The organism is Streptomyces sp. NPDC052101 (assembly GCF_040680235.1).
Lineage (GTDB): Bacteria > Actinomycetota > Actinomycetes > Streptomycetales > Streptomycetaceae > Streptomyces.
The window spans coordinates 55,746-106,488 of record NZ_JBFAWH010000026.1 but is presented as its reverse complement, the minus strand read 5'-3'; the positions used below and the strand labels follow the sequence as shown (position 1 = coordinate 106,488).

Genomic DNA, 50,743 nt, shown 5'->3' with positions numbered 1-50,743 from the left:
CCGGTGATGACAGGACGGTGGGCGCCGGTACTCAGATTCCAGAGGATCATGCTCCTGTCGCTGCTAGTGGTGATGGCAAGCGGCGTCCCGTCGGACAAGAGGATGCTGCTCACCGCTCTCACCCACTGGGTGTGGCCAGTGGGGCTGTGCACATAAGCAGGGACTCGCCGAGCTCTGTGCTGTGCTGTCCACAGGTGCAGTGCCAGAGGCGGCTGGCCATTGAGTGGAACCGCAGCAATCGCGTGGGCCAGGCTGGGCCTCCGCCTGCCGGCGTACCAGGCTAGGAGGAAGCGGCGTGTGGCGGTGGCATGGCCTTTGGGAAGGCGGGCTGCGGCAACACGGTAAATGCGGGCGTGGAGGACAGCTCGTTCTGTGTTCGCTTCAGGCAGATGGGGGACGAGGATGTCGGGGTCGGCGTGGACCAGGAATGAGGGGTCTTCCAAGAGGCGGTCAACGGCTCCGTTGCCGGCGGTGGCAGCGTGTTCGGCGATGTGACGGAGCAGATAGGGGGGTGCGTGTTCCCAGTCACGGCCGCCGTCGGCAGCCGTCGGCACGGTTGCGAGGAGCGCGGAGTAGAGGACGGCCGGGTCGGTGAGAGGCGCCGTGTGGTCGGTGAGCGCTTGATGGAAGTAACGGTAAAGCAAGCGCTGTTCGGCGTCGGGCGCGGTGCGTAGGTAGAACGCGGCCTTGGCCAGGGCGCGTTTGGTATCGGTGAGCTGGGGTGTGGGCTGGCCGCAATCGGGAGGCTGGTGGGCGAGAGCGGCGGTGTGGATCAGGTCGAGAGGCATTCCTTGGCCGCGAGCGTGGCCCAGGACGGCCAGGACGGGATCGATCCAGAAGTCCGTGCGGGCGAGAGTGGCGCGGTGGAGTTCGAAGACTTCGGTGATGCTGCCGGGTGGCGGGGCCGTGTCGTCGCCGGTCGAGGTGAGGAGGTGGTCGGCGTAGAGGGCGGCGACGAGGAAGACGCCGCTGTCGGTGTAGCGAGCGATCTGTTCGGCAATGTCGCGGACGCGCTCCGGGGAGTAATGCGTGTCGAGGGTGAGGTCGAGGTAGGTGTGCAGGTCGTCGGCCAGAACGCGGCGATCGTCGTCAGTCTTCGGGTCGAGATCCAGCACCGCCTCAGAGTGCTCGCGCGTGTACCTGTACAAGGGGGGCAGCTGGTAGCCGGAGCCGTCCCGGAAAAAATACTGAGTCCCCCACCATCGACGGGTACCGAGGAGAACTCGAGGCCCCGGCCCCTGGGAAGACTCGTTGACAAGCGGCATGAGAAGTTCGCTCACGACTTGGGCGGGATCGATCGCTTCGTCAAGGGCATCCAGGATCATCAGCATCTCGCCCGCCCTGTTGAGTTCCTGCAACAGTTCTGCTGTTCTCACACGGCCGGAGCGTTCCCAGCGAGGCCGGTCGTCGGTGCGGGAGACCTGCTGGTGGAGCTGGTGGTGCAGGGAATCAGTGATCTGCTGGAGGCTGAGCTGACGGGCGTGGACAGCCAGGACGGGCCCCGCCGGGGCAGGCCGGAAGCCACGCACGGCATTACGGACGCGGCGACGCAGAGGGGCGAGCTCCGGGTGCGTGAGGCATGCGGTGACGCCGAGCAAGGCGGACTTGCCGCTGCCGGCACCTCCGGTGACCAACAGCAGCCGACGCCCGCCGTCAGCGAGCTGGTCGTCGTCGGTATCGCTCTGGTCGGCAGGGTTGTTGATCCAGTTCTGAATGAAGCCGAGGGCGCTGGCTCGTCCGGAGAAGTGGACGACGTCGGCCTGGGAATTGCCGGCGGCTCGGGTCGCGAAATGCAGCGGATCCAAGCCGGGCGAGCACGCATGGGCGAATTCACGTAGGCGGGGATCCATACCCTCCAGCAGAGCGGTGCGAGGATCACCGGTGTGAGCGGGATTCCGCAAGAAAGGCTGGGGTTCTGGGACGGCTTCGAGTTGGGGGGTGCGAACGATTGTCTGATGGCGGCGGCCCGCAGCGATGTCGGCGCGGGCGAGCTCGCGGTTGATGGCGGCCGCGAGGGTGTCGACTGGCACGTATTCCAGGGTGGGCGTGAGGTCTAGGGCACCGTCGGCGAGCCGGTTCACCACCGTGGCGGTGGCAGTGGTGAAGCGAGCGCCGTAGGTATCGGTGTCGTTCGTGCACGCCCCGATGATCCAAGCGTTGCGCACGCCGTCTTGCGGGCGACAGGCGGCCAGGTCCTGCAGCTGCTGCTGAACAACGGCCTGTCCGGCCCCGCACACATCGAGAAGGAACAGAACTGGCCGCCCTCCGTTCTCCGCCATGGACAACAGCCGGTCGAAGGGGACACAGGTGTCGTCAAGGAACTCGTCTCGCGCGTCGGCGCCGGCCGTACACAGATACAGGCCGCCATTGGCGCCCCGGATCCCGTGACCTGCGAAGTGCAAGATCAGCGGCTCACCACCGGTGCTCTGCCGCAGCCTGCGCCAATGGTCGAGGAGCGTGTCCTGGTCGGCCTCCAGCAGCGGGTCACCGCCAGTGCTGACCCCTGCACGGTGCAGAGTCGAAGCCAGCGTGCGCACTGCCGTCTCGACTGAAGGCAGCGGACGGAGCTGCAGAATGCCGCTGGCCTGAGCCTTCTCGCTCTCGTCTGGCTCGGGAAACGCACCCGCGCCCGCCAACAGTGCCCTCACCACTATCTCACGCCCTCCCCGCGTTCCTTACCTGCAATCCGGCACGGAGCCGCGCCCCTGCCGAAACCGATGTCGGTCACGAGAGCCGACTCGTGATATCGGTCAGGAAAGGTAGGGAACGATGGCGAGGCCGGTGAGTCCATTTGACAGGTAACCACCGAACCCGTGAAAGCCCAGCCCGTTGTCGAACGTCTCGTCTTGATCCACTGGGAACACTTCAGACAGCTTCGGCGGGATCGCCACCAGATCCCCGACATCGGCGAAGTTCGTCCAGTGGTCCACTCCGGCGGGTTTGGCCCCTCGCCCGCCGCGCAGGCCCGGCTCCAGGCGGCGCACCAGCGATGGCAGCCGCAGCGGCGAGCCGAGGGTCACGAACTGAGGGACGGTCAGCTCCGGGTGGGCGTGAAGCGTTTCGTACGCGACGACGGAACCGAGTGAGTGCGCAACGACCACATGCGGACGCTCACGCCGGATCGTCTCGGCGACACGCTCCCGCACCAGTGCGCGTCGCTCCGGCCACGATGTGTACGCCTCCACCTCCCGGAGTAGAGCGACCATCACTCTTTCCAGACGCCGCACGGTCTGCTCCCTGACCCGCTGCCCGACCCGGCCGATGCGGTCGTCCACCAGCCAGCCGAGAATCTGTCGCAGGGGGGCCAGCGCGACGTTCTGCAACTCCCCGGGCACCGGAGCACCAGCCTGCACAAGCCACTCCGCAGCCAGCTCCCGCTGAGAGGACGTCAGGTCCTCGAAGCTCAGGCCGGCGTCGGAGGACTGCGTCTCTCCCGGCACATCCGGGCGCAGAAGATCTGCGTAGTACGCCATGACCAACTCTGGTACGTCGGCCGCCAGTCTCGCCTTGGCCATCCCCTCGGCGAGCTTCGCATGGCAGTCGTCAGCCTTGGCTGCCGCTGCCATTGCGGGCGGCATCCCGCGGACGTAATTGAAGATGCCGTGCACCAGCACCACAGATGCCACTTTTCTCCCCCCGTTCGACACAGTGGTTCCACTGGCAGCCGACTCCGTCTACGTACGAGAGGTAGCACATCACACCCTTGCCGTATCGGCGCATTGACTCAAAAGTCACACAAGCGTGTGGGGAGGCCAGCCCTGTTGCCAGCCCCGGACAAAGTCAGGCGCCCTGGTCGGCCGCCGGCGAATCCAGTGGTGCGAAGAGGTCCACGTCGTTGCCGAGGTGCGAATTCTCCGTCGGCCCCGAACCACCTGCGGGAGGTCGGCCCGCGGCGGTCAACCGCCGCCGAAGGAGTTCCAGCGGGACTTCACCGTCCCTGAGCCCAATCTGAAATACATGGGCGACATCACGTATCTGCCACTCGCCGGAGGGGAGTTCCTCTATCTGGCGACCGTGCTGGACTGCTTCAGCCGCAAGGTCGTCGGCTGGTCCATCGCCGACCAAATGCGCACCAGCCTGGTGCAGGACGCCCTGCGGATGGCGGCCGCGACCCGCAGCGGCCTGGACGGGGCGCTGTTCCAATCCGACCACGGGGCGGAACACGGCTCCAGGGCCTTCGCCGACCTCTGCGACCAGCTCAAAGTGAGCAGGTCGATGGGCGGGGTCGGCACGAGTGCGGACAACGCGGCCTGCGAGAGCTTCCACGCCTCCCTGAAACGCGAGACCCTTCAGGGCGCCCACGACTACGGCGACGCCGCCACCTGCAGAAGAACGGTCTTCGCCTGGCTGACCCGCTACAACACCCGCCGTCGGCACTCCGCCAACAGCCACCTCAGCCCCAACGAATACGAACGCCGACACCACACCGCTAAGCTCACGCTCGCCGCGTGATCAAAGACGCGTGTCCACCATCACGGGTGAAGGCCCGTCCGCCTCGGCGAGGGCGAATCGCACGGCTTCCCCATCCTGCCTATCGCGTACGCCGTCCTCGAGCGACGACGACCGAGCAGACGGGTGGGCGGCATCCTTCAGGCTCACCGACCCCAGCGGCAGCCCGGCGTAGCTGCCCCGCTCCCGCGTCCAGTACATCTGCGGCCACGTCCAGGGGAAACTTGGCTCCGTTGGTGCCGCGGACGGCACTCCCGACCCGCGGCATGCCCACCGGGCCGTTCGCGCAGGGCTTCCAGCACGTTGTTCGATCGTGTCAGGAGTGGGTCTCCCGGGCGGGGGTGCCTCCAGTCTCGATGTTCTTTCGTCCGGCGCCCGAACCTGTGAGGTTCCGACAATCGCACATGGGCTGGTCCGTGCGGACGGGAGTCGGGCGAAGTCGGTCGGTTCCAAGAGCAGCTTCAATAGACGACCCCGTCCGCTAGCCGTGTCCCCCTGCCAGCCTCACGGGAGAGCAGGCGCGGGCTCGCCTCTGCTGACGGATCGTCAGAAAAGTCAGCATTGGGTCAGCATTCGTCCGACCAAACTTGCCCGCAGATGGTCACACGTTGGGATCAGGGGCAGCTCTGGAGGCGTCTGCCGCGGCGACCTCCGCAGCTCCAGGCGTACCGAGGGGTCGCCGCAAGGTGAGCACGCAGGTAGCTCCCGGAGCGCCCGTAGTGAAAGCGGTGTTTTCCCAGGTCAGCGCACCCGTCCACGAGGTTTCAGTGGTACCGTCGGCAGTTCCGGTGCTGGCAGCGGGGGCCCGTCGTAGCCCTGCACCTCACCGAAACGGGCCCCCTTCATCCAGTCTTCGCGAGCCTGTACGATCTCTTCTTGAGACCGGCAGATGAAGTTCCACCACATGATCAGCTCCTCCGCGAACGGCTCGCCGCCCAGCAGCATGATCCCGGCGTCCGACTCGGCGCGCAGCGGCAGTTCGGAGCGGCCGCAGCCGAGGTAGAGCATCGAGCCGGGCAGCACCGGTACGCCGTCCACATGGACCTCGCCGGACATGGCCAGCACGCCGTACTCGAAGTCGCGCTCCAGCGGCAGCCGTACGTCGGCGCCCCGTGCGAGGGCGAGGTCGGCGCCGACGATCGGGGTGTACGTCGTACCGGGCGAGGCGGAGCCGTCGAGGTCGCCGAGGATCACCGTGGCGGTCAGGCCGGGCGCGGTGACCGTGGGCAGGTCCGGATGGTGCTCGAACTTCGGCTCGGTGTGCCGGTGTTCGTCGGGCAGCGCGACCCACAGCTGGGCTCCGTGCAGGAAGCGGGCGTGCGGGTGGGGGCTCTCCTCGGAGTGGCTGATCGCACGGCCCGAGGTCATCAGGCCCAGCTGCCTGGGCCGGATGGTCTGCAGGCTGCCCGTCGAGTCGCGGTGCAGCACCTCGCCCTCGTGCAGCCAGCTGACCGTCTGCAGCCCGATGTGCGGATGCGGCGGGACCTGCATGCCGGGCTCGTCGGCGATGTCGTCGGGGCCGTAGTGGTCGACGAAGGCCCACGCGCCGATCATGCGGCGGCCGAGGTTCGGCAGCAGCCTGCGGACCTCGGTCGACTCGCCCAGCTTCACATGACGGGGGCTCAGCAGTTCGCGGACGGGTTCGGCGACGACGAATCCGCGGCCACCGCAGACACTGGGCACGGGCGCGCGGTCAAGGTTGCTCATGGCGCCCAACTTAGCGGGGCGGACGTCGTACCGGTGAGTGCGGAAACGCCGATTTTCCTTGGTCAAGTCAATCGACTGACACATTCGGGGGCGCGGTCGTCGTCGAGGTGCTCGCCCACGGCGGGATCGTGGTCTCGCCGATGCAGACCATCGTCGGGGGTGGGGCCGCGCGCGTCACGAAATCGAACTAGCGCACCCGACGCCGTAGTTCGGTCGCCCCATCTGTCGGAGGGCGCCCGGCTCAGGGGTGTGGCGTGCTCGGTGACGGCTCCGCCGTGGTCGGGCTCGCCGCGCTCGGTACCGGAGACGGTGTGCTGGTCGGCGGGTGCGGGGAGCGGGCCGGCTCGGCCGGGTGGGACGGGCCGCCGCGCACCGTGAAGAACACCAGCGCGGCCAAGGCGGCCAGCGCCAGCAGGCCCACCACGGTCCGGCGCGATGCCACCAGGCGCGGCCGCACCGCCGTCGGCGGGCGCAGCGGCCGCAGGTCGGCGGGGCCGACCGAGTGCGCCCGCGCTGCCAGCGCGGCCCGCAGCCGCTCTTCGACCAGCGTGTGGTCGATCCCCGTACCGGACCCGTTCATCGCAGCCCCTCCAGACGTCGGCCGAGCGCGTCCAGGGCCCGGCTGGCCGTGGACTTGACGGCACCCCGCGACAGACCGAGCGTCTCGGCGATCTCGGCCTCGCTCAGATGCGACCAGTAGCGCAGCACCAGCACCTCCCGCTGCCGCCGGGTCAGCGTGCGCAGCGCCACCAGCACCTCCCGGTGGTCCTCGTGCAGCAGCACGTCCTCCTCCGGGGCGGGTGCGTGCTGCTCGGGCGCTGGGGTGTGCGCCCGTACGGTCCTGCGCCGCCGCAGTACCGAACGGGCGCCGTTGACCACGCTGGTCCTCAGGTACGCCTCCGGGTCGTCCAGCGAGGCGAGCCGGCGACCGTGTCGGCGGAAGAGCGCGGTGAAGGCGTCCTGGACGACGTCCTCGGCGGTCGGCAGGTCGTCCACCAGCAGGACCGCCAGCCGGACCAGGGAGAGCCGGCGGTGGTGGTACAACTCCTCTATCCCTGGCGGTTGTTCGGGTCCGGAGAACGGGACGGCGGCGGGACCGGCGACCGTGCCGGGAGTGGCCGGATCGGAGGGTGGGTGCGTGCCGGAGGGGGTGCCTGCGCGGGCGCGCGTGAGGACGCGGGTCCGCAGCGCCCGGGTGATGCGCCGCCAGGGCGCTGGGCGCCGCGGGCTGCCGGCCGCCCGGTTCCAGGGCAGGCCCGCCGCCGGTGGTGTCGCTGTCGTCATAGGTCTCCTGGAGCCGGAAGCGGGGCGCCGTCGAGCGACGACCCGCTTCCGGCCCCTGCTTCGGTGCTGCTGCTCAGTGGTGCTGCGGAACCGGCGCCTGCGCCGGCGTGGCCGGGCCGTGGTGCGCGAGGTGCCCGTGCCGCGTCGGTGCCGGCACGGGGCGCGGCGTGGCGTGTGTGGGAGCGGACGGTATGGGGCTCGGGGTGGCGTGCGTCGGGGATGACGGTATGGGGCTCGGGGTGGCACGCGTCGGGGCCGGCACCGGCGTCGAAGTGGCCGGACCGGGCTGCGGCGTCGCCGGCACGGGCGAAGGTGTCGCCGTACGGACGGGTGACGGTACCGGGGACGGGGTTGCGGTGCGGACCGGCGAGGGCACCGGGGACGGGGTTGCCGTGTGGACCGGTGACGGCACCGGGGACGGGGTCGCATGGCTGCCGGTCTGGGCCGCCTGGGCGGCCACGGTGCCGGCGACCGCCAAGGCCGCGCCTACGGCGGAGACCCCCAGGGCGGCACGGAGCCTGCGGGCACGGCTGATGCGGGATGCGCGGTGTGCGGACATGGGTTCCTTCGGTCGTTCGGGGTCGGACATCTGGTCGAAGTGGAGGCCTCCAACCCGACAGACGTCCGACCCCGCCCGAGGTTGCAGGCGACGACCGAGGAATTTTCCGCACAGCCCGCGCTCTGCCTCCATCACCCGCGCGCTGCCCCTGCCCGGCCGTGCCTTGCCCCGCCGTTCGGACCTTGCCCCCTGTCCGGCCGCGCGTGGCCCCCGCTGTTCGCGCCCTGCACGCCGGTCGGCCGCGCCTTGCCCCTGCCAATTCGTGCTGGTCGCCGCGCCCTGCTACCTCTGCCAGAGCCTGCTGGAGTCCGGCGTGCTAGTGGACCGGCCGGAGCCGGAGGACCCCCCGATCAACACCGGCTTCCTGGTGCAGCGTCCCGGCGCCGTCGACACTCCCGACGTGGAGCGCGTCCGTACCCTCCTCATCGGAGCGGCTCGCAGCTGGTAAGCCTTCCCGAGGGCGACCGGGCGAGGAAGTCCTCGGTGAGAAAGTCCTCGCCGAGGCCGACGCCGAGATCCTGACGGAAGCCGGTCACGCGCCCGCGCCCGCGTCCGCGCCCTGCCTGCCGTCCCTCCACTCCGACACCAGCACCGACCAGATCTCCTCGTCGTGGCGCTCACCCCGGTACGGGTAACTCTCCCGCAGGACGGCCTCCTTGTGCATGCCGAGCCGACGGGCGACCGCGATGCTGGGCGCGTTCCCGGCCGACACCCACCACTCCACCCGGTGGATGCCCCGCTCCCGGATCGCCCAGTCGACGAGCAGACGCGCGGCCCGGGTCACCAACCCCCGGCCCACCGCGTCCGGTTCGAGCCAGCAGCCCGCCTCCGCCGTGCCCTGTTCGACGTCCATCCGGCGCAGGATCACCGCCCCGACCAGCGTGCCGTCCAGCCGGATCGCCCGGATGAGCCCCGCGTCGGCCGTCTCCTTCTCGGCGTAGGCCGTCAGGAACGCCCGGGCGGCAGCCAGGTCCGTGACCACGTCGGGCAGCCCGTTGAACCGCCCGATGAACTCCCGGCCGCGATCCACGTGGGCGAGGAACTCCTCGGCCTGCCAAGGCTGGAGGGGGCACAGCTCGGCGCCGTCGGCACCGAGGTCGGTCGCGTACATGGTCACCTTCAGGTCATCGGACGGGACATCTGGTACGCATCATCTCAGCCGCCGGCCGTCCTGAACCCATGGTCTGACATCGTTGTCCTCCGCTCCGAATGGCGGTGCGGGGGCGCGCGGCCGACGATGGAGGCGTGGGGTACGGTCGCCGCCGCAGCGCCGGTGCCGTCCGAGGCCGCCGGGGGACGGTGGCCGGCCCCGGCCGCGGTCAGCGGCCGGAAGGGAGGACACCGTCATGCTGGAAGTGAAGACGGTCGAGAAGCCGGATGAACGGCGTGACTTCCCCCGCGGCCACCTCGAAGCCCTCCACCTGACCGGGCTCGACTTCGCGGTGGGCACCTTCGAACCGGGCTGGCGCTGGTCGGAGTCCGTGGCGCCGATCGCGGGCACCAAGAGCTGCATGGTCCCCCACAACGGATATGTGGTGAAGGGACGGATGCATCTGCAGATGGACGACGGCGGCGAGGGCGAGATCGGCCCCGGCGACGTCTTCGTGTGCCCGCCCGGCCATGACGCCTGGGTGGTGGGCGACGAGCAGGTCGTGGTCTACGACTTCGCCGGGACCATGGCGAAGGAGTACGCGAAAGGCTGAGAGACGGGCTGCCGGCGTGGTACCGGGTCGCACGGTGTGCGACCCGGTCGCATGCCTGGGGCGGCTTTCACCGCCGGACCTCTGCCGTCATCCCTGGAAGGCGGTCGCCCCCTCCTCCGCGAACGCGATGGCGTCCGAGTGGCCGAACAGGCCGGGCAGGCCGCCTGTGTGGACGAACACCGTCTTCTCGCCCGGCCGGATGTCACCGTCGCGGACGGCTGCCTGGAGCCCGGCGAGGGCCCGGCCCGTGTAGACGGGGTCGAGCACCAGGCCCTCGGTGCGGGCGGCGAGCCGGAGCGCCTGCGAGGCCGGGCCGGTCAGTGCCGCGTATCCGGCGCCCACCTGGTCGCGGCGCACCCGCAGCCCCTCGGCCGTGACCTTCTCCGGGGTGAGCGGTGTCGCGAACTCCGCCACGGCGGCCGCCGGGTCGGGCAGGGCGCCCACGTCGACGCCGAGCACCGAGCCGGCGCCCAGGGCGGCGACCAGGCCGGCCATGGTGCCGCCGGAGCCCAGCGCGACCACCACCGTCCGCAGCTCCGGCAGCTGCTCGTCCAGCTCCTCGCCGCAGCGCACATAGCCCCGGGCGCCCAGCACGCCAGAACCGCCGAACGGGATCAGGGCGGGCCGGGCGCCGTCGGCCCGCAGCCGCGCGCACACCTCGGCCGCCGCCGCGTCCAGCCCCGCTCGATCCACGTCGCCCGACCAGGCGATCCGCGCCCCGAACAGCCCGTCCAGGGCGAGGTTCCCGGAGTGGGAGGCCCCGGGCGCGCCGCGCAGGACGAGGACGGCGGACAGGCCGAGCCGGGCGGCCGCGGCGGCGGTCAGCCGGGCGTGGTTGCTCTGCGGGGCGCCGGTCGTCACGAGGGTGTCGGCGCCCTCGGCGAGGGCCGCGCCCACGGTCCACTCCAGCTTGCGGATCTTGTTTCCGCCGCCGCCCGGACCGGTCAGGTCGTCCCGTTTGATCCACAGGTCCTCGGGTCCGAGTCCGAGCGCGGCGGCCAGCCGGGGCGCCGGTTCGACGGGGGTGGGGAAGGTGCCGAGCGGTACGGGGGAGTGGCTCATGGCGTTCGTCGTCCTTCGCTGCGGATCGATCAGGTGGCGATCAGGTGCGGATCGCGGTCGTTCGGGGCCAGTCGATCACACCGGCAGCAGACGGGCGATCAGCGCGCTGAGCTGGCGGGCCGTACGGCACTCGTGCATCTCGACCAGGTCGGCGTACGCGGGCGCGGCCGAGTCGCCGGTGCCCCACTGCGCGCGCGGCTCGGGGTTGAGCCAGTACACCCGGCGGGCCCGCCGGGCGACCTCGCGTACCGCGGCCAGGTTCGGGTCGCTCATGTTCGTCCGGGCGTCCCCGAGGACGAACACGGTGGTGCGCGGGCCGACCGCGTCGCCGTACCGCTCGGCGAACTCGCCCAGCGCCACGCCGTAGTCGCTGCTGCCGTGCCACCCGGTGAGCGCGGCTTCCGCGCGGATCCGGGTGCTGAGTCCGTCGGGGTCGGCGCGGCCGTGGTCGAGCAGGCCGGTCACCTCGTCCAGCCGGTTGACGAAGGCGAACACGCGGATCTTGCTGAACTGGTCGTGCAGCGCCTGCACCAGCAGCATCGTGAAGTCCGAGAAGCCCGACACCGAGCCGGACACATCGCACAGCAGCACCAGTTCGGGGCGGACCGGGCGACGCCTGCGCAGCACCGGCCGCATCGGCACCCCGCCCGTGGACAGCGAGGAGCGCAGCGTGCGGCGCAGGTCGACCGAGCCGCGCGCGGCCCGGCGCCGGCGCGCCGCCAGCCGGGTGGCCAGCTTGCGCGCCAGCGGCTGAACCGCCCTGCGCAGCTCGGCCAGTTGGTCCCGGCCCGCGAACAGGAAGTCCACCCGGTCGGCGGTCGGTACGACGCCGCGCCGGGCGATCTCGTCCCGCCCGCGCCGCTCGGCGACCCGGCGCCGTGCCTCCGCGCCGACCATCCGCCGGAACTCCTCGATACGGCGCCGGATCTCGTCGTCCAGCAGCCGGTCCGCGAAGCCCGCGCCGCTGCCGTCCCGGCCCCGGACGTCCGCCCGTACCCGGGCCAGCAGGGTCTGCGGACGCAGCCGTTCGAGCGTCTGGTACGCCGACCAGCCGTCGGCGCCCGGTGAACTGCCGTATCCGCCGAAGCCGTCGACGGCCTCGGCGGCCAACTGGGCCATCAGGGACTGGTCGTTGCCGGCAAGCGCCTGGGCCAGCCGGTCGCGCAGCTCGTCCCGGTCCGCGCCGGGGGCGTGCAGGCCGCCGACCGTGCGCGGGAAGTACAGGTCGAAGACCGGGTCGAACACCGCCCGCTGCCCCGGACCGTGCAGCAGCGTCGCGGCCAGCCCCTCGCGCAGCCGCTCCCGGTCCGCGAGCCCCAGCGCCTGGACCGCGCGGGCCGCGTCCACGCTCTCGCCGGTACCGATCCGCACGCCGTGCGCGCGCAGCGCCCCGACAAGGCCGGTGATGCGGTCGGCGACCTCGGTCACAGCGCGTCCAGATCGAGCTTCGCCGCCGCCTTCTGGATGTCGTCCTGATGCTTGAGGATCACCCCGAGGCTGTCCCGTACGACGGTCTCGTCCAGGGTGTCGGCGCCCAGGGCCAGCAGGGTGCGCGCCCAGTCGATGGTCTCGGCGACGGACGGCATCTTACGCAGGTCCATCGCGCGCAGCGCCCCGACCACCCGGACCACCGACTCGGTCAGCGCCGTGCCGAGGCCCGGCACCTTCAGCCGTACGATCCGCCGCTCCAGCTCCTCCTCGGGGAAGCCGATGTGCAGGAACAGACAGCGGCGGCGCAGCGCCTCGGACAGCTCCCGGCCGGCGTTGGAGGTGAGGACGACGAACGGGCGGCGGGTCGCGGTGACCGTGCCCAGCTCCGGGACCGTGATCTGGAAGTCGCTGAGCACCTCCAGCAGCAGCCCCTCCATCTCGACGTCGGCCTTGTCGGTCTCGTCGATCAGCAGCACCGTCGGCTCGTCACCGCGGATGGCGGTCAGCAGCGGGCGGGGGAGCAGGAACTCCTCGCTGAAGATGTCCGTGCGGGTCTCGTCCCAGCTTTCCTCACGCCCGGCGCTGATGCGCAGCAGCTGCTTGGCGTGGTTCCACTCGTACAGGGCCCGGGACTCGTCCACGCCCTCGTAGCACTGCAGCCGTACCAGCCGGGCCCCGGCCACCTGGGCCACGGCCTTGGCCAGCTCGGTCTTGCCGACCCCGGCGGGGCCCTCCACCAGCAGCGGCTTGCCCAGCCGGTCGGCGAGGAACACGGTCGTGGCGACGGCGGGCGAGGCGAGATAGCCGGTCTCGGCGAGGCGGGCGGAGACGTCGTCGACGGACGTGAACAACGGGGCCTCCGGCGGGTCGGGAACGGTGTCCGATTTCCCTCCTATCTAAGCGCTTGTTCAGCGCCCCTGTCACGTGGATTCGGCGGATCGGGCCGCGACGGCGAGCGATATACACCGATCGGTTTCCTTTCGTCCGCGCTCCGGTTAACCTCGGCCGCATGGCCTCCACAGACAAGGTGTCCCCGCGCGACCGGCTGCTCGACGCGGCGGCCCGGCTCTCCTACCGCGACGGCGTCTCCGTCGGCATCGAGGCGCTGTGCCGGGAGGCAGGCATCTCCAAGCGGTCGATGTACCAGCTCTTCGACAGCAAGGACGCGATGCTGGCCGCGAGCCTGGAGCGGCGCGGCCCCTGGTACGACGCCCAGCTGGCGCACCCCGACCCGGAGGCCGCCACCCCGCGCGAACGCATCCTGTACGTCTTCGAACGCCTGGCGCGTGCCTCCCTGGACGCCGACTACCACGGCTGCCCCTACCTGGCCGTCCTGGTGGAGCTGAAGAACCCGGAGCACCCGGCGAGCGTCGTCGCCCGCACGGTCAAGGAACGGCTGGCCGCGACCTTTCGTGCCGAGGCCGAGCGCGGCGGCGCCCGCGACCCCGGGCTGCTCGCCCGCCAGCTCGTGCTGGTCTTCGACGGCGCCAGCGCCCGGGCCGGCGCGGGAGTGGAACGCCTGGACGACGGGCTCGCCACGACAACGGCGACCGCGCTCCTGGACGCGGCAGGGATGGAGTAGCAACCGAGTAGCAACCGAGTAGCACCCACCCCACCAGCTACCCCGCGGCGGCTCCCGCACGGCCCCCATACGGGCCAGCACAACGCGCCGACCGGCTCGCCCGGCCGGTCCAATGAAACCGTGACCGCACCCCCGGACGACTGCCTCGCGCGCAACGAATGGATCTGCGGCGCCTATCTGAGCAGCCGCCGCCAGATTCTCCTGGACGCGGTCGTCCAGCATCTCCAGCTGACCGCCCTCTCGGTCCTCATCGGGCTGGCCGTCGCGCTGCCGCTCGCGGTGCTCGCCCGCCGCTGGGGCTGGGCGGCCGGCCCGGTCCTCGCCGCGACGACGATCCTCTACACGATCCCGTCCCTGGCGATGTTCTCCCTGCTCCTGCCCCTGTACGGCCTCTCGGCCACGCTCGTCGTCGCCGGGCTCGTGCTGTACTCGCTGACCCTGCTCGTCCGGAACATCCTCGCGGGCCTGCGCGCCGTACCCGAGGAGACCCGGCAGGCCGCGCGCGGCCTCGGCTACGGCCCGATCCGCCTGCTGCTCACCGTGGAACTGCCCCTCGCCCTGCCCGCCGCGATGGCCGGCCTGCGCATCGCCACCGTCTCGGCGGTCTCCCTGGTCACGGTCGGCGCGATCGTCGGCTTCGGCGGCCTCGGCAACCTCATCTACGCGGGCATGAACACCTACTTCAAGGCCCAGGTGCTCACCGCGTCCGTGCTGTGCGTGCTCATCGCCGTCGCCGCCGACCTGCTTCTGCTGGGGGTGCAGTGGCTGATCACGCCGTGGACACGGGCGGGGCGCACCCGCATGCCTCCCCGGCGGGGCCGAGCGCGCATCAGGGCCGCCGAGGCGAAGGCGGGCCGCGCATGAGCACGCTCGCCGCCAGCTGGCACTGGCTCACCGACCCCGCGCACTGGTCGGGCGACGACGGCATCGGGCACCGGCTGCTGCAGCACCTGGCGCTCACCGTCGTCTGCCTGCTCCTCAGCTGCCTGATCGCGCTGCCCGTCGCCCTCGTCCTCGGCCACCTCGGCAAGGGCGGCGCACTCGCCGTCAACATCTCCAACGTCGGCCGTGCCGTGCCCACCTTCGCCGTCCTGGTCCTGCTGCTCCTGACCCCGGTCGGCAGGTGGGGCGAGGGGCCGACGGTGGTGGCCCTGGTGCTGTTCGCCGTCCCACCGCTGCTCACCAACGCCTACGTCGGGGTGCGCGAGGTCGACCGCGGCGTCGTCCGGGCCGCGCGGGGCATGGGCATGACGGGTCGGCAGATGCTGCTGCGCGTGGAACTGCCCCTCGCCCTGCCGATGGTCCTGACCGGGGTGCGGATCGCCGCGGTCCAGCTCGTCGCCACCGCCACCATCGCCGCGCTCGCGGGCGGCGGCGGGCTCGGCCGGATCATCACCGCCGGCTTCAACCTCGCCAGCACACCCCAGGTGGTCGCGGGCGCCCTGCTCGTCGCCGTGTTCGCACTCGTCGTCGAGGGCGTCTTCGAGATCGCCGAACGACTGGCACCGGTGTGGGCCAGGGGCGGCCGATGAGAAGAGCCCTCCCGGCCCTCGCCCTGCTCACCCTCACCGCCTGCTCCACCGGCCCCTCCCTGGAGAACCGCGGCCAGGTCACCGCACCGCCCGGCGACAGCCACCACCTGACCATCGGCTCGGCCGGTTTCACCGAGAGCGACCTGCTTGCCCAGATGTACGCCCTGCTGCTGAACCAGGACGGCTACAAGACCTCGATCCTCACCGTCGCCAACCGCGAGCTGTACGAACCAGCGCTGGAGTCGGGCCAGATCGACGTCGTACCGGAGTACGCGGCCACCTTCGCCGACTGGCTGAACGCCAAGACCCACGGAGCCGACGCGAAGCCCGTCGGCTCGCCCGATCTCGCCGCCACGATGAGGGCCCTGCGCGCACTCGCCACGCCCCGCGGGCTCACCGTCCTTGCGCCCGGCCGCGCCGTCGACCAGAACGCCTTCGCGGTCAGCGCCGACTACGCCCGCCGGCACGGCCTCACCACGCTCAGCGACCTCGGCGCCTCGAAGCTGGGCGTACGGATCGCGGCGGGCGACGAGTGCGTCCAACGCCCCTACTGCGAGCCGGGGTTGAAGAAGGTGTACGGCATCGACATCACCGGCGTCGACCCCAAGGGCGTCGGCACCACCCAGGCCAAGCGGGCCGTTCAGGAGGGCCGGGACCAGATGGTGCTGACCACCACCACGGACGCCACGCTCGACTCCTTCGGCCTGGTCCTGCTCGCCGACGACAGGCATCTGCAGAACGCCGACTACGTGGTCCCGGTCGTCAACCGCTCCCGCGCGGGCAGCGAGCGCGTGGCCAAGGCGCTGGGCAAGCTCAACGACGTCCTCACGACCCAGGACCTGGCGCAGCTGAACCAGCAGGTGGACAGCTGGCGCCGGCTGCCCGCCGACGTGGCCCGGACCTATCTCAAGGACAAGGGCCTGCTGAAGTGAACCAGGCCTGCCGCGGCGGGTCAGGCCTCGGACACCGAGTCGAAGCTGACCTGCCCGCGCGCCACGCCCCGCGCGTCCGCGTCCACCGAGCGGCGCAGCGCCTCGTGCAGCTTCGCCGGGGTGAGCACGCCCAGGAAGCGCGCGCCGTCCAGCACCGCGACCCACCCGGCGTCGTGCTGCAGCATCACCCCGAACGCCTGTTTAAGCGGCGCTCCCACCGGTACCCACGCGGTCATCCGGTGGGTCAGCTGCCCGACGGTGCCGCCCGCCGTCAGCTCGTCGATGCCGGCCCAGCCGTGCAGATCGCCGCCCGCGTCGAGGACGACGGCCCAGCGGGCGCGCTCGGCCCGCAGCCGTTCCACGGCCCGTTCGGCGGGCTCGTCCAGCCGGGCCACCGGCGGCTGCTCCAGGTCGTCCGGCTCGATCGCGGTGACCGACAGGCGCTTCAGCCCGCGGTCGGCGCCCACGAAGGAGGCGACGTACGGTGTCGCGGGCGCGCCGAGCACCGTGCCCGGCGTGTCGAACTGCTCGATGCGCCCCTGCCCGTACACGGCGATCCGGTCGCCGAGCCGGACGGCCTCCTCGATGTCGTGCGTGACCAGCAGGACGGTCTTGCGTACCGCGGCCTGCATCCGCAGGAACTCGTCCTGCAACTGCTCGCGCACCACCGGGTCGACCGCGCCGAACGGCTCGTCCATCAGCAGCACCGGCGGATCCGCCGCGAGCGCCCGCGCCACCCCGACCCGCTGCCGCTGCCCGCCGGACAGCTGCTCCGGATAGCGCGGCCCGTACGTCTTCGGGTCGAGCCCCACCAGATCCAGCAGCTCGGCGGCGCGCGCCCGCGCCTTCGCCCGTGTCCAGCCGAGCAGCGCGGGCACGGCCGCGGTGTTGTCCAGCACGGTGCGGTGCGGGAAGAGGCCCACCTGCTGGATGACATATCCGATACGGCGGCGCAGCCGCACCGGGTCGACGGAGGCGATGTCCTCGCCCTCGACGTAGATCCGGCCGGAGGTCGGCTCGATCAGCCGGTTGACCATCATCATGGTCGTCGTCTTGCCGCAGCCGGACGGGCCGACGAGCGTGACCAGCTCACCCTCGGCCACGTCGAAGGAGAGGTCGTCCACGGCCGTCGTACCGTCCGGATACCGCTTGGTGACCTGCTCGAACCGGATCATTCCCTCACGCTAACGGCGCCGCCCGCGGCCTGCCCGCCGGTGCGGGGAAACGGGTCACCCTCAGCCGGGCGCCGCGTTCCGTCAGCTGAGCAGGATCACTTCCAGTGTGCGCGGGCCGTGTACGCCCTCCACCCGGTCCAGTTCGATGTCGCTGGTGGCCGACGGCCCCGAGATCCAGGTCAACGGGCGGGCCGGATCGAGGCGTTCGAGGGCCTGCGGGACCGAGGAGACCACCTGGTCCGGGACGCGGACGACACAGATGTGGTGGTCCGGGATGAGCGAGATACGGCGCCGGCCCTGGTCCGGGGAGCCGTCCAGCACGATCGTGCCGGTCTCGGCGATCGCCACGGCACACCCGGTCACCACACTGTCCACCTGGTCCAGCCGCTGCGGCGTGCTCACCGCCCGGTCGTGGATCCGCACCGGGTCCGCGGCGGACATCCACTCCGGCGGCAGTCCGGGCGGCACCAGCACCTCCCGCGAGCCGTGCTCGGCGAGCAGCCGCATGACGAGGAGCGGCATCTCCTCGGCGTCACTGCGGTGCACGATCGCCCGGTAGTCCGCGAGGTTCTCGGCCAGCAGCTCCACCGTCTGCCCGGTCGTGCGCCGCCCGTGCTCGCGCAGATAGTCCCGGCCGACGGCCTCCTCGTACGGCCGCTCGTCCGGTGTCACATCGGCGAGTGCCCGCCGCACCCGGCCCAGCACCCTGTCCCTGCCGCTCACTTGACACCGTCCTTTCCGCCCTGGCTGCGCTGCCACCAGTCCCGGAACGGCTCCGGCGGCACGGCCGGCAGATCCCGGGTGCCGCTCCACGCCCGTCCCGGACCCGGCAGCGTACGGGGGTGCAGCCGGCGGGTGCGGGAGGCGAGCCGCTGGCCGGTGCGCAGGGCGCCGGGGTGGGTGAACGCCCAGCGCGCCGCGCGCATGGCCGCCCGCTCCGCCGCGTGCCCCTTGGCCGGCTTCAGCACCACCTTGTTGCCCTGCCGCACCGCCGGACCGCCCTCCACGACCCGCTCCCGCAGGTGCACCAGCACCTCGGGGATGTCGATGGCGACCGGGCACACCTCGTAGCAGGCACCGCACAGACTCGACGCGTACGGCAGGGAGGCGTCGATCTCGCTTGCGGTGCCCCGGAGTTGGGGGCTGAGGATGGCGCCGATCGGGCCCGGGTAGACCGAGCCGTAGGCGTGTCCGCCGGCCCGCTCGTAGACGGGGCAGACGTTGAGACAGGCCGAGCAGCGGATGCAGCGCAGGGCCTGGCGGCCGACCTGGTCGGCGAGGGTGTCGGTGCGGCCGTTGTCGAGCAGCACCAGATGGAAGGCCCGGGGCCCGTCGCCGTCGGTCGTGCCGGTCCACATGCTGGTGTACGGGTTCATGCGCTCGGCGGTGGAGGAGCGGGGCAGGGTCTGCAGGAACACCTCCAGGTCCCGCCAGGTCGGCACCACCTTCTCGATGCCGACGACCGAGATCAGCGTCTCCGGCAGGGTCAGACACATCCGGCCGTTGCCCTCGGACTCCACGACCACCAGCGTGCCGGTCTCGGCGACCATGAAGTTGGCGCCGGAGATCCCGACCTTGGCCCGCAGGAACTTCTCGCGCAGATGCAGCCGCGCGGCCTCGGCGAGTTCGGCGGGGGTGTCGGTGAGCCCCTCGGGGGCCGGCCGACCCCACGCGCCCATCTCCGCCCGGAAGATGTCCCGGATCTCACCCCGGTTGCGGTGGATGGCCGGCACCAGGATGTGCGAGGGCCGGTCCCTGCCCAACTGCACGATCAGCTCGGCGAGATCGGTCTCGTAGGCGCGGATGCCTTCTTCGAGAAGGGCTTCATTGAGCCCGATCTCCTGTGTCGCCATCGACTTGACCTTGACGACCTCCGACTCACCGGTCTCCTTGACGAGCCGGGCGACGATCCGGTTGGCCTCGTCCGCGTCGGCCGCCCAGTGGACCGCACCGCCCGCCGCCGTGACCGACTCCTCCAACTGCACCAGATAGCGGTCGAGATGGCGCAGCGTGTGGTCCTTGATCCGGCGGCCCGCCTCCCGCAGCGCCGCCCAGTCGTCCAACTCGGCGACGGCGCGGCCCCGTTTGGCGCGGATGGTGTGAGTGGCATGCCGCAGGTTGCCCCGAAGGACGGGATTGTGAACGGCATCGTGCGCGGCCTTCGGGAAGGCCGGCATGCCGACGAACGTTCCGCTCATGCCGCCGGTTCCTCCTCGGTGCTCGCCAGGATCTCCGCGATGTGCACCGGCCGCATGGCTGTCCTCAGCCGGCTCATCGTGCCTCCGATGTGCATCAGGCACGAGTTGTCGGCCGCGCACAGCACCTCCGCGCCCGTCGACTCGGCACTGCGCACCTTGTCCGCGCCCATCGCCGCCGACACCTCCGCATTCTTCAGGGCGAACGTGCCCCCGAACCCGCAGCACTCCTCGGCACCCGGCAACTCGACCAGCTCCAGGCCCTTGACCGCCTGAAGAAGCCGGTGCGGCCGGTCGCCGAGCCCCAGGGAGCGCAGTCCGTGACAGGTCGGATGGTAAGTGACTTTGTGCGGGTAGAAGGCACCGACGTCCGTCACTCCGAGCACGTCCACCAGGAACTCCGTCAGCTCGTACGTCTTCGGCACCACCGGCGCCAGCGCCCGCGCCAGCGAGTCCCCGCGGCCCTCGGCGCGCGCCCGCTCGCCCATCCGCGGATACAGCTCACGCACCATCGCCCCGCACGACCCGGACGGGGTCACGATCGCGTCGTAGGCGCCGAAGACATCGGAGTAGTGCCGGGCCAGCGGCTCGGCCTCGTGCCGATAACCGGTGTTGTAGTGCGCCTGCCCGCAGCAGCTCTGGCCCATCGGGAAATCGATGTCGACACCCAGTCTGGTCAGCAGTTTCACCACGGCACGGCCGGTGTCCGGATAGAGCGTGTCGTTGACACAGGTCAGGAACAGGGCGACACGCATCACGGCTCCTCGGGATCGATCATCGGACGAGTGCAGGGTAGTAGGCGGACGCCGCCGAGGGGAGAGGTCCGCTCAGCGCGTGGCGAGCCGCGACTCGGCCTCCCGCCAGCGCGCGTCGTCGCCACGCGGCGCGTACCGGGTCAGCGGCTGGGTGCGGGTGAGCAGCCGGCGCATCGCGGCCAGGTCGCCGGCCAGGCCGTGGGCGCGGGCCTGGACCAGGACGTTGCCGAGGGCCGCCGCCTCCGTCGCGGCGGCCACCACGGGCAGCCCGCAGGCATCGGCGGTCAGCTGGCACAGCAGCGCGTTACGGGTGCCGCCCCCGACGACGTGCACCACGTCCACCGGATGGTCCGCCAGCCGCTGCGCGTCCGCGACGGCCCGCCGGTGGGCGAGGGCCAGCGAGTCCAGGATGCACCGGGTGACCTCGGCCCGCGTCGCCGGCACCGGCTGCCCGGACGCCCGGCACGCCTCGGCGATCCGCTCCGGCATCCGGCCCGGCGCCAAGAACGCCGCGTCCCCGGCGTCCACCACCGAGCGCAGCGCCCGCACGGCTCCGGCCTCGCGCAGCAGACGCCCCAAGTCCGTCTCGCCCCAGGCCCGTTGGCACTCCTGGAGCAGCCACAGCCCCATGATGTTGCGCAGATACCGGACCGTGCCGTCGAGCCCCAGCTCATTGGTGAAGTTCGCGACCCTGCTCGCCTCGGTGAGCACCGGAGCGGACAGCTCCAGGCCCGCCAGGGACCAGGTCCCGGTGCAGATGTAGGCGAAGCGTTCACCGGTCGCCGGGACTGCGGCGACCGCGGAGGCGGTGTCGTGCGAGCCGACGGCCGTCACCGGCACCGGACCGGTCAGCCCCGTCTCCTCCAGCACCTGGGGCCGCAGCACCCCGGCCGGATCGCCGGGCTGCCGCAACGGCGCGAACAGCCCGAGGTCGACACCGAGCCGTTCGGCGATGCCGTACGACCATGTCCGGGTGCGCGGGTCGATCAGCTGGGTGGTGGAGGCGTTGGTCAGCTCGGTTCCCTGCTCGCCGGTCAGCCAGTACGACAGCAGGTCCGGGATCAGCAACAGCCGCTCCGCCTTGGCGAGTTGGATGGTGGAGCGGGCGGCCGTGAGCTGGCACAGGGTGTTGAACGGCGCGTACTGGATGCCGGTCGCCGCATACAGCTCCTCGGGCGGCACGGTCGCCCACACCTTCTCCGCGACGCCCTGCGTGCGGGCGTCGCGATAGTGCACCGGGTTGCCCAGCAGGGCCCCGTCGGCGTCCAGCAGCCCGTAGTCGACGGCCCAGCTGTCGATGCCGACGGAGTCCACCCGGCCCGCCGCCCGAAGTCCGTCCAGGACACCCCGGTAGAGGCCGAGGACGTCCCAGCGCAGTCCTTCCGCGAGGCGCACCGGCCGGTTCGGGAACCGGTGCGCCTCGCTCAGCTCCAGCGAGTCCGGGCCGACGCGACCGACCATGACGCGCCCACTGGAGGCGCCGAGGTCGACCGCGGCGTACGACCTCACGCCCGGGTTCATGCCCGCGCTCATCGCAGGAACGCGGCCGCCACACCCGCGTCGACCGGGATGTGCAGCCCCGTGGTGTGGGTGAGGTCGCCACCGGTGAGCGCGAAGACGGCACCCGCGACATGCTCGGGCAGCACTTCCCGCTTCAGGATCGTCCGCCGCGCGTAGAACTCGCCCAGCTTCTCCTCCGGCACCCCGTACACCGCGGCCCGCCGCGCCCCCCAGCCGCCCGCGAAGATTCCGGAGCCGCGCACCACGCCGTCCGGATTGACCCCGTTGACCCGGATCCCGTGCTCACCCAACTCGGCGGCCAGCAAACGCACTTGATGAGCCTGATCGGCCTTGGCGGCGGAGTAGGCGATGTTGTCGGGCCCGGCGAACACGGCGTTCTTCGAGGCGATGTACACGATGTCACCGCCCAGCCCCTGCGCGATCATCACCCGTGCCGCCTCCCGCGAGACCAGGAAGGACCCGCGGGCCATGATGTCGTGCTGGAGGTCCCAGTCCCGCACCGACGTCTCCAGCAGCGGCTTGGAGAGGGAGATCCCGGCGTTGTTCACGACGAGGTCGACCCCGCCGAACGCGAGCACGGCCGTCCGGAACGTGGCGGCGATCTGCTCCTCGTCGGTGACGTCGACGGTGACGGGGACGGCCCTGTCCGGCCCGCCCAGCTCCTCGGCGACGGCGGCGGCGCTCTCGCCGTTCAGATCGGCGACCACGACGCAGGCGCCCTCGGCGACCAGCCGGTGCGCGATCGCCCTCCCGATCCCGCTGCCCGCCCCGGTGACGACGGCCACCCGTGTCGCCAGCGGCTTCGGCTTCGGCATGCGCTGGAGCTTCGCCTCCTCAAGGGCCCAGTACTCGATGCGGAACTTCTCGGCCTCCTCGATCGGCGCATACGTCGAAACCGCTTCCGCGCCGCGCATCACGTTGATGGCGTTGACATAGAACTCGCCGGCCACGCGGGCGGTCTGCTTGTCCTTGCCGAAGGAGAACATGCCGACCCCGGGGATCAGCACGATCGCCGGATCGGCACCGCGCATGGCGGGGGAGTCGGGCAGCGCATGCCGCGCGTAGTAGGCGGCATACTCCTCCCGGTACTCCGCATGCAGCTCCTTCAGCCGGGCGACGGCCTCCTCCAGCGGCGCGGCCGGCGGCAGGTCCAGCACCAGCGGCCGTACCTTCGTACGCAGGAAGTGGTCGGGGCAGGAGGTGCCGAGCGCGGCGAGCCGGGGATGCCCGGCGCGGGAGAGGAAGTCCAGCACCACGTCGGCGTCCTCGAAGTGCCCTACCTGTGGCCGGTCCTGGGAAGCGAGCGCCCGCACATACGGCGCGAGCGCCGCCGCCCGCGCCCTCCGCCCGGCCTCGGGCAGCGCCTCGTACCCCTCGACGACCGGCCCGAAGGGCTCCGCCCTGCCGTGCCGGGCGAGGAACTCCTCGGCCGTGCGGATGATGTGCAGCGAGTTGCGCTCGCACTCCTCGGAGCTGTCGCCCCAGGCGGTGATGCCGTGCCCGCCGAGAACGCACCCTACGGCCTGCGGATGGGCGGCCTTGATCGCGGCGATGTCGAGCCCCAGCTGAAATCCGGGCCGTCGCCATGGCACCCACACCACGCTGTCCCCGAAGCACTCGGCGGTCAGTTGCTCGCCGTCGGCCGCGCAGGCGAGCGCGATTCCCGAGTCGGGATGCAGATGATCGACGTGCGGGGCGTCCACCAGCCCGTGCATGGCGGTGTCGATCGACGGTGCCGCCCCGCCCCTGCCGTGCAGACAGTAGTCGAACGCGGCGACCATCTCGTCCTCCCGCTCGACCCCGGGACAGACATCCACGAGCGCCCGCATCCGGTCCAGGCGCATCACGGCGAGTCCGGATTCGGCGAGGGTGCCGAGATCACCTCCGGATCCCTTGACCCACATCAGCTCGACATCACCACCGGTCACGGGATCGGTCGCGATGCCCTTCGCGGAGGCGTTTCCACCGGCGTAGTTGGTGTTCCGGGGATCGGAGCCGAGCCGATGGGCGCGGGCGAGGAGAGCTGCGGCTTCGGGGTGGAAGGTCATGAATTCCGGTCCTTTGAAGAAGAGGGAGGTGAACCGAAGAAGAGGGAGGTGAACCGAAGAAAGAGGGAGGTGAACTTGGCAGACGCTCAGGCTCAGGCCCCCCAACCAGCCTGCCGCCCCCCGACGCGCTCGGCGACGATCCTCTGACCCCACCCGGACCGGGCATACGCGGCAAGCGGATCCGGGTCCAAGTCCATCTCCTCCCGCACCTCACGCAGCAGAGGCCGCACATCCGTGTCGTACGCGTCCATCAGCACACCGTTGGCTCCCAGCACATCCCCGGATGCCTGAGCCGCAGCCAACGCCTCCCTGTCGACCAACAGGGCCTTGGCCGTGGCCTCCTGGACGTTCATCACCGACCGGATGATCGCCGGAATCTTCGCCTCGATGTTGTGGCACTGGTCGAGCATGAAAGCGATCTCCGGCGAGAAGCCCCCGCCCCGTACGACCTCGGACATGATCCGGAACAACTGGAAAGGATCGGCGGCCCCCACCATCAGATCGTCATCCGCGTAGAAACGGGAGTTGAAGTCGAACCCCCCGAGTCTCCCCTCCCGCAGCAACGTGGCCACGATGAACTCGATGTTGGTCCCCGGAGCGTGATGACCGGTGTCGACGACCACCCGGGCCTTCGCGCCGAGCTTGAGGCAGTGGGCGTAGGCGGTGCCCCAGTCCGGCACATCGGTCGTGTAGAAGGCCGGTTCGAAGAGCTTGTACTCCAGCAGCAGCCGCTGCCGTTCGCCGAGCCGCTCGTACACCTCGGCCAGCCCCTCCGCCAGCCGGTCCTGCCGGGCCCGGATGTGGTCCTGGCCGGGATAGTTCGTCCCGTCGGCGAACCACAGCTTCAGATCCCGCGACCCGGTCGCGTCCATGATGTCGACGCACTCCAGCAGATGATCGCGAGCCCTGCGCCGCACCGCCGCGTCCGGATGGCAGATGCTGCCCAGCCTGTACTCGTCGTCCTGGAAGGTGTTGGAGTTGATGGCGCCCAGCCCGAGCCCGCGTTCCTCGGCGTACTCGGCGAGTTCTGCGTATCCGTCACCGCCGTCGACCCGGTCCCACGGGATGTGCAGCGCGACGGTCGGGGCCACGCCGGTGAACTCGTGCACCTTCGCCGCGTCCTGCAGCTTCTCCCATGGATCGCGGGGTACGCCCGCCTGGGCGAACACCTTGAACCGGGTCCCCGAGTTCCCGTACGCCCACGACGGCGTCTCGACGGCCTGGGTCTTGAGCGCGGCCTTCACCGCGGCGAGGTCGGTCACTGCAGGACTCCTGGTGGTGTCGGCGCTGACGACAGATGCGTGAAACGATTCAGAACCGCAAGCTAGGGGCCTTCCGAAGAGGTGTCAACGGCTCCGACCAACCCCGTTGTCCGTAACTCCGCAGTGACCTTCGGATATCGAAATCTTTTCGACACGGACCCATTGACGGAACCCGGCCGCGGTGCCTACGGTCCCGGCAATCCAGTTGAAACCTTTCACGGCGCGGTGGAGGCCCTCGCGGTCGTCCTGCCGCTGTCGTCGAGGAGCCTGACATGACCCACCCGCCTGACACGGGGCCGGCGCCGGTGCTGGCGCTGAAGGGCGTCTCCAAGTCGTTCGGTGCCGTGCGCGCCCTCAGGGACATCTCCCTGGATCTGCTGCCCGGCGAGGTGCACGCCCTCGCCGGCGAGAACGGCGCGGGCAAGTCGACGCTGATCAAGACCCTCGCCGGGGTGCACCGGCCGGACGCCGGACAGGTGCTGCTCGACGGCGAGCCCGTCGTCTTCCACGGCCCCGGCGACGCCCGCGATGCCGGGATCGCCGTCATCTACCAGGAGCCCACGCTCTTCCCCGACCTGTCGATCGCCGAGAACATCTTCATGGGCCGCCGGCCCAGGCGCGCCCTGGGCCGCATCGACCACAAGGCCACCCACGCGGCCACGGCCGCCCTGATGAAACGGCTCGGCGTCGACCTCGACCCCGAGCGGCCCGCTCGCGGACTGTCGATCGCCGACCAGCAGATCGTGGAGATCGCCAAGGCGCTCTCCTTCGACGCCCGGGTCCTGATCATGGACGAGCCGACGGCCACCCTGACCGGCAGCGAGGTCGCCCGGCTCTTCGGCGTCGTGCGCACCCTGAGCGCGCAGGGCACCGCCGTGCTGTTCATCTCGCACCGGCTGGAGGAGATCTTCCAGATCTGCGAGCGCGTCACCACACTCCGGGACGGCGCCCGGATCGCCGGTGAACCGCTGGCCGGCATGACCGAGGACGACCTGGTCCGCCGGATGGTGGGCCGCGACCTGGACGCGTTGTATCCGAAGCAGGACGTCAGCCCCGGGGCGGTCGCGCTCAGCGTGCGCCGGCTGACGCGCGAAGGCGTTTTCACCGATGTTTCCTTCGAGGTGCGGCGCGGCGAGATCGTCGGTCTCGCCGGGCTGGTCGGCGCGGGCCGTACCGAGGTGGCCCGCGCGGTGTTCGGCGTCGACCGGTGGGACGCGGGGGAGGTCGAGGTCGACGGGCGCCGGCTCACCAACGGCGCGCCGTCCGCCGCCATGGCCGCCGGGCTGGCCCTCGTCCCCGAGGACCGGCGAGCCCAGGGCCTGGTGATGGGCATGTCCATCGAACGGAACATCGGGCTCACCGGGCTGCGCACTGCCGTGCGAGCCGGACTGGTCGACCGGGACGCCGAACGCAGCCGCTCGCTGGACTGGGCGGTCAGACTCCGGGTGAAGTACGCCCGGATCGCCGACGCCGTCTCCACCCTCTCCGGCGGCAACCAGCAGAAGGTCGTCCTCGCCAAGTGGCTCGCCACCGGCCCGAAGGTGCTCATCGTGGACGAGCCGACGCGCGGGATCGACGTCGGTACGAAGGCCGAGGTGCACCGGCTGCTGTCCCAGCTCGCCGCCGACGGGGTGGCGGTGCTGATGATCTCCTCCGACCTGCCGGAGATCCTCGGCATGGCCGACCGGGTGCTGGTGATGCACGAGGGCCGGCTCACCGCCGACATACCCCGCTCCCGGGCCACCGAGGAGACCGTGATGGCCGCGGTATGACGGTGACGACCCCGAACCCGGCCCCCGTCGCCGAAGCGCCCCGGTCCAGCGGGACCCGGCTGGTCGACCGTGTCCTCAGGATGCGCGAACTCGCCATCCTCGTCGTCCTCCTGGTGATGATCGCGGTCACCCAGGCGGGCAACAGCGAGTTCCTCTCCGCGCAGGGCATCAAGGACCTGCTGCTCAACGCGACCGTCCTGGTGCTGGTCGCCACCGGCCAGTCCCTCGTCGTCATCACCCGCAACGTCGACCTGTCCGTCGGCTCCACCCTCGGCATCAGCGCCTTCGCCGCCGGCACCTGTCTGCACAGAGGTGGAGACGCCTTCGTCGCGATCCTCCTCGCCGTGCTGCTCGGCACCGGCCTCGGGCTGCTCAACGGGCTGCTGGTCAGCCTCGGCCAGGTGCCCGCGCTGGTCGTCACCCTCGGCACCCTGTACATCATCCGGGGCGTCGACTCCATCTGGGTCGGATCCCGGCAGATCACCGCGGCCGACCTCCCCGGCGGTTTCGTCGGCTTCGGCTCCGCCGGCGTCTTCGCGATCCCCTGGCTGGCGGTGATCGCCCTCGCCGTGCTCGTCGGTACCGCCTACTACCTCGAACACTTCGGCAGCGGACGGGAGTTGTACGCCCTCGGCTCCAACCCAGAGGCGGCACGGCTCGCCGGTATCCCCGTACGCAAGCGCATCCTGGCCGCCTACACCTTCTGCGGCACGCTCGCCGGACTCGCCGGAGCGATGTACCTGGCCCGGTTCGGAAACGTCGACTCCGGCACCGGAAACGGTTACGAACTCACCGTCGTCAGCGCGGTCGTGGTCGGCGGTGTCGTCTTCACCGGCGGCTCGGGCAGCGTGTACGGCGCAGCCCTCGGCGCCCTGCTGCTCACCTCGGTCAACAGCGTGCTGCCCGCGCTCGGCGTCAGCTCCGTGTGGGTCCTCGCCGTCAACGGCGTCCTGCTGCTGCTCGCCATCGCCGTCGACCGGATCGTCGCGCTGCGGGTCGCGGCCGCTCTGAAGACGAAGTCGGACCCAAGGAAGACCGCCTTGGCGAAGGAGAACGCCGGTGCCTGAGTCGCTGACCCGCGCCGTCCGCTGGGACACGGTCGTCGGCGCCCTGCTCATCGTCCTGTCGCTGCTCTCGTTCGGTTGCGTGGACGGTTTCGGCAACGCCCTCAATCTGTCGTTCCTCATCGGCAACACGCTCCCGATCGCGCTGATCGCCCTGCCGATGACCCTGCTGGTGGTCGCCGGCGAGATCGATCTGTCGGTGGCGTCCACGGCCGGGCTGTCGGGGGCGGTGATGGGCAGGCTCTGGAACGAGGGCATGGCCATCGAGACGATCATCCCGCTGTGCCTGCTGCTGGGCCTCGTCTGCGGGCTGGTCAACGGCCTGCTGGTGACCCGGCTGGGCCTGCCGTCCCTCGCCGTCACCATCGGCACCCTGGCCGCCTACCGGGGCATCGCGCAGATCGTCCTCGGCTCCGACGCGGTCACCGACTTCCCCTCCCCGTACCTGGACTTCGCGGCCGGCCGCGTCGGCACCTCCTTTCTGCCGCAGGCCTTCCTGCCCTTCCTGGCGCTGCTCGCCGTCGCCGTCGTCGTCCTGCACGCCACCCCGTTCGGCCGGTCGCTGTTCGCGGTCGGCGCGAACGAGGAGGCGGCCCGGTTCGCCGGGATCCGGGTGAAGCGGACCAAGCTGCTGCTCTTCGTGGCCACCGGGTTCATGTCGGCGCTCACCGGTGTCTTCTGGGCGCTGCACTACGCCAGTGCCCGGTACGACAACGCCACCGGACTCGAACTCTCCGTCGTGGCCGCCGTGCTGCTCGGCGGAATCGACTTCGACGGCGGCAGGGGAACGCTGGGCGGTGCGATCGCCGGTGTGTTCCTGCTCGGTGCGCTGCAGAACGTGATGAGCCTGCTGAACGTCTCCGCGCAGTCGCAGATCGTCGTCACCGGTGTGCTGCTGGTCGTCTCCGTGCTCGGCCCCCGGGTCGCACGCCGGATCTCCGTCGCGAGGGTGGGCCGCAGAGCCGTCTCGACACCGACCTCCTAGCCCGTCCCCGCCCTCGTAAAGGACGCCCCGTCATGCGCAAGTCATCTCTCCGCCGGGTCTGTGCCGCCCTCGCCGCCGGTACCTCCCTCGCTCTCGCCCTCACCGCCTGCGGCGGCACCACCAAGAACGACGTCAAGGACGACAACTCCGCCGCCGCCTCCGCCGGAAAGGCCGATCCGCATGCGGCCACCAAGAAGGGGCTCACCGTCGGTTTCCTGCCCAAGCAGGTCAACAACCCCTACTTCACGACCGCCGACAGGGGCGGGCAGGAGGCGCTCGCCGAACTGGGCTCGAAGTACAAGGAGGTCGGTCCCTCCAGCGCCACCGACACCGCCGGCCAGGTCAGCTACGTCAACACCCTCACCCAGCAGCAGGTCGACGGCATCGCCGTCTCGGCGCAGGACCCCGGCGCCCTGTGCACCGCGCTCAAGCAGGCCATGAGCAACGGCATCAAGGTCGTCACCTATGACTCGGACACCGACCCGGGCTGCCGCAACGCCTTCGTCTCGCAGGCGTCCGCCGAGGATCTGGGCCGTACCGAGGTGCAGTTGCTCGCCCGGCAGATCGGGTACAGGGGCGAGATCGCGATTCTGTCGGCCGCGCAGACCGCGACCAACCAGAACACCTGGATCGGCTATATGAAGGACGAGTTGAAGGACCCCAAGTACAAGGACATCAAGCTCGTCAAGATCGCTTACGGAAACGACGACGCCCAGCAGTCGTTCCAGCAGACCCAGGGCCTGCTCCAGGAGCACCCGGACCTCAAGGGGATCATCTCCCCGACCACGGTCGGCATCAAGGCCGCAGCCCAGTACCTGTCCGGCTCCAAGTACAAGGGCAAGGTCAGGCTGACCGGACTGGGCACGCCGAACGACATGCGCATGTACGTCAAGAACGGCACCGTCGACGCCTTCGAGCTGTGGGACCCGGCGAAGCTCGGCGACCTGGCCGCCCGGACCACGGTCGCGCTGGCCTCGGGGCAGATCACCGGCAAGGAGGGCGAGACCTTCACGGCCGGGGGTACGTCGTACACCATCGGCAAGGACGGTGTGATCAACCTCGGCGGGCCGACCGTGTTCGACGCCAAGAACGTCGACCGGTTCAACTTCTAGGACAGCAGGGGTTGTCGATGCAGCGCGTGTGCTTCCTGCTGAAGGTCCGGGCGGACCGCCTCGACGAGTACCGCGGGCGGCACGCCGCCGTCTGGCCGGAGATGCTCGACGCCCTGAAGGCGACGGGCTGGCACAACTACTCGTTGTTCCTGCGCGAGGACGGCCTGCTCGTCGGCTATCTGGAGACCGAGGACTTCGCCGCCGCCCGGGCCGGCATGGCGGCGGCCGAGGTCAATGCCCGCTGGCAGGCGGAGATGGCCCCGTTCTTCGAGTCGCCGGACGGCGCCCGGCCCGACGAGGCGATGAAGCCGCTCACGGAGGTGTTCCACCTGTCATGACCGCCGCCGGAACCGGACTCGCGGCCCCTCGGGTCACCCCCCTCGGCCGCAGCCTCCTCGATCCCCAGGCCCTGTACTTCGTGTCGTACGACGGCCTCGTCAACAACAACTCGTTCCAGAAGAACGGCCTGTTCACCCACCGGGGTCGGCAGTACGCGGCCTGGTACTCCGCCGACCGCGGCGCGACCCTCGCCCGCCGCGCACCGGGTGCCGCGCACTGGTCGACGGTGACCCTCGACCACCGGCTCAAGAGCGACGACTCCCACAACGTGATCTCGATGGGTGTGTCGCGAACCGACGGCCGGCTGCATGTGGTCATGGACGCGCACAGCGACGGGTTCTGCTACGCGAAGTCCGTCGCCGGACTGCTCGACACCGCACCGGAGTGGACCCCCGGCTGCTTCGGGCCCGTCCGCACCACGCTCGACGGACTCGCCCTCACCCCGCAGTTCACCTATCCGCAGTTCGTGTCCACCCCCGAGGGCAGGCTCCAGCTCAGCTACCGCGCGGGCGTCTCCGGCGACGGCCGCAACGCCCTTGCCGAGTACGACGGTTCGAGCTGGACGGCGCTGGGGGAGTGGACCTCCGCCACCGGCACCTACACCAGCGCCCATGGCTCCAGCACGGCCCGGAACATGTATCTGCACGGCATCGAGTACGACGGCCGGGGCCGGCTGCACGCCTTCTTCACCTGGCGCGAGCAGAGCGCGTCCGTGATGTGCGGCGCCGGCGGCCTGAGCAATCACGACACCGGTTACGTCCACTCCACCGACCGCGGCCGCACCTGGCTGAACGACGCCGGCGCGGTCGTGGGCAGTACCGGCGGCCCGCTCCGGGTGGCCGTCACCGGCCCGGGGCTGGTGGTGGACCGGCTCGGCCCCGACCACTCCCTGATGAACCAGGAGAGCCAGGCCGTCGACTCGGCCGGCCGACCACACGCGATCATCAGCTACGTACCCGGCCGCTTCGGGCGGTGCACCACCGACTACGTCGCCGACCGTACCGCCCACGGGCGCGCCTTCCATCTCCGCAAGAACGCCTGCGGCGCCTGGCAGAAGACCGAGATACCCCTCCCGCTCGACTCCAGCCAGCGCACCAAGCTCCTCCTGGACCGTTACGACAACGCCTACGCCGTGCTTCCGTTCGGGCGGATCGCCGCCGCCTCCCGGGCCTCCGGACACACCGACTGGACGCTGCTGTACGACGGCGCCGGCCTGAACGCCTTCGGTGAGGTGGTGATCGACGAGACGCGGGTCCATGCGGACGACGTCCTGTCCTTCATGTACCAGGAGCGATCCACCGGTACGACGCCCTCGCCCCTCTACGTGGCCGACTTCGCCCTGCCGGCATGACGGTAATGTGAAGGTCGTCCCGCCGCCCCTCGTTCCCTGGAGGTCTTCGCCCGATGGCCCAGTCGGTGGGTATCAAGGACGTCGCCCGTGCCGCCGGAGTGTCGGTGGGCACGGTGTCGAACGTCATCAACCGTCCGGACACCGTCGCCGGCGAGACCCGGGCGCGGGTGCTGTCCGCGATCGACCGGCTCGGCTATGTCCGCAGCGAGTCCGCGCGCCAGCTGCGCGCGGGCCGCAGCCGGATCATGGGCCTGCTCGTCCTCGACATGGGCAACCCGTTCTTCGTGGACGTGGCACGGGGCGCCGAGCGTGCCGCCCGTGCGGCCGGGCTCGGGGTGATGGTGTGCAACAGCGCGCAGGACGCCGCCGAAGAGGCCGAGTACCTGTCCCTGTTCGCCGAGCAGCGGGTGCGGGGCGTGCTGCTCACCCCGGCCGACGCCACCGGCCGCAACATCGAGGCCTTCCGCCGGCACAACATCCCGTTCGTGCTGGTCGACCGGGTCTCCGAAGGCACGGCCGAATGCTCGGTGTCCGTGGACGACGTGGCGGGCGGCGCGCTCGCGGTCCGTCATCTGGTGGACGCCGGGCACCGCTCGCTGGCGTACGTCAGCGGACCGCCCGGACTCAACCAGGTGCGGGACCGCCGTACCGGAGCCCTGAACGCGCTGGCCGAGGCGGGACTCGGCCAGGAGGCGCTGCGGGAGCTGCCCACCGAGCGCCTCGACGTGGCCGCGGGCCGGGACGCCGGCGCCCGTCTGCTCGGTCTCGCCGACCGCCCCACCGCCGTGTTCTGCGCCAACGACCTGCTCGCCCTCGGTGTTCTGCAGGCCATGTACGCGGCGGGCGTCACGGTGCCGGACGACCTGGCGATCGTCGGCTACGACGACATCGAGTTCGCGGCGGCGGCCGCCGTACCGCTGACCTCCGTACGGCAGCCCGCCGTCACCATGGGCGCCCTCGCCGCCGAACTGCTGCTGGAGGAGACCGAGCAGGACGAGGGCAGCCGGACCCATGAGCACCGCCGGGTGGTGCTCCAGCCGGAGCTGGTGGTGCGCCGCTCCAGCCTCGTCGCACGCTGATCCGGGCGCTGACCGGAAGTTCAGTAACAATCCATGATCCCGGGGGTCGGCGCGCGCCCGCCGATGTGCTGAACTGGGACTCGTCCGTCCCATCCGTCCCGGGAGACCCGTTGAGCCTCAGCTACCGCCAGCCCGGCGTCATCCTCACCGACCGCCGCTTCACCGTGCCCCTCGACCATGCCGACCCGGACGGCGAGACGATCGAGTTGTACGCCCGCGAGGCGGTCGCGAGCGACAGGGCCGGGCAGGAACTGCCGTGGCTGCTGTATCTCCAGGGCGGTCCGGGCTTCGGGGCGAATCGTTTCGTCGGACGTCAGGCCTGGCTCGACCGGGCGCTGAAGGACTACCGCGTGCTGCTGCTCGACCAGCGCGGCACCGGCAGCTCCACACCGGCCACCCGGCAGACGCTCCCGCTGCGCGGCGGCCCCGCCGAGCAGGCCGGCTACCTCACCCGGTTCCGCGCCGACTCCATCGTCCGGGACTGCGAGGCCATCCGCCCCGAGGTCACCGGCGGCGCCCCGTGGACCGTGCTCGGCCAGAGCTTCGGCGGCTTCTGCACGGTGTCGTACCTCTCCCTCGCCCCCGAGGGCCTGGACACCGCCGTCATCACCGGAGGCCTGCCCTCCCTGCACGCCCACGCCGACGACGTCTACCGAGCGGCCTACCCGCGCATCGAACGCAAGGTCACCGCGCACTACGCCCGCTACCCGCAGGACGTGGAACGGGCCCGCCGGATCGCCGACCACCTCCTCACCCATGACGTGGTCCTGCCGAACGGCTACCGGCTCACGGCCGAGGCGTTCCAGTCCCTCGGCCTGATGCTCGGCATGAGCGACGGCAGCCACCGTCTGCACCATCTCCTGGAGGACGCCTTCGTGCGCGCACCGGGTGGCACCGAGCTGTCCGACGCCTTCCAGGAGCAGGCCCAGTCCCTGCTCTCGTACGCCGCCCACCCCCTCTACGCCCTCGTCCACGAGTCGGTCTACGGCCAGGACACCCGGCCCACCGGCTGGGCGGCCGAACGGATCCGCACCGAGTTCCCGCAGTTCGACGCGGCGAAGGCCCTCGCGGGCGACAGCCCGGTGCTCTTCACCGGCGAGACCATCCACCCCTGGATGTTCGACACCGACCCGGCCCTGCGCCCCCTGCGCGAGACGGCCGACCTGCTCGCCGCCCACGCCGACTGGCAGCCCCTGTACGACCCCGCCCGCCTCGCCGCCAACGAGGTCCCGGTCGCCGCCGCGATCTACCACGACGACATGTACGTCGACGCCGCCCACTCGCAGGAGACCGCCGGCGCCATCCGCGGTCTGCGCACCTGGGTCACCGACGAGTTCGAGCACGACGGGCTGCGCGCGGGCGCACCACGCGTCCTGGACCGCCTGCTGGCGCTGGCCCGCGACGAGGCGTGAAGGGGCGCGGCGGACCGCGCGACCAGCCACGACGGACCAGCGGACGACAGACAACCCTCGCGGCACCCAACCACTTCGGCGCAATCGGCGCAGCGCATAGTGTGCGGCCCATGACCGCGTCCGAGATCACTCAGCTCCAGCCCATGCCCGACGACTGGCGGCGCGCCCTGGCTGTGGTGGCCCACCCCGACGACCTGGAGTACGGGTGCTCCGCCGCCGTCGCGGCCTGGACCGACGGCGGCCGCGAGGTCGCCTATGTGCTGGCGACCCGCGGCGAGGCCGGCATCGACAGCCTCGACCCAGCGACCTGCGGCCCGCTGCGCGAGCGCGAGCAGCGGGCCAGTGCCGCCGTCGTCGGCGTCACCGGCGTGGAGTTCCTCGGCCACCGGGACGGGGTGGTCGAGTACGGCCCCGCGCTGCGCCGGGACATCGCCGCCGCGATCCGCCGCCACCGGCCCGAACTCGTCCTCACCCTCAACCACCGCGACACCTGGGGCGACGGCACCTGGAACACCCCGGACCACGTCGCCGTCGGCCGGGCCACCCTGGACGCCGTCGCGGACGCCGGCAACCGGTGGATCTTCCCGGAACTCACCGAGCAGGGCCTGGAGCCCTTCGACGGCGTCCGCTGGGTGGCGATCGCCGGCTCCAGCCGGCCCACCCACGCCGTCGACGCGGGCCCCGGCCTGGACCGGGCCGTGTACTCGCTGCTCGAACACCGCACCTACATCGAGGCGCTGACCGACCAGGACCCGCAGACCTACGTCCGTGACTTCCTGACCACGCGGACCGCCGCCACCGCCAAACGCTTCGGCGGCACCCCGGCGGTGGCCTTCGAACTCTTCAGCCGCTGACCGAGCCCCAAGGCCGCGCGGAGAACGGTTCGAGCTGCGCTGACCTGCGCCGAGCCGTGCTGACCTGCGCGATGCTGTCGGATCCGGGGTGCGCGGGCCCAGTAGGCTGTCCCCTGTGCCAGATCAGATAGGGGACCTCGCGGAGCTGCGCGGGGACTGCGCGCGCTGCTTCGGGCTGTGCTGTGTGGCCCTGCCCTTCGCCGCGTCCGCCGACTTCGCGCTCGACAAGCCCGCCGGGAAACCGTGCCCGAACCTTCAGGGCGACCACCGCTGCGGCATCCACGCCGACCTGCGGAAGAAGGGTTTCACCGGCTGCACGGTCTACGACTGCTTCGGCGCCGGCCAGAAGGTCGCGCAGGTCACCTTCGGCGGGCAGGACTGGCGTACGGGGTCCAAGGAGCACGCGCGCCGGATGTTCGACGTGTTCCCGGTCGTACGGCAGCTGCACGAGCTGCTGTGGTACCTGACCGAGGCGCTCGGCCTGCCCGCCGCCGCGCCTGTCCGTCCCGACCTGCGCCGGGCACTGGAGGAGACCGAGCGGCTGACCCGGCAGAGCCCCGGGGAACTGGCCGCGCTGGACGTGGCCGCGCACCGGCAGCAGGTCAACGCGCTGCTGCTGCGGACCAGCGAGCTGGCCCGCGCCGGCGCCGGCGGGAAGGGCGGCAAGAAAGGCAAGGGCAAGGACCGCCGGGGCGCGGATCTCATCGGGGCCCGGCTCCGGGGCGCCGATCTGCGCGGGGCGAGTCTGCGCGGCGCGTACCTCATCGCCGCCGACCTCACCGGCGCCGATCTGCGCGACGCGGACATGATCGGCGCCGATCTGCGCGACGCCGATCTGACCGACGCGGACCTCACCGGCGCCTTCTTCCTCACCCAGCCCCAGCTGAACGCTGCGCGGGGCAGCGTCGGGACCCGGTTGCCGGAGTCAGTCAGTCGGCCGGTGCACTGGACAGCGGGCCGCTGACGATTCGAAGTCCCGCGATGTGTCGTCGTTCGTCTGCGGGTCCGTCGTGGTGGTAGCCGCACGATCGACACAGCCCCGCGCCCCATTGGGGCGTTGTTCCAGCCCCAGTCGCAACCCCTCCGGCATCACCGTCAGCCTCTCCGTGACCGTCAGCCGGTAACCCGGGTCGGCCGTCAGGTCGTAGCGGCGCAGCAGCAGGCCGAGGACCAGGGTCGCCTCGTGCAGGGCGAACTGGCGGCCGATGCAGGCCCGTGCACCGGTGCCGAAGGGCTTGAAGGTGTGCGCGGGCCGGGAGCGTACGGCCTTCGCGTCGAAGCGGTCCGGGTCGAAGTGCTCGGCGTCCTCGCCCCACACCTCGGGGTCGCGGTGCAGCATCGGCGTCAGCACCAGCGCCCACGCGCCCCGGAGCATCGGATGATCGTCGGCGAGGACGGTGTCGTGCCGGGCCTCGCGGGCGAAGGCAGGGGCGGTCGGCCACAGGCGCAGGGACTCGTCCAGCACCCGGCGGACGTAGCGCAGCCTGGCGACCTGGTCGTAGCCGGGCTGTGCGGTGTCGCCCCAGACCCGGTCCACCTCGGCGCGGGCCCGGGCGGCGATCTCGGGGTGCCGGGCGAGGTAGTACAGGGCGAAGGAGAGCGCGCCCGAGGTGGTCTCGTGGCCCGCGACCAGGAAGGTGATCACCTGCTTGCGGACGTTCTCCGCCGACAGCTTCTCGCCCGTCTCCGGGTGGGCCGTCTCCAGCATCCGGTCCAGCAGATCACCGTGTCCGCCGCCCGACCGGCGCCGCTCGGCGACCAGGTCGTCCACCGTGCGGTCGAGGTGGGCCATGTCGGCCGCGTTGCGCCGGGCGGCGGCCCGCAGCACCAGCGGGGCCAGCGGCGCGGGCACGCTGTTCAGGCGCTGGGCGTAGGTGAGCGTGCCGACCATCGCGGTGACGAAGGGATGCGGCCGCTCCCGTTCGAAGGAGCCGAAGTCGTGCCCGAACCCGGTCCGTGCGATCGTCTCCAGCGTCAGCTTCGTCATGTCCCCGGGCACGTCCACGGTGCGCCCGGCCGCCGCCTCACGGTCCCAGTGATCGGTCAGCCGCCCGGCGACCGCCAGCATCATCCCGTGGTAGCCGTCCATGGCCTCCCGGCTGAAGCCGGGCGCCAAAACATCGTGCGCCAGCTGCCAGTTGGGCTCGTGGTTGTAGGCGGTGAACAGGCCGTCCCCGGCGACCGGCCGCAGATTGGCCACGCCCAGCCCGACGTGCTTGGCGAACCGGGACTCGTCGGCCAGGTCCGCGGCCGGCCGCGCGCCCCACACGAACACGAACTCCTTGCCGAAGGCCCGCCGCCGGAAGATCGGCCCCAGCTCGCGCGCGATGCGCATCGAGTCCTGCACGGGCGTACGCCGGTCGACGCCGAGCACATCGCCGAGCAGCGGAAGCCGGCGCGGCGGATGCGGGATGCGGTGCAGCTCGGGCCAGCCCTGATCGGCGCTGCGGAAACCCTTCGGCAGGCCTGTGTCCGTCCACTGCGTGGTCCCCGTCGTCCGAGTCATGACGCCGATCTCCCGCCGTGTTGTACGTGGGTTCAATAACCGGTTTCAGTCTGTGCCGCTTGTTGAACCCGCGTCAAGTAAAGTGACGCCATGCCCGCGAATCAGGGGGAACGCGTCCGGCGCAGACTCAGCACCGAGGAACGCCGTGAGCAGCTGCTGTCGGTCGGGGCGAAGCTGTTCTCGGAGAACCCCTACGACGACGTCCGGATCGAGCGGGTCGCCGAGATCGCCGGGGTCTCCCGTGGGCTGCTGTACCACTACTTCCCGACCAAGCGGGACTTCTTCGCGGCGGTCGTCGAGCGCCAGAGCGAGCGGATGCTGCGCATGACGGCGGCGGTGCCCGGCGTGCCGGTGCGCGAGCAGCTCGCCGTCGGTCTCGATGCCTACCTCGGCTATGCCGAAGCCCATGTTCACGGCTTCCGCGCCTTCCATCGCGCCGACGCGGCCGGGGACCAGGCCGTGCGCCGGGTCTACCAGCGGGCCCTCGCCGCGCAGGGGCGGCAGATCCTCGCCGCGCTCGCCGCCGACCCCGAGTTCGGGCCCGCCTTCGAGAACGCCCCGCAGGTGCGGCTGGCCGTGCGCGGCTGGCTCGCCTTCACCACCGCCGTGTGCCTGGAGTGGCTGCGCGACGGCGAGTTGACCCGTGAGCAGGTGCGCGACCTGTGTGCGCGGGCGCTGTTGGGTGTCATCGCCTGACCCCTGCCGCCGCCGGGGTGTGGTTGGCGTGCGCCCCGATCTCCGATAGATTAGGCAAGGCTTACCTAAGGAGGTCTCGGATGGGTGACACGCAGGACTGGACGGCCGCACCCGGCGCGGCGGAACGGGCACGGTCGGTGCTGGCCGCCGCCTGGTCGTGCGCGGTGACCGCGGACGGCGCCCGCGAGGAGTACGTCGGCGCGCACACCGTGACCGACGACGGCGCCGTACGGCTGACGGTGCCCGACGACAGCACCCTGCTCGCGGCCGCCGTCTGCGCCCCGCGCCAGGAACCCTCCGCCGTACTGGAGTTCGCCGACGTGGCGCCCGTGCCCGTCCGCGGCCGGATCCGGGCCCGGCTCTACCTCGCGGGCTGGTTCGCCCCCGACCGCGGCACCCTGCTGTTCCGGCCCACGCGGGTGGTGCTGCGGCAGTCCTCCGGAGCCGTGGTCGTCGGTCTCGACGACTTCGCCGCCGCCCGGCCCGACCCCCTCGCCGGCGCCGAGGCCCGGCTCCTCACCCACCTCGCCGACGCCCACCCGGACGCCGTCGAGCGGCTGACCCGCCTGGTGCGGCCGGAGAGCCTGCACGCCGCGACCCGTGTGGTGCCCCTCGCCGTCGACCGGCACGGACTGACCCTGCGCATCGAACGCACCCGCGCCCACGGCGACGTACGGCTGCCCTTCCACACGCCCGCCGACGACGTCGCCCAGCTCACCGAGCGCATGCACAGCCTGCTGGCCCAGGCCATCGCCGCCGCCTGCCCCCGGGCCCTACAGCGGCAGCGCGCAGACGGCGACGGGTGAGGCGAACGGGACGCCGGCCGACCGGAGTTCACCGCTCGCCCGGTCCACCTGGAAGACGGTGACCGTACCCGAGCGCTGGTTCGCCGCGAACAGCAGCCCGCCGTCCGGCGAGAGCGCGATCTGCCGGGGGAAGTCCCCGCCCACCGGCACCGTACCGAGCAGTCGCAGCCGGGCGCCGTCGGCCTCGATCGCATACCGCGCGAGGCTGTTGTCGCCCCGGTTGGCCAGGAAGGCGTACCGGCCGTCCGCCGTCACTGCGAACTGCGCCGGGTAGTTGGTGCCGCCGCTCGAACCCGAGGACTGCGGCTCGCCGATCGTCAGCCGGCCGGAGCCGGGATCGTAGGCGCAGACAGCCACCGTGTCGTCCACCTCGTTGGCCAGATAGGCATGACGGCCGCCCGGATGGAAGGTCAGATGGCGCGGTCCCGCCCCTGGCCGGGCGTGCGCCTGCGCCACCTCCGTCAGCGTGCCCCGCGTCTGGTCCAGGCGGTAGCTGTAGACGGTGTCGGTACCGAGGTCGACCGCGAGGACATGGCCGCCGTCGAGGCTGGTGACGAACTGGTGCGCGTGCGGCCCCTCTTGACCCGGTCCCGGTGCCGGGGTGGTGTGCGTGACCAGGTCGGTGCGCTCGCCCAGGGCGCCCGAGGCGTCGATCGGATGCACGGCGACACTGCCCGACCCGTAGTTGGCGCTCAGCAGCCAGCGTCCGCAGGGGTGCACCGACAGATGACAGGGGGTGACGCCATCCGTGTCACGGGTGCCGAGGATCCGCCGGTCGGCGAGGCGCACGGCCGTCACACCGCCGTCCTGGCGCTCGTCCACCGCGTAGAGCGTGCGGCCGTCCGGGTGGACGGCGAGATACGACGGGTCGGGGACTCCGGTGAGCGTGCCGGAGCCGGTGATCCGGCCGGTCACCGGGTCGTAGGAGGCCAGTGCGATGCCGGTGCCGCCGCCGTCGACCGAGGTGTAGGTGCCGATGCAGAGCGGGCGGGGGCCGGACCCGCTCCGGGGCGGTGCGGCGGCCCGCAGCGCGTCGGCCTTGCGCGCGGGGTCGGCCGGTCGGGCCGCCGGGGACGGCACCGTCACCACGGCCGCCGTGCCCGCCACGGCTCCGACGAACCGGCGCCGACTCCAGCGCCCGCTCCCCGCCTCTGCCTCCGTGTCCATACCGCACCTCAGGTCATCGGTAGCCCCCGTCGTGACAGCCACCTTGACCCCTGCCACCCGTCAACGGCAAGTAGGACAACAGGCGTTGCGCATCGCGCAACGCGATCTACCACTCGCCGTCCTCGACCGGCTTGCCCGGCGCGTCCTTCAGCGGGGTCACCTGGCCGGCCGACGGCGCCTGCCACGGGTCCAGATCGTCCCCGAGCCACTCGCCGGCCGGCTTGACCGCCTCCAGGGTGTCCGTGGGGGCCAGATCCTCGGCGTCGGCGTCGTAGTAGTCGTACCAGGGCAGGCCCGCGCTCGTGTAAGCCGCCCGGTCCACCGGTGACGGCGGGGGCGCCTCGCCGGTGATGCGCCGCCACTGCGGCGGTGTCACCAGGTGCACGAACACGCGCCCGGCGGGCTGCTCGGACCAGTCCGACGCCGACCGGTCGTCCTTGTACACCTCCTGGCGCATCGAGCCGCCGACGCCGAGACCCATGGCGGCGCCGCCTGCCCTGGGCGCGCCGGGGGCGGCCGGGGCGGACGCCATCATCGGCATCGGCGCGCCGTACGTGCCCGGCGGCCCGGCCGCCAGGGTCCTTCGCCGCGCCTGTGCCCGCTCCTGCTCGCGGCGGCGCCACTCGGCGAGGAGGGGCTCCCGCAACGGGAACGACTGCAGCTGCACCCCGCCCCACACCTCCTCGCCGGTGACCTGGCCCTCCACCGTCGCGCCGAGCCCCAGCGGCACCGCGACGAACTGGCGGACCGTGCCCTTTCCGGAGTTGATGCCGTCCAGCCAGGGCTGGCGGAGCAGCACCACATAGTTCTGTGGATCCCGGGCGAGCCGGTCGCTCCAGGGCCGGCCGGACACCGCGCAGACCTTGCCGACCCCGACCTGGAGCGCGGCCGGCTCCGTCGTCCCGGAGAAGCTCAGCCACATCGCCTCGCGCAGATACACCGGCAGCATCACGCCACCGCGTGCCCGCCACTCCTGCGGGACCCTGTCGGCGTAGTCCGCCACCCGGCGTATCGGGAACTCGCCCAGCCCCGGCGGCAGTGGATGCGTGCCCGTCTCCGGCAGCCGCAGTGTGCGGATGAACCGCACCGCCACCCCGCCCGGCAACCGCAGTGTGTTCCCGTCGATCCGCACCCCGGAACCGGTCATCCGGTCGCTCCCTCGCGTTGCTCCGTCACCGAGAACGCTCCTTCCGTGGGAGCGTTCGTCCTCACCGGGAACGCTCGTCTTCAGCGCGAACGCCCGTCCTCACGGAGAACGCTCACCGAACCCCGTACGGTTCCGCCACAGCTCCTCCTGTACCCCGAGCCGCTCGCGCAGCCGGGTCGTCCGGGGCAGCTTCGCCCGGTGCCTGCGCGAGACCCGGTCCAGCTCCTCCAGCAGCCGGCGGGTGCGGTGCTCGGTGTTCAGCTCGTCGATGATCCGGGTCGTCTCGGTCAGCACGGCGCCGAGCAGCTGCCAGTTGGCCCAGTTCTCGGCGACCTCCTCGCGCAGCAGCTCGGCCAGCCGGTCCCGGGTGCCGGCCGCGGTGTGCAGCTCGGCGGAGAGACGGGCCTCCGCCGACTCGGCGTTCTCGCTCAGATGGGTGGTGACCAGCACCGCGAAACTGACCACCGCGTCGCCCATCTCCGACAGCAGCTGCTCCACGGTCGCCCCGACGCGGGGCGGGAAGAGATCCTCGGCCCCGCGAGCCTTCGAGAGATCGGTGAAGGACCGGGCCAGCACCCGCAGCACCACCGTGCAGATCTCCAGCGTGTCCAGACCGGTGCGCAGCACCACCCGGTGCAGCAGCCCCTCCTTGACCCGCGGATTGAACCGCAGACTGTCCTCGGCCTGCCGCAGCGCCGCGTCCACCTGGGTGATGTGCTGGTCCAGCAGCCGTGCCTCGTGCAGCCGCTCGGCCGCCCGTTCCCAGGGGATCCGGCCAGCGGCCTCCTCACCCATCCGCAGCATCAACTGCCGCACCCGGCGTGCCTGGTCCTCGATCGAGCGGCCCGCCTCGTCCACCCACACCGGCGGCGGAAGCAGCAGATTGCAGGCCGTCCCGACCACCGCGCCGATCAGCGTCTCCACGATGCGCGCCCAGGCCGTGAACCCGACCGTGGTGACCCCCAGCACCAGCATGGCGCTGATCGCCACCTCGGCCACGTACTCGTCGACCCGCACCAGGTGCCCGACCGTCAGCGCGGCCACGATCAGCAGCGCGAGGCTCCACCAGGTCAGCCCCACCAGCACGCTGAAGGCGATGGCGACCAGCACGCCGGCCACCACCGAGTTCACGCGGCGGATGCCGTTGGTGAGAGTGGCGTAGAAGGTCACCTGGACGACCAGCAGCGCGGTCAGGGGCGCGGTGAGCGGGGCCGGCTCGGGGCTCAGCCGGAGGGCGACGACGTAGGCGATCGTCGCCGCCGTCGCCGACCGCAGCGTCTGGACCACCACCGGCTCCCGGCGGCGCCCCAGCAGGCGCAGGAGTCCCGCGGTCCACTTGCGTACGTCGTGCATCCCTTGGCGTGTTCCCGTTCCTCGGGCGCGTCGAACGTGCCTCGATGGGGGACAGGACCTGTCCGCGAGCCGTGCGGACAGGTCGCCGTCGCCGTCGCCCTCGCTGCGGGCCGGCCGCTCGCACCGGGTCCGGCCACGGCTCTCAGGTGGCGGCCGACGAGGTGGCCGTGCCGCGGGTGCGCGACCGGTAGCCAGCGACCTTCGCGAGATTGCCGCAGCGCTCCATGGAGCACCAGCGGCGTCGCCGGGCCTGGGAGTCGTCGAGGAACAGCAGCGAGCAGTCCGGGTTCCCGCACTCCTTGACGCGCTCCAGCAGCGGACCGCCGACCAGCAGGACCGCGTCCCGGGCCACGGTCGCCAGGGCGGCACGGGCCGGATGGCGGGACGTCCAGCGGCTCGGACCCAGCTGGGGTGCGAGGTCGGGCCGGGCGGCGACCTCGTTGACCAGCGCCACGTCCGCCGGATCTGGGTCCCGCCCGGCCATCGCCGCCCGCAGCACGCCGTGGACCGCCTCACGAAGGGCACGGGCCTCGGTGACATCCCGTACGGCGACCGGGACCGGGCCGTCCTCGGCCGCCAGGCCCGCCCCGGTGATCCAGCGGGCGAGGGCGGCGGGGTCGGGGATCCGCTCCACGGGCGTGGCGTGCCGCTTGCCGAGCGTGGCGACGAAGTCGAGGCACGGACGGCCACCGGAGAACGGGAAGGCGAGCGCGGGGTCCGCGGACGTGGTCATGAAGGGCAGCTTACCGCGCGACACCGTTTCAAGAGGTGTCTTGACACCGGTTGAACGGGTGTCGCATCGTGACACCACTTCAACCGGTGTTCGCAGGGGACGCCGGTGTCGTCCGAACAGGGTGGGTGTGTCATGCGTGCGGTGCGGATCGAGGAGTTCGGCGGGCCCGAGGTGCTGGTGCCGGTGGAGGTGCCGGATCCGGTGCCCGGCCCCGGCCAGGTGCTGCTGCGCATCGCGGCGGCCGGCGTGAACCGGGCGGACGCGCTGCTGCGCGCCGGCGCCTACCACCGGGCCGGGCGGCCCCCGCTGATCCCGGGCGCGGAGGCGGCCGGCACCGTGGCCGCCGTGGGGGAGGGGGTGACCGGCTTCCGGGTGGGGGAGCGGGTGATGGCACTCGACGGCATCGACGCGCCCGGTTTCTACGCCGAGTCGGCCGCCGTGTCCGCCGCATGTGTCACCCCGGTGCCCGACGGGCTGGACCTGACCACGGCGGCGACCCTGCCCGTAGCCTGGCTCTCCGCCTGGTACTGCCTGCGCGGTCTGGCCCGGGTCGCCGAGGGCGAGACGGTCGTGGTCAAGGCCGCGGCGAGCGGAGTCGGCACCGCGGCCGTCCAGATCGCCGCCCGGGCCGGCGCCCGGGTCATCGCACTCGCCGGGTCGGCAGAGAAGGCCGCCTGGGCCGGGGAGTTCGGGGCCGCCGACACCATCGACACCTCCCGGTACGCCGACGAGGGCGAGGTCGAGGAGGTGCTGCTGCTGACCGGCGGGCGCGGCGCCGACATCGTCCTGGACACCGTGGGCGGCCGGGCCCTCGGACGGAGCCTGCGTGAGACCGCGCACGGCGGCCGGGTCGTCTCCCTCGCCAACGTGGCCCTGGAGCCGAGCACCCTCGACACCCGCGACTTCTACCCGAAGAACATCGCGATCCTCGGCTTCCAGCTCACCAACCTGCAGATCCACGGCTACGACCCGCGGCCCGACCTGCGCGCACTCGCCGAGCGGGTGGCCGCCGGAGACTACCGGGTGCCGGTCGAGACCGTGCTGCCCCTGGATCACGCCCGGGCCGCCCACGAGCGGCTGGAGAGCCGGGACAACCGGGGCAAGATCGTGCTGCGGGTGGAGTGATCGTACGGAGGGCGGAGGGCGGAGTGAGCTGAGGGCGGAGTGGGCGGCGCGGTCGGGTGTACGGCTTGCCGACGCGGCCTCAGGCGTACAGCCTGCCTGTGGATTCTCAGGCGTACAGCCTGTCGATGAACGCGGACAGGTTGCCCGTCGCGCGGGCGATCTGTTCCTCCAGGGTCAGGCTCTCCTCGAACCGGGCGCCGGACTCCGGCACCTTCTTGCCCCGCACGTACAGCGAGCACGCCAGGTCGGTGCACATGTACAGGCCGACCGAGTTGCCCTCGCGGCCCGCCGTCCCCGCCTTCCGCGCCGCCATCAGCGTCACCCCGCCGCCGGGATGCGTGGTCAGGCAGAGCGAGCACATGCTGCGGTGCAGAAAACCGCGTTGCGCGGTCTGGAAGCGCAGGGCCACGCCGACGAGCCGGTCGTCCCGTTCGGTGACCAGATAGCTGCGGTCGGGCGCGCCCGGATCTCGCCAGCCCAGGAAGTCCAGGTCGTCCCAGGGGCGTTCACCGAGATCCCGGGGGATGGTCAGCCGTTTGGCCTCCCCCTTGGAACAGTTGACAAAGCAGTTGCGGATGTCCTGCTCGGTGAGTGATCTCATGGGGGAGTCCTTTCGGATTCGTCGCCAGGAACCTAATTGGTCTAGGTTCACGGCTAGCCTACGTAGCCAAGGGGAGGGTGGGCCAATGGATTTCCGGCACGGGCTGCCGCCGCGCGCCCGGCGGGCACCGGAGCATGTGGGGCGTACTTCTCGCAGTTCGTCACCGGCACCAGCAACGGCAGCCTGACCGCATACCCCGGCGGCGACCGGACGCGCTGGGGGAGCCGCATCTTCGGCGGAGCGTACGACGACGCGCACCCGGTCGAGCGCCCGCTGTACGGCGCCCTGGACTTCCGTGGCCAGGTCGTCGGCGCGGCCCCGCGCTTCGGCTCCGCGCACCTCAGGCTCGCCGGAGCGGTCCTGGACCGGGCCACCTTCTGCTATCCGGACAGCGAGGCCGAGCCCACCGACTTCGGCGTGGCCCCGGCCATGCCGCTGATCGCGCTCGCGGAGTCCGACGGGCGGGATCCGCCCAACGACTACATCGAGACCCATGTGCACGCCGGTGTGCTGCTCGCCCGGGACGTCGAGACGCTGGTGCTCGACGCGAGCTACCGGGACACCCCGGTGGAGGCGGCGGCCCGGCGCCTGCCCTTCCCGGTGGAATGGCACCCCGGCTACCGGCTCACCGTCACCGCGCTGCGCCGTCACGCCGACTACCGGGGGCCGCGGTACGCCGACCTCGGCGCGCTGATCGCCGAGCGCGGTCTGCTGACCCCGCGCGTCCTCGGCGACGCGGCCCGCACCGGCCGGTACGAACTCCAGGACCTGAAGATGGTCTGGCACACCCTGGCCCGCTTCGGCGCACTAGAAGGCGCGGGCACGGCCTGCGCGCCCCCCGGGATCCGCCGACACCGCCAACTTGGTCGTGACCCGGCCCGGCCGGGACGACTCCGGCCCGGTCTCTCGGGGTCTGGTCTCTCCCGGACCGTCCCCGGAGGGACGGACGGCGCGGCTCAGTCCGTCTCGGGTGTGCTCGGCTCCGGTGGCCACACGCCGGGTGTGAGGACGCCCAAGGCGTAGGCGCGGGCGACCAGTTCGGTGCGGTTGGCCGCGTTCCAGCGGGCCGACAGGCGCCGTAGGTGGTAGGTGACGCCGTCCTTGCTGAGGCCCAGCTCACGGGCGGCGCCGGCCGTGGAGGCGCCGCCCGCCAGCAGGGCCAGCACCCGGCCCTCCACCGGCGTGACCCGCACCGGCTCCGGCTCGGGCGGCGCGCACTCGCCCCGCACCCGCAGCATCACCAGCAGGGCCGGTGTCTCGTCCACGGTGTCGCTCACCGGGTCCGCCGTCAGCTCCCCGAACCGCTCCACCCCGCCGGGCGCGCGCCAGCGCACCGAGACCTGGTAGCGCGAGCGGTGCCGCAGCCGCAGCGCCTCGGCGATCCGCTCCACCTGCCCGGCCTCCTGCGGGCGGAACAGCTCCAGCACAACCCGGCCGCGCAGTCGCCCCGGCGTCGTACCGCACTCGGCCGCCATCGCGGGATTGGCCAGCACCACCAGGCCGTACACATCGCACACCGCGACCGGCACCGACACCCGGTCGAAGAGCAGCAGCGCCCGGTTGCGCCATACGACCCCGTCGCTCCGCCCCAGGTCCACGCCCACCTCCCGAAGTGCCGAGCCACCCCTCATCGAAGACGAACTCATCCAAGACGAACTCATCCAAGACGAACTCATCCAAGACGAAAATCCAGGTCAGCGGCAAACCGCGCGGCCCCGCAGCGGCCCTTGGCCCCGACCCACCGCACGGCGCAAGGCCCGTAACCGAGTTTTGACTGCGCGATCGTGTAGTGCCGTGGCGCGGGTACGCCTCGCAGGTCGACCACCCTGGAACGCAGTGCTCCGTTACCGCGAGTACTCCGTTACCGCGAAAGGCAGTTGTCGCGCCATGCCCCCCACCGCACCGCACCCCGATCCGGCCGGAACGCTGCCCGGTGTCCCGGTCGTCGACATCACCGCCACCGGTCCCGGCCGCACCCCCCTCCAGCAGATCGTGGGCCTGATGCGCAGCCATGGCCCGGTGCTCGTGCGCCGGCTGCACGGCCGGGACGTGCTGTTCGTCGCCGACGCCGACCTGGTCGCGGACCTCGCCGACGAGGAGCGGTTCGCCAAGCACGTCGGGCCCGCACTGGAGAACGTGCGATCCTTCGCCGCCGACGGCCTGTTCACGGCGTACAACGACGAGCCCAACTGGGCCAAGGCGCACGACATCCTGATGCCCGCCTTCGCGCTCGGCTCGATGCGCACCTACCACCCGGTGATGCTCGAGGTGGCCCGCCGGCTCATCGCCTCCTGGGACCGCGCGGCGGGCGACGGGCGGGCCGTGAACGTGTCCGACGACATGACCCGCATGACCCTCGACACCATCGGACTGGCCGGATTCGACTACGACTTCGGCTCCTTCGAACGCGACGAGCCGCACCCGTTCGTGGAGTCGATGGTCCGCTGCCTGGAGTGGAGCATGCACCGGCTGGCCCGCACCCCGGGCGAGGACCACTCGGCTGCCGACGCCGCCTTCCGCGCCGACGCCGACTACCTCGCCCAGGTCGTCGACGAGGTCATCGCCTCCCGCGCCGGCACCGACCAGAGCGGCGCCGAGGACCTGCTCGGGCTCATGCTCAGCGCCCCGCACCCCGCCGACGGCACCACCCTGGACGCGGCCAACATCCGCAACCAGGTCATCACCTTCCTGATCGCCGGCCACGAGACGACCTCCGGCGCGATGTCCTTCGCCCTGTACTACCTCGCCAAGCACCCGGCCGTACTCCGGCTGGTGCAGCGCGAGGCCGACGCGCTCTGGGGCGACACGGCCGACCCGGAACCGTCGTACGACGACATCGGCCGGCTCACCTACACCCGCCAGGTCCTGAACGAGGCCCTCAGGCTGTGGCCGACGGCCGCCGCCTTCAGCCGGCACGCCCGCGAGGACACCCTGCTCGGCGGCCGGATCCCGCTCTCCGCCGGACAGTCCGTCACCGTCCTCACCCCGATGCTGCACCGGCAGCCCGTGTGGGGCGACAACCCGGAGCACTTCGACCCCGAGCGGTTCACCGCCGAGGCGGAGGCGGCCCGCCCGGTGCACGCCTTCAAACCCTTCGGCACCGGTGAACGGGCCTGCATCGGGCGGCAGTTCGCCCTGCACGAGGCGACCATGCTGCTCGCCATGCTGGTCCACCGCTACCGGCTGCACGACCACACCGACTACCGGCTCGCCGTGAAGGAGACCCTCACCCTCAAGCCCGAGGGCTTCACCCTGACCCTCACCCCGCGCACCCCCGCCGACCGTGTCCACGCCCCGCTGCCCGGCGCCGCGCGCCCGCAGGAGGAGGGCACCGTGGCCCCGGACACACTGCCCGCCCGGGTCCGCCCCGGCACCGGCGTCCTCTTCCTGCACGGCAGCAACTACGGCACGGCCCGCGCCTTCGCCGCCCAACTCGCCGACGAGGCCGCCGCCATGGGCTGCGCCACCGAGGTCGCCGCCCTGGACGCCTACGCGGACGCGCTGCCCGCCGACCGGCCCGTCGTCATCACCGCCGCCTCCTACAACGGCCGCCCCACCGACGACGCCGGCGCCTTCACCGCCTGGCTGGCGGGCACCCCCGACCTGACCGGTGTGCACTACGCCGTCCTCGGCGTCGGCGACCGCAACTGGGCCGCCACCTACCAGCAGGTGCCCACCCGCATCGACGCCCGCCTCGCCGAGCTGGGCGCCACGCGCCTGACCGACCGGGCCGCCGCCGACGCCTCCGGCGATCTGACCGGCACCGTCCGGGAGTTCACGGCCCGGCTGCGCACCGCGCTGCTGACGGAGTACGGCGACCCGGACGCCCTGCCGGGCACCTCCGCCGAACCGACGCACGCCTACGAGGTGCGCACGCTGGGCGGCGGCCCGCTGGACGCCCTCGCCGCCCGGCACGAGCTGGTCCCGATGACCGTGACCGAGGCACACGACCTGACCGCGCCGGGATACCCGCGCACCAAGCGGTTCCTGCGCGTCGCCCTGCCCGAGGGCGTCACCTACCGCACCGCCGACCACCTGACCGTACTGCCGGCCAACGCCCCGGACCTGGTGGACCGTGCCGTCGCCGCGCTCGGCCTCGACCCCGACGCCGTCCTCGACATCCGGGCCACCCGCCCGCGCCGCGACGGCCTCGCGGTGGACCGCCCGCTGTCCGTACGCCAACTCCTCACGCGCCACGTCGAGTTGCAGGAGCGTCCGACGGTTCGGCAGCTGAGCCTGCTCGCCGAGGCCAACCCCTGCCCGCCGGAGCGCGCCGCCCTCGCCGCCTTGGGCGACGACGACCCGCGCACCCTGGTGGAGCTGGCCGAGGACCACCCCGCGCTGCGCGGCGCGCTCGACTGGCCGCTCCTGCTCGACCTGCTGACCCCGCTGCGGCCCCGCCACTACTCCATCTCCTCCTCGCCGGCCGCGGACCCGCGCCACGCGGACCTCATGGTGTCCGTCCTCGACGCCCCGGCGCGGTCCGGCAAGGGCCGTTACCGGGGCACCGGCTCCTCGCACCTGGCCGCCCTGCGGCCCGGCGACACCGTCCACGCCCGGATCCAGCCCTGCCGCGAGGCCTTCCGGATCGACGGCTCGGCGCCGGTCGTGATGGTCGCCGCCGGCACCGGACTCGCCCCCTTCCGCGGCGCCGTCGCCGACCGTGCCGCAGCCCGCGCGGCCGGCACCCGACTCCCGCCCGCTGTGCTGTACTTCGGCTGTGACGCCCCCGACGCCGACTTCCTGCACGGCGGCGAACTGCGGACCGCCGAGGCGGCCGGCGCGGTCGCGCTGCGCCCGGCCTTCAGCGCCGCACCCGAGAACGGCGCCGCCTTCGTGCAGCACCGGATCGCCGCCGAGGCCGACGAGATCTGGGCGCTGCTGGAATCCGGCGCCCGGGTGTACGTCTGCGGCGACGGCGCCCGGATGGCCCCGGGTGTCCGGGAGGCGTTCCGCACGCTGTACCGGGAGCGCACCCCGGGCAGCGACGAGGCGGCGGCCGGGAGCTGGCTCGACACACTGGTGGCACAGGGGCGTTATGTGGAGGACGTGTACGCGGCGGGCTGAGCCGCACCACAGGCACCGCCCCGCGTCCGGCTGGGCGCGGGGCGCACTCCGCCGCGCTTAGCTCAGATCGTGAACTAAGGCGTGTGGGAATATCGCATTCCGGCCGTCCGAAGGGGTATGTTGCAGGTCGGGCAGGGTTCGTGAAGGGAGCCGCATGACGGGGCGCAATGGGCGCACGGTACGCGATCTCAGGCGGGGCAACCGCATGGCCGTGCTGCAGAAGCTGTATTTCGACGGTCCCCTCAGCCGGTTCGAGCTGGGCCCGGCCACCGGCCTCAGCTCCGGCTCGGTCAGCAACGTGGTCGCCGATCTGATCGCGGACGGCCTGGTCGAGGAGGCCGGCAGCGTCGACTCCGACGGCGGCCGGCCCCGCACGC

At 71.8% G+C, this 50,743-nt stretch carries 43 protein-coding genes and 3 pseudogenes (1 of these 46 running past the window's edge); 23 read left to right on the top strand and 23 right to left on the bottom strand.

All coding sequences use genetic code 11. The features are described 5' to 3' along the window. Together AB0L75_RS33750 and AB0L75_RS33745 are read right to left on the bottom strand one after the other, a co-directional pair. Positions 1-2,648, bottom strand: a pseudogene (locus tag AB0L75_RS33750) (hypothetical protein); the annotation flags it as partial. 102 nt (positions 2,649-2,750) lie between these two features. Next, entirely contained in the window at positions 2,751-3,617 is an 867-nt protein-coding gene (locus AB0L75_RS33745) for a hypothetical protein (protein ID WP_365188806.1), read from the bottom strand. A 124-nt stretch (positions 3,618-3,741) separates the two neighbouring features. Between AB0L75_RS33745 and AB0L75_RS33740 the strand changes: the two genes are divergently transcribed. After that, complete coding sequence (locus AB0L75_RS33740) at positions 3,742-4,452, top strand: IS3 family transposase (protein ID WP_365188804.1); 711 nt, start codon at positions 3,742-3,744, stop codon at positions 4,450-4,452. Positions 4,453-5,190: 738 nt separating this feature from the next. Here the strand turns inward: AB0L75_RS33740 and AB0L75_RS33735 are convergent. From AB0L75_RS33735 to AB0L75_RS33725, 3 genes are all read right to left on the bottom strand, one after another. After that, positions 5,191-6,156: a pirin family protein gene (locus AB0L75_RS33735; RefSeq protein ID WP_365188801.1), complete on the bottom strand. Its 966-nt coding sequence runs from the start codon at positions 6,154-6,156 to the stop codon at positions 5,191-5,193. A gap of 241 nt (positions 6,157-6,397) precedes the next feature. Continuing rightward, positions 6,398-6,736: a hypothetical protein gene (locus AB0L75_RS33730; protein ID WP_365188798.1), complete on the bottom strand. Its 339-nt coding sequence runs from the start codon at positions 6,734-6,736 to the stop codon at positions 6,398-6,400. Next, the gene (locus tag AB0L75_RS33725; protein WP_365188795.1) at positions 6,733-7,440 is read right to left on the bottom strand and encodes a SigE family RNA polymerase sigma factor; all 708 of its coding nucleotides are present in this window, start codon (positions 7,438-7,440) and stop codon (positions 6,733-6,735) included. Before AB0L75_RS33725 ends, AB0L75_RS33730 begins: the two co-directional genes overlap by 4 nt. 836 nt (positions 7,441-8,276) lie before the next feature. Here AB0L75_RS33725 and AB0L75_RS33720 point away from each other — a divergent pair. After that, positions 8,277-8,447, top strand: a pseudogene (locus AB0L75_RS33720) (LysR family transcriptional regulator); the annotation flags it as partial. A gap of 84 nt (positions 8,448-8,531) precedes the next feature. Here AB0L75_RS33720 and AB0L75_RS33715 read toward each other — a convergent pair. Further along, a complete protein-coding gene (locus AB0L75_RS33715) occupies positions 8,532-9,110 on the bottom strand; it encodes a GNAT family protein (RefSeq protein ID WP_365188793.1) in 579 nt (192 codons plus the stop codon). A gap of 235 nt (positions 9,111-9,345) precedes the next feature. Here AB0L75_RS33715 and AB0L75_RS33710 point away from each other — a divergent pair, with 235 nt between their 5' ends. Next, a complete protein-coding gene (locus tag AB0L75_RS33710) occupies positions 9,346-9,702 on the top strand; it encodes a cupin domain-containing protein (protein ID WP_365188792.1) in 357 nt (118 codons plus the stop codon). Between the two features lie 87 nt (positions 9,703-9,789). On the opposite strand, the gene AB0L75_RS33705 is transcribed toward AB0L75_RS33710, so the two are convergent. From AB0L75_RS33705 to AB0L75_RS33695, 3 genes are all read right to left on the bottom strand, one after another. Next, complete coding sequence (locus tag AB0L75_RS33705) at positions 9,790-10,764, bottom strand: D-cysteine desulfhydrase family protein (protein WP_365188790.1); 975 nt, start codon at positions 10,762-10,764, stop codon at positions 9,790-9,792. 75 nt (positions 10,765-10,839) lie between these two features. Continuing rightward, positions 10,840-12,192 (bottom strand): VWA domain-containing protein, encoded by a 1,353-nt coding sequence (locus tag AB0L75_RS33700; protein WP_365188789.1) that lies wholly within the window; start codon positions 12,190-12,192, stop codon positions 10,840-10,842. After that, the gene (locus tag AB0L75_RS33695) at positions 12,189-13,046 is read right to left on the bottom strand and encodes a MoxR family ATPase (protein ID WP_365188787.1); all 858 of its coding nucleotides are present in this window, start codon (positions 13,044-13,046) and stop codon (positions 12,189-12,191) included. The genes AB0L75_RS33700 and AB0L75_RS33695 overlap by 4 nt, the downstream gene beginning before the upstream one ends. A gap of 158 nt (positions 13,047-13,204) precedes the next feature. On the opposite strand from AB0L75_RS33695, the gene AB0L75_RS33690 reads away from it, so the two are divergent. From AB0L75_RS33690 to AB0L75_RS33675, 4 genes are all read left to right on the top strand, one after another. Further along, a complete protein-coding gene (locus tag AB0L75_RS33690; protein ID WP_365188786.1) occupies positions 13,205-13,777 on the top strand; it encodes a TetR/AcrR family transcriptional regulator in 573 nt (190 codons plus the stop codon). Positions 13,778-13,897: 120 nt separating this feature from the next. Continuing rightward, positions 13,898-14,641 carry an ABC transporter permease gene (locus AB0L75_RS33685; RefSeq protein ID WP_365188784.1) on the top strand — a complete coding sequence of 248 codons (744 nt, stop codon included), beginning with the start codon at positions 13,898-13,900 and terminating at the stop codon, positions 14,639-14,641. Further along, complete coding sequence (locus AB0L75_RS33680) at positions 14,638-15,309, top strand: ABC transporter permease (RefSeq protein WP_365188780.1); 672 nt, start codon at positions 14,638-14,640, stop codon at positions 15,307-15,309. Before AB0L75_RS33685 ends, AB0L75_RS33680 begins: the two co-directional genes overlap by 4 nt. Further along, the gene (locus AB0L75_RS33675) at positions 15,306-16,241 is read left to right on the top strand and encodes an ABC transporter substrate-binding protein (protein WP_365188777.1); all 936 of its coding nucleotides are present in this window, start codon (positions 15,306-15,308) and stop codon (positions 16,239-16,241) included. The genes AB0L75_RS33680 and AB0L75_RS33675 overlap by 4 nt, the downstream gene beginning before the upstream one ends. A 20-nt stretch (positions 16,242-16,261) precedes the next feature. Here AB0L75_RS33675 and AB0L75_RS33670 read toward each other — a convergent pair whose 3' ends face one another. From AB0L75_RS33670 to rhaI, 7 genes are all read right to left on the bottom strand, one after another. Beyond that, entirely contained in the window at positions 16,262-17,416 is a 1,155-nt protein-coding gene (locus AB0L75_RS33670) for a betaine/proline/choline family ABC transporter ATP-binding protein (RefSeq protein WP_365188774.1), read from the bottom strand. Positions 17,417-17,497: 81 nt separating this feature from the next. Then, positions 17,498-18,139, bottom strand: coding sequence for a lactate utilization protein C (locus AB0L75_RS33665; RefSeq protein WP_365188771.1), 642 nt, complete (start codon positions 18,137-18,139; stop codon positions 17,498-17,500). After that, positions 18,136-19,614 (bottom strand): LutB/LldF family L-lactate oxidation iron-sulfur protein, encoded by a 1,479-nt coding sequence (locus tag AB0L75_RS33660; RefSeq protein ID WP_365188768.1) that lies wholly within the window; start codon positions 19,612-19,614, stop codon positions 18,136-18,138. Before AB0L75_RS33660 ends, AB0L75_RS33665 begins: the two co-directional genes overlap by 4 nt. Then, positions 19,611-20,366, bottom strand: a complete 756-nt coding sequence (locus tag AB0L75_RS33655; RefSeq protein ID WP_365188765.1) for a (Fe-S)-binding protein — start codon at positions 20,364-20,366, stop codon at positions 19,611-19,613. The genes AB0L75_RS33660 and AB0L75_RS33655 overlap by 4 nt, the downstream gene beginning before the upstream one ends. Before the next feature lie 72 nt (positions 20,367-20,438). Further along, the gene (locus AB0L75_RS33650; protein ID WP_365188762.1) at positions 20,439-21,887 is read right to left on the bottom strand and encodes a rhamnulokinase family protein; all 1,449 of its coding nucleotides are present in this window, start codon (positions 21,885-21,887) and stop codon (positions 20,439-20,441) included. Positions 21,888-21,895: 8 nt separating this feature from the next. Then, entirely contained in the window at positions 21,896-23,935 is a 2,040-nt protein-coding gene (locus AB0L75_RS33645; protein ID WP_365188759.1) for a bifunctional aldolase/short-chain dehydrogenase, read from the bottom strand. 92 nt (positions 23,936-24,027) lie between these two features. Next, entirely contained in the window at positions 24,028-25,197 is a 1,170-nt protein-coding gene (gene rhaI / locus AB0L75_RS33640) for an L-rhamnose isomerase (RefSeq protein ID WP_365188756.1), read from the bottom strand. A 272-nt stretch (positions 25,198-25,469) separates the two neighbouring features. On the opposite strand from rhaI, the gene AB0L75_RS33635 reads away from it, so the two are divergent. The 10 genes from AB0L75_RS33635 to AB0L75_RS33590 all read left to right on the top strand — a co-directional run bounded on the left by AB0L75_RS33635 (position 25,470) and on the right by AB0L75_RS33590 (position 36,129). Next, on the top strand, positions 25,470-26,969 hold the full coding sequence (locus tag AB0L75_RS33635; RefSeq protein ID WP_365188754.1) for a sugar ABC transporter ATP-binding protein: 1,500 nt from the start codon (positions 25,470-25,472) through the stop codon (positions 26,967-26,969). Continuing rightward, the gene (locus tag AB0L75_RS33630) at positions 26,966-28,036 is read left to right on the top strand and encodes an ABC transporter permease (RefSeq protein WP_365188751.1); all 1,071 of its coding nucleotides are present in this window, start codon (positions 26,966-26,968) and stop codon (positions 28,034-28,036) included. The genes AB0L75_RS33635 and AB0L75_RS33630 overlap by 4 nt, the downstream gene beginning before the upstream one ends. Beyond that, positions 28,029-29,018, top strand: a complete 990-nt coding sequence (locus AB0L75_RS33625) for an ABC transporter permease (protein ID WP_365188750.1) — start codon at positions 28,029-28,031, stop codon at positions 29,016-29,018. The genes AB0L75_RS33630 and AB0L75_RS33625 overlap by 8 nt, the downstream gene beginning before the upstream one ends. Positions 29,019-29,050: 32 nt before the next feature. Then, positions 29,051-30,130: a rhamnose ABC transporter substrate-binding protein gene (gene rhaS / locus AB0L75_RS33620; RefSeq protein WP_365188747.1), complete on the top strand. Its 1,080-nt coding sequence runs from the start codon at positions 29,051-29,053 to the stop codon at positions 30,128-30,130. Positions 30,131-30,147: 17 nt separating this feature from the next. Further along, positions 30,148-30,468, top strand: a complete 321-nt coding sequence (locus AB0L75_RS33615; protein ID WP_365188745.1) for an L-rhamnose mutarotase — start codon at positions 30,148-30,150, stop codon at positions 30,466-30,468. Next, entirely contained in the window at positions 30,465-31,820 is a 1,356-nt protein-coding gene (locus AB0L75_RS33610) for a BNR repeat-containing protein (protein ID WP_365188743.1), read from the top strand. The genes AB0L75_RS33615 and AB0L75_RS33610 overlap by 4 nt, the downstream gene beginning before the upstream one ends. Before the next feature lie 53 nt (positions 31,821-31,873). Next, complete coding sequence (locus AB0L75_RS33605) at positions 31,874-32,899, top strand: LacI family DNA-binding transcriptional regulator (RefSeq protein ID WP_365188740.1); 1,026 nt, start codon at positions 31,874-31,876, stop codon at positions 32,897-32,899. Between the two features lie 110 nt (positions 32,900-33,009). Then, positions 33,010-34,311 carry an alpha/beta fold hydrolase gene (locus AB0L75_RS33600; RefSeq protein WP_365188737.1) on the top strand — a complete coding sequence of 434 codons (1,302 nt, stop codon included), beginning with the start codon at positions 33,010-33,012 and terminating at the stop codon, positions 34,309-34,311. Between the two features lie 110 nt (positions 34,312-34,421). Further along, positions 34,422-35,165: a PIG-L deacetylase family protein gene (locus AB0L75_RS33595; protein WP_365188734.1), complete on the top strand. Its 744-nt coding sequence runs from the start codon at positions 34,422-34,424 to the stop codon at positions 35,163-35,165. A 115-nt stretch (positions 35,166-35,280) separates the two neighbouring features. Continuing rightward, positions 35,281-36,129: a pentapeptide repeat-containing protein gene (locus tag AB0L75_RS33590; protein WP_365188732.1), complete on the top strand. Its 849-nt coding sequence runs from the start codon at positions 35,281-35,283 to the stop codon at positions 36,127-36,129. On the opposite strand, the gene AB0L75_RS33585 is transcribed toward AB0L75_RS33590, so the two are convergent. Then, complete coding sequence (locus AB0L75_RS33585; RefSeq protein ID WP_365188731.1) at positions 36,091-37,671, bottom strand: cytochrome P450; 1,581 nt, start codon at positions 37,669-37,671, stop codon at positions 36,091-36,093. The two genes, AB0L75_RS33590 and AB0L75_RS33585, sit on opposite strands and share 39 nt — an antisense overlap. A gap of 90 nt (positions 37,672-37,761) precedes the next feature. Here AB0L75_RS33585 and AB0L75_RS33580 point away from each other — a divergent pair, with 90 nt between their 5' ends. Together AB0L75_RS33580 and AB0L75_RS33575 are read left to right on the top strand one after the other, a co-directional pair. After that, entirely contained in the window at positions 37,762-38,367 is a 606-nt protein-coding gene (locus tag AB0L75_RS33580) for a TetR/AcrR family transcriptional regulator (protein ID WP_365188729.1), read from the top strand. A gap of 80 nt (positions 38,368-38,447) precedes the next feature. Then, positions 38,448-39,173, top strand: a complete 726-nt coding sequence (locus AB0L75_RS33575) for a DUF2470 domain-containing protein (protein ID WP_365188726.1) — start codon at positions 38,448-38,450, stop codon at positions 39,171-39,173. On the opposite strand, the gene AB0L75_RS33570 is transcribed toward AB0L75_RS33575, so the two are convergent. The 4 genes from AB0L75_RS33570 to AB0L75_RS33555 all read right to left on the bottom strand — a co-directional run bounded on the left by AB0L75_RS33570 (position 39,141) and on the right by AB0L75_RS33555 (position 43,573). After that, complete coding sequence (locus tag AB0L75_RS33570; protein WP_365188724.1) at positions 39,141-40,340, bottom strand: lactonase family protein; 1,200 nt, start codon at positions 40,338-40,340, stop codon at positions 39,141-39,143. The two genes, AB0L75_RS33575 and AB0L75_RS33570, sit on opposite strands and share 33 nt — an antisense overlap. A gap of 106 nt (positions 40,341-40,446) precedes the next feature. Continuing rightward, entirely contained in the window at positions 40,447-41,487 is a 1,041-nt protein-coding gene (locus tag AB0L75_RS33565) for a hypothetical protein (protein ID WP_365188721.1), read from the bottom strand. A gap of 99 nt (positions 41,488-41,586) precedes the next feature. Continuing rightward, positions 41,587-42,840 carry an aromatic acid exporter family protein gene (locus tag AB0L75_RS33560; protein ID WP_365188719.1) on the bottom strand — a complete coding sequence of 418 codons (1,254 nt, stop codon included), beginning with the start codon at positions 42,838-42,840 and terminating at the stop codon, positions 41,587-41,589. A gap of 142 nt (positions 42,841-42,982) precedes the next feature. Further along, positions 42,983-43,573: an ABATE domain-containing protein gene (locus AB0L75_RS33555; protein ID WP_365188716.1), complete on the bottom strand. Its 591-nt coding sequence runs from the start codon at positions 43,571-43,573 to the stop codon at positions 42,983-42,985. Positions 43,574-43,705: 132 nt separating this feature from the next. On the opposite strand from AB0L75_RS33555, the gene AB0L75_RS33550 reads away from it, so the two are divergent. Beyond that, entirely contained in the window at positions 43,706-44,698 is a 993-nt protein-coding gene (locus tag AB0L75_RS33550; protein ID WP_365188714.1) for an NADPH:quinone oxidoreductase family protein, read from the top strand. 106 nt (positions 44,699-44,804) lie between these two features. Here the strand turns inward: AB0L75_RS33550 and AB0L75_RS33545 are convergent, their stop codons facing one another. After that, positions 44,805-45,299 (bottom strand): FBP domain-containing protein, encoded by a 495-nt coding sequence (locus tag AB0L75_RS33545; protein WP_365188713.1) that lies wholly within the window; start codon positions 45,297-45,299, stop codon positions 44,805-44,807. Positions 45,300-45,437: 138 nt separating this feature from the next. Between AB0L75_RS33545 and AB0L75_RS33540 the strand changes: the two are divergent. After that, positions 45,438-46,322 (top strand): annotated as a pseudogene (locus AB0L75_RS33540) (DUF3626 domain-containing protein); the annotation flags it as partial. On the opposite strand, the gene AB0L75_RS33535 reads toward AB0L75_RS33540, so the two are convergent. Next, a complete protein-coding gene (locus AB0L75_RS33535) occupies positions 46,256-46,897 on the bottom strand; it encodes a LuxR C-terminal-related transcriptional regulator (protein ID WP_365188710.1) in 642 nt (213 codons plus the stop codon). The pseudogene AB0L75_RS33540 and the gene AB0L75_RS33535 overlap by 67 nt on opposite strands. 289 nt (positions 46,898-47,186) lie before the next feature. Here AB0L75_RS33535 and AB0L75_RS33530 point away from each other — a divergent pair, with 289 nt between their 5' ends. Both AB0L75_RS33530 and AB0L75_RS33525 read left to right on the top strand, forming a co-directional pair. Further along, complete coding sequence (locus AB0L75_RS33530; protein ID WP_365188708.1) at positions 47,187-50,366, top strand: cytochrome P450; 3,180 nt, start codon at positions 47,187-47,189, stop codon at positions 50,364-50,366. 154 nt (positions 50,367-50,520) lie between these two features. Then, positions 50,521-50,743 carry the 5' end (the start) of an ROK family protein gene (locus AB0L75_RS33525; RefSeq protein WP_365188706.1) on the top strand. The gene runs 1,067 nt beyond the window's last position, so 223 of the gene's 1,290 nt are visible here — the first part of the coding sequence; the start codon lies at positions 50,521-50,523; its stop codon lies beyond the right edge, outside the window.

What these genes read in the sequence shown, in the direction of transcription:
- AB0L75_RS33735 (WP_365188801.1), bottom strand. Translation starts at nt 6,156, where the DNA reads ATGAGCAACCTTGACCGCGCGCCCGTGCCCAGTGTCTGCGGTGGCCGC.
- AB0L75_RS33725 (WP_365188795.1), bottom strand. Translation starts at nt 7,440, where the DNA reads ATGACGACAGCGACACCACCGGCGGCGGGCCTGCCCTGGAACCGGGCG.
- AB0L75_RS33560 (WP_365188719.1), bottom strand. Translation starts at nt 42,840, where the DNA reads ATGCACGACGTACGCAAGTGGACCGCGGGACTCCTGCGCCTGCTGGGG.
- AB0L75_RS33690 (WP_365188786.1), top strand. Translation starts at nt 13,205, where the DNA reads ATGGCCTCCACAGACAAGGTGTCCCCGCGCGACCGGCTGCTCGACGCG.
- AB0L75_RS33675 (WP_365188777.1), top strand. Translation starts at nt 15,306, where the DNA reads ATGAGAAGAGCCCTCCCGGCCCTCGCCCTGCTCACCCTCACCGCCTGC.
- AB0L75_RS33655 (WP_365188765.1), bottom strand. Translation starts at nt 20,366, where the DNA reads ATGCGTGTCGCCCTGTTCCTGACCTGTGTCAACGACACGCTCTATCCG.
- AB0L75_RS33710 (WP_365188792.1), top strand. Translation starts at nt 9,346, where the DNA reads ATGCTGGAAGTGAAGACGGTCGAGAAGCCGGATGAACGGCGTGACTTC.
- AB0L75_RS33645 (WP_365188759.1), bottom strand. Translation starts at nt 23,935, where the DNA reads ATGACCTTCCACCCCGAAGCCGCAGCTCTCCTCGCCCGCGCCCATCGG.
- AB0L75_RS33555 (WP_365188716.1), bottom strand. Translation starts at nt 43,573, where the DNA reads ATGACCACGTCCGCGGACCCCGCGCTCGCCTTCCCGTTCTCCGGTGGC.
- AB0L75_RS33715 (WP_365188793.1), bottom strand. Translation starts at nt 9,110, where the DNA reads ATGTACGCGACCGACCTCGGTGCCGACGGCGCCGAGCTGTGCCCCCTC.
- AB0L75_RS33610 (WP_365188743.1), top strand. Translation starts at nt 30,465, where the DNA reads ATGACCGCCGCCGGAACCGGACTCGCGGCCCCTCGGGTCACCCCCCTC.
- AB0L75_RS33575 (WP_365188726.1), top strand. Translation starts at nt 38,448, where the DNA reads ATGGGTGACACGCAGGACTGGACGGCCGCACCCGGCGCGGCGGAACGG.
- AB0L75_RS33630 (WP_365188751.1), top strand. Translation starts at nt 26,966, where the DNA reads ATGACGGTGACGACCCCGAACCCGGCCCCCGTCGCCGAAGCGCCCCGG.
- AB0L75_RS33605 (WP_365188740.1), top strand. Translation starts at nt 31,874, where the DNA reads ATGGCCCAGTCGGTGGGTATCAAGGACGTCGCCCGTGCCGCCGGAGTG.
- AB0L75_RS33660 (WP_365188768.1), bottom strand. Translation starts at nt 19,614, where the DNA reads ATGAGCGGAACGTTCGTCGGCATGCCGGCCTTCCCGAAGGCCGCGCAC.
- AB0L75_RS33545 (WP_365188713.1), bottom strand. Translation starts at nt 45,299, where the DNA reads ATGAGATCACTCACCGAGCAGGACATCCGCAACTGCTTTGTCAACTGT.
- AB0L75_RS33580 (WP_365188729.1), top strand. Translation starts at nt 37,762, where the DNA reads ATGCCCGCGAATCAGGGGGAACGCGTCCGGCGCAGACTCAGCACCGAG.
- AB0L75_RS33635 (WP_365188754.1), top strand. Translation starts at nt 25,470, where the DNA reads ATGACCCACCCGCCTGACACGGGGCCGGCGCCGGTGCTGGCGCTGAAG.
- AB0L75_RS33595 (WP_365188734.1), top strand. Translation starts at nt 34,422, where the DNA reads ATGACCGCGTCCGAGATCACTCAGCTCCAGCCCATGCCCGACGACTGG.
- AB0L75_RS33730 (WP_365188798.1), bottom strand. Translation starts at nt 6,736, where the DNA reads ATGAACGGGTCCGGTACGGGGATCGACCACACGCTGGTCGAAGAGCGG.
- AB0L75_RS33705 (WP_365188790.1), bottom strand. Translation starts at nt 10,764, where the DNA reads ATGAGCCACTCCCCCGTACCGCTCGGCACCTTCCCCACCCCCGTCGAA.
- AB0L75_RS33530 (WP_365188708.1), top strand. Translation starts at nt 47,187, where the DNA reads ATGCCCCCCACCGCACCGCACCCCGATCCGGCCGGAACGCTGCCCGGT.
- AB0L75_RS33680 (WP_365188780.1), top strand. Translation starts at nt 14,638, where the DNA reads ATGAGCACGCTCGCCGCCAGCTGGCACTGGCTCACCGACCCCGCGCAC.
- AB0L75_RS33650 (WP_365188762.1), bottom strand. Translation starts at nt 21,887, where the DNA reads ATGAACCCGGGCGTGAGGTCGTACGCCGCGGTCGACCTCGGCGCCTCC.
- AB0L75_RS33615 (WP_365188745.1), top strand. Translation starts at nt 30,148, where the DNA reads ATGCAGCGCGTGTGCTTCCTGCTGAAGGTCCGGGCGGACCGCCTCGAC.
- AB0L75_RS33585 (WP_365188731.1), bottom strand. Translation starts at nt 37,671, where the DNA reads ATGACTCGGACGACGGGGACCACGCAGTGGACGGACACAGGCCTGCCG.
- AB0L75_RS33550 (WP_365188714.1), top strand. Translation starts at nt 43,706, where the DNA reads ATGCGTGCGGTGCGGATCGAGGAGTTCGGCGGGCCCGAGGTGCTGGTG.
- rhaS (WP_365188747.1), top strand. Translation starts at nt 29,051, where the DNA reads ATGCGCAAGTCATCTCTCCGCCGGGTCTGTGCCGCCCTCGCCGCCGGT.
- AB0L75_RS33670 (WP_365188774.1), bottom strand. Translation starts at nt 17,416, where the DNA reads ATGATCCGGTTCGAGCAGGTCACCAAGCGGTATCCGGACGGTACGACG.
- AB0L75_RS33565 (WP_365188721.1), bottom strand. Translation starts at nt 41,487, where the DNA reads ATGACCGGTTCCGGGGTGCGGATCGACGGGAACACACTGCGGTTGCCG.
- AB0L75_RS33570 (WP_365188724.1), bottom strand. Translation starts at nt 40,340, where the DNA reads ATGGACACGGAGGCAGAGGCGGGGAGCGGGCGCTGGAGTCGGCGCCGG.